Origin of the sequence: Mycetohabitans endofungorum, assembly GCF_037477895.1 — a bacterium.
Taxonomy (GTDB): Bacteria; Pseudomonadota; Gammaproteobacteria; order Burkholderiales; family Burkholderiaceae; genus Mycetohabitans.
The window spans coordinates 2188555-2245212 of the sequence record NZ_CP132744.1 but is presented as its reverse complement, the minus strand read 5'-3'; the positions used below and the strand labels follow the sequence as shown (position 1 = coordinate 2245212).

The 56658-nt window shown below is 62.6% G+C and carries 54 protein-coding genes (1 of these 54 only partly in view); 24 read left to right on the top strand and 30 right to left on the bottom strand.

All coding sequences use genetic code 11. From position 1 onward, the window contains the following. On the bottom strand, positions 1 to 310 hold the 5' portion of the coding sequence (locus RA167_RS09830; protein ID WP_076785403.1) for a YajQ family cyclic di-GMP-binding protein. It extends 176 nt beyond the left edge of the window; only the first 310 of its 486 coding nucleotides appear in the window; the start codon lies at positions 308 to 310; its stop codon lies off the left edge, out of view. Positions 311 to 511: 201 nt separating this feature from the next. On the opposite strand from RA167_RS09830, the gene murB reads away from it, so the two are divergent. Continuing rightward, positions 512 to 1561 carry a UDP-N-acetylmuramate dehydrogenase gene (murB, locus tag RA167_RS09825; protein ID WP_076787390.1) on the top strand — a complete coding sequence of 350 codons (1050 nt, stop codon included), beginning with the start codon at positions 512 to 514 and terminating at the stop codon, positions 1559 to 1561. A 232-nt stretch (positions 1562 to 1793) separates the two neighbouring features. Here the strand turns inward: murB and argF are convergent, their stop codons facing one another. Next, complete coding sequence (gene argF, locus RA167_RS09820) at positions 1794 to 2726, bottom strand: ornithine carbamoyltransferase (RefSeq protein ID WP_076785402.1); 933 nt, start codon at positions 2724 to 2726, stop codon at positions 1794 to 1796. 519 nt (positions 2727 to 3245) lie between these two features. On the opposite strand from argF, the gene RA167_RS09815 reads away from it, so the two are divergent. Further along, entirely contained in the window at positions 3246 to 3593 is a 348-nt protein-coding gene (locus RA167_RS09815; protein WP_076785401.1) for a DUF3579 domain-containing protein, read from the top strand. 255 nt (positions 3594 to 3848) lie between these two features. Here the strand turns inward: RA167_RS09815 and rpsT are convergent, their stop codons facing one another. Continuing rightward, positions 3849 to 4124 carry a 30S ribosomal protein S20 gene (gene rpsT, locus RA167_RS09810; RefSeq protein ID WP_013434237.1) on the bottom strand — a complete coding sequence of 92 codons (276 nt, stop codon included), beginning with the start codon at positions 4122 to 4124 and terminating at the stop codon, positions 3849 to 3851. A gap of 526 nt (positions 4125 to 4650) precedes the next feature. Here rpsT and murJ point away from each other — a divergent pair. Together murJ and RA167_RS09800 are read left to right on the top strand one after the other, a co-directional pair. Beyond that, entirely contained in the window at positions 4651 to 6201 is a 1551-nt protein-coding gene (gene murJ / locus RA167_RS09805; RefSeq protein WP_076785400.1) for a murein biosynthesis integral membrane protein MurJ, read from the top strand. A 7-nt stretch (positions 6202 to 6208) separates the two neighbouring features. Beyond that, positions 6209 to 7051 (top strand): SirB1 family protein, encoded by an 843-nt coding sequence (locus tag RA167_RS09800; RefSeq protein ID WP_076785399.1) that lies wholly within the window; start codon positions 6209 to 6211, stop codon positions 7049 to 7051. Between the two features lie 105 nt (positions 7052 to 7156). On the opposite strand, the gene RA167_RS09795 is transcribed toward RA167_RS09800, so the two are convergent. The 5 genes from RA167_RS09795 to lpxK all read right to left on the bottom strand — a co-directional run bounded on the left by RA167_RS09795 (position 7157) and on the right by lpxK (position 10930). Then, positions 7157 to 7915 carry a 3-hydroxyacyl-CoA dehydrogenase gene (locus RA167_RS09795; protein WP_076787388.1) on the bottom strand — a complete coding sequence of 253 codons (759 nt, stop codon included), beginning with the start codon at positions 7913 to 7915 and terminating at the stop codon, positions 7157 to 7159. Between the two features lie 131 nt (positions 7916 to 8046). Next, the gene (gene adk / locus RA167_RS09790; protein ID WP_076785398.1) at positions 8047 to 8709 is read right to left on the bottom strand and encodes an adenylate kinase; all 663 of its coding nucleotides are present in this window, start codon (positions 8707 to 8709) and stop codon (positions 8047 to 8049) included. Positions 8710 to 8903: 194 nt separating this feature from the next. Then, the gene (gene kdsB / locus RA167_RS09785) at positions 8904 to 9719 is read right to left on the bottom strand and encodes a 3-deoxy-manno-octulosonate cytidylyltransferase (protein ID WP_076785397.1); all 816 of its coding nucleotides are present in this window, start codon (positions 9717 to 9719) and stop codon (positions 8904 to 8906) included. A gap of 4 nt (positions 9720 to 9723) precedes the next feature. Then, positions 9724 to 9918 carry a Trm112 family protein gene (locus RA167_RS09780; protein WP_076785396.1) on the bottom strand — a complete coding sequence of 65 codons (195 nt, stop codon included), beginning with the start codon at positions 9916 to 9918 and terminating at the stop codon, positions 9724 to 9726. Continuing rightward, the gene (lpxK, locus tag RA167_RS09775; RefSeq protein WP_175972406.1) at positions 9899 to 10930 is read right to left on the bottom strand and encodes a tetraacyldisaccharide 4'-kinase; all 1032 of its coding nucleotides are present in this window, start codon (positions 10928 to 10930) and stop codon (positions 9899 to 9901) included. Before lpxK ends, RA167_RS09780 begins: the two co-directional genes overlap by 20 nt. 414 nt (positions 10931 to 11344) lie before the next feature. Between lpxK and xseA the strand changes: the two genes are divergently transcribed. Together xseA and sodB are read left to right on the top strand one after the other, a co-directional pair. Further along, positions 11345 to 12721, top strand: a complete 1377-nt coding sequence (xseA, locus tag RA167_RS09770) for an exodeoxyribonuclease VII large subunit (protein ID WP_076785394.1) — start codon at positions 11345 to 11347, stop codon at positions 12719 to 12721. A gap of 202 nt (positions 12722 to 12923) precedes the next feature. Next, positions 12924 to 13508, top strand: coding sequence for a superoxide dismutase [Fe] (gene sodB, locus RA167_RS09765; protein ID WP_076785393.1), 585 nt, complete (start codon positions 12924 to 12926; stop codon positions 13506 to 13508). 156 nt (positions 13509 to 13664) lie between these two features. Here the strand turns inward: sodB and mdtD are convergent, their stop codons facing one another. The 6 genes from mdtD to RA167_RS09735 all read right to left on the bottom strand — a co-directional run bounded on the left by mdtD (position 13665) and on the right by RA167_RS09735 (position 19577). Beyond that, the gene (gene mdtD / locus RA167_RS09760; RefSeq protein ID WP_076785392.1) at positions 13665 to 15113 is read right to left on the bottom strand and encodes a multidrug transporter subunit MdtD; all 1449 of its coding nucleotides are present in this window, start codon (positions 15111 to 15113) and stop codon (positions 13665 to 13667) included. Between the two features lie 31 nt (positions 15114 to 15144). Beyond that, positions 15145 to 15414 carry a hypothetical protein gene (locus RA167_RS09755; protein ID WP_076785391.1) on the bottom strand — a complete coding sequence of 90 codons (270 nt, stop codon included), beginning with the start codon at positions 15412 to 15414 and terminating at the stop codon, positions 15145 to 15147. A gap of 12 nt (positions 15415 to 15426) precedes the next feature. Beyond that, complete coding sequence (gene fusA, locus RA167_RS09750) at positions 15427 to 17538, bottom strand: elongation factor G (RefSeq protein ID WP_076787383.1); 2112 nt, start codon at positions 17536 to 17538, stop codon at positions 15427 to 15429. Between the two features lie 223 nt (positions 17539 to 17761). Then, entirely contained in the window at positions 17762 to 18256 is a 495-nt protein-coding gene (locus tag RA167_RS09745) for a DUF192 domain-containing protein (RefSeq protein ID WP_076787385.1), read from the bottom strand. Positions 18257 to 18500: 244 nt separating this feature from the next. Further along, positions 18501 to 18686, bottom strand: a complete 186-nt coding sequence (locus RA167_RS09740) for a hypothetical protein (protein WP_076785390.1) — start codon at positions 18684 to 18686, stop codon at positions 18501 to 18503. Positions 18687 to 19007: 321 nt separating this feature from the next. Then, a complete protein-coding gene (locus RA167_RS09735; RefSeq protein ID WP_076785388.1) occupies positions 19008 to 19577 on the bottom strand; it encodes a pseudouridine synthase in 570 nt (189 codons plus the stop codon). Positions 19578 to 19896: 319 nt separating this feature from the next. Between RA167_RS09735 and icd the strand changes: the two genes are divergently transcribed. The 3 genes from icd (at position 19897) to RA167_RS09720 (ending at position 24124) form a co-directional block, all read left to right on the top strand. Continuing rightward, entirely contained in the window at positions 19897 to 21150 is a 1254-nt protein-coding gene (gene icd, locus RA167_RS09730) for an NADP-dependent isocitrate dehydrogenase (RefSeq protein WP_076785387.1), read from the top strand. A gap of 370 nt (positions 21151 to 21520) precedes the next feature. After that, entirely contained in the window at positions 21521 to 21889 is a 369-nt protein-coding gene (locus RA167_RS09725; RefSeq protein ID WP_076785386.1) for a DUF2946 domain-containing protein, read from the top strand. A gap of 87 nt (positions 21890 to 21976) precedes the next feature. Next, positions 21977 to 24124, top strand: coding sequence for a TonB-dependent copper receptor (locus tag RA167_RS09720; RefSeq protein ID WP_083705979.1), 2148 nt, complete (start codon positions 21977 to 21979; stop codon positions 24122 to 24124). A gap of 72 nt (positions 24125 to 24196) precedes the next feature. On the opposite strand, the gene cspD is transcribed toward RA167_RS09720, so the two are convergent. Continuing rightward, on the bottom strand, positions 24197 to 24403 hold the full coding sequence (cspD, locus tag RA167_RS09715; RefSeq protein ID WP_041753073.1) for a cold shock domain-containing protein CspD: 207 nt from the start codon (positions 24401 to 24403) through the stop codon (positions 24197 to 24199). 507 nt (positions 24404 to 24910) lie between these two features. Here cspD and clpS point away from each other — a divergent pair. Next, the gene (gene clpS, locus RA167_RS09710) at positions 24911 to 25225 is read left to right on the top strand and encodes an ATP-dependent Clp protease adapter ClpS (protein WP_076785385.1); all 315 of its coding nucleotides are present in this window, start codon (positions 24911 to 24913) and stop codon (positions 25223 to 25225) included. Continuing rightward, positions 25222 to 27522 carry an ATP-dependent Clp protease ATP-binding subunit ClpA gene (gene clpA, locus RA167_RS09705; RefSeq protein WP_076785384.1) on the top strand — a complete coding sequence of 767 codons (2301 nt, stop codon included), beginning with the start codon at positions 25222 to 25224 and terminating at the stop codon, positions 27520 to 27522. The genes clpS and clpA overlap by 4 nt, the downstream gene beginning before the upstream one ends. Positions 27523 to 27579: 57 nt before the next feature. On the opposite strand, the gene dut is transcribed toward clpA, so the two are convergent. The 6 genes from dut to RA167_RS09675 all read right to left on the bottom strand — a co-directional run bounded on the left by dut (position 27580) and on the right by RA167_RS09675 (position 35115). Beyond that, positions 27580 to 28026 (bottom strand): dUTP diphosphatase, encoded by a 447-nt coding sequence (dut, locus tag RA167_RS09700; RefSeq protein ID WP_076785383.1) that lies wholly within the window; start codon positions 28024 to 28026, stop codon positions 27580 to 27582. Between the two features lie 118 nt (positions 28027 to 28144). Continuing rightward, positions 28145 to 29164 (bottom strand): LLM class flavin-dependent oxidoreductase, encoded by a 1020-nt coding sequence (locus RA167_RS09695; RefSeq protein ID WP_076785382.1) that lies wholly within the window; start codon positions 29162 to 29164, stop codon positions 28145 to 28147. Between the two features lie 64 nt (positions 29165 to 29228). Then, positions 29229 to 30431 (bottom strand): bifunctional phosphopantothenoylcysteine decarboxylase/phosphopantothenate--cysteine ligase CoaBC, encoded by a 1203-nt coding sequence (gene coaBC, locus RA167_RS09690; protein ID WP_076785381.1) that lies wholly within the window; start codon positions 30429 to 30431, stop codon positions 29229 to 29231. A 58-nt stretch (positions 30432 to 30489) separates the two neighbouring features. Next, positions 30490 to 30996 (bottom strand): signal peptidase II, encoded by a 507-nt coding sequence (gene lspA, locus RA167_RS09685; protein ID WP_076785380.1) that lies wholly within the window; start codon positions 30994 to 30996, stop codon positions 30490 to 30492. Then, positions 30997 to 33834 (bottom strand): isoleucine--tRNA ligase, encoded by a 2838-nt coding sequence (gene ileS, locus RA167_RS09680; RefSeq protein WP_076785379.1) that lies wholly within the window; start codon positions 33832 to 33834, stop codon positions 30997 to 30999. 147 nt (positions 33835 to 33981) lie between these two features. Continuing rightward, complete coding sequence (locus RA167_RS09675) at positions 33982 to 35115, bottom strand: bifunctional riboflavin kinase/FAD synthetase (protein WP_139336994.1); 1134 nt, start codon at positions 35113 to 35115, stop codon at positions 33982 to 33984. Between the two features lie 110 nt (positions 35116 to 35225). Here RA167_RS09675 and purN point away from each other — a divergent pair, with 110 nt between their 5' ends. The 6 genes from purN (at position 35226) to nadC (ending at position 42152) form a co-directional block, all read left to right on the top strand. Next, the gene (purN, locus tag RA167_RS09670) at positions 35226 to 35867 is read left to right on the top strand and encodes a phosphoribosylglycinamide formyltransferase (RefSeq protein ID WP_076785378.1); all 642 of its coding nucleotides are present in this window, start codon (positions 35226 to 35228) and stop codon (positions 35865 to 35867) included. After that, positions 35864 to 37150, top strand: coding sequence for an RsmB/NOP family class I SAM-dependent RNA methyltransferase (locus RA167_RS09665; protein ID WP_076785377.1), 1287 nt, complete (start codon positions 35864 to 35866; stop codon positions 37148 to 37150). Before purN ends, RA167_RS09665 begins: the two co-directional genes overlap by 4 nt. 1 nt (position 37151) lies before the next feature. Continuing rightward, complete coding sequence (locus RA167_RS09660) at positions 37152 to 38507, top strand: mechanosensitive ion channel family protein (RefSeq protein ID WP_076785376.1); 1356 nt, start codon at positions 37152 to 37154, stop codon at positions 38505 to 38507. Positions 38508 to 38720: 213 nt separating this feature from the next. Continuing rightward, positions 38721 to 39917 (top strand): DesA family fatty acid desaturase, encoded by a 1197-nt coding sequence (locus tag RA167_RS09655; RefSeq protein ID WP_076785375.1) that lies wholly within the window; start codon positions 38721 to 38723, stop codon positions 39915 to 39917. Between the two features lie 172 nt (positions 39918 to 40089). Then, the gene (gene nadA / locus RA167_RS09650; protein ID WP_076785374.1) at positions 40090 to 41229 is read left to right on the top strand and encodes a quinolinate synthase NadA; all 1140 of its coding nucleotides are present in this window, start codon (positions 40090 to 40092) and stop codon (positions 41227 to 41229) included. After that, a complete protein-coding gene (nadC, locus tag RA167_RS09645; protein ID WP_175972458.1) occupies positions 41229 to 42152 on the top strand; it encodes a carboxylating nicotinate-nucleotide diphosphorylase in 924 nt (307 codons plus the stop codon). The genes nadA and nadC overlap by 1 nt, the downstream gene beginning before the upstream one ends. Before the next feature lie 39 nt (positions 42153 to 42191). Here nadC and nadB read toward each other — a convergent pair whose 3' ends face one another. The 4 genes from nadB to radC form a co-directional block, all read right to left on the bottom strand. Beyond that, positions 42192 to 43790 (bottom strand): L-aspartate oxidase, encoded by a 1599-nt coding sequence (gene nadB, locus RA167_RS09640; RefSeq protein ID WP_076785373.1) that lies wholly within the window; start codon positions 43788 to 43790, stop codon positions 42192 to 42194. Positions 43791 to 43986: 196 nt separating this feature from the next. Further along, positions 43987 to 44154: a 50S ribosomal protein L33 gene (gene rpmG / locus RA167_RS09635; RefSeq protein ID WP_013434320.1), complete on the bottom strand. Its 168-nt coding sequence runs from the start codon at positions 44152 to 44154 to the stop codon at positions 43987 to 43989. Between the two features lie 11 nt (positions 44155 to 44165). Beyond that, positions 44166 to 44399: a 50S ribosomal protein L28 gene (rpmB, locus tag RA167_RS09630; protein ID WP_041753083.1), complete on the bottom strand. Its 234-nt coding sequence runs from the start codon at positions 44397 to 44399 to the stop codon at positions 44166 to 44168. Between the two features lie 132 nt (positions 44400 to 44531). Beyond that, the gene (radC, locus tag RA167_RS09625; protein ID WP_076785372.1) at positions 44532 to 45251 is read right to left on the bottom strand and encodes a RadC family protein; all 720 of its coding nucleotides are present in this window, start codon (positions 45249 to 45251) and stop codon (positions 44532 to 44534) included. A 91-nt stretch (positions 45252 to 45342) separates the two neighbouring features. On the opposite strand from radC, the gene RA167_RS09620 reads away from it, so the two are divergent. After that, entirely contained in the window at positions 45343 to 45798 is a 456-nt protein-coding gene (locus RA167_RS09620; RefSeq protein WP_076785371.1) for an FKBP-type peptidyl-prolyl cis-trans isomerase, read from the top strand. Positions 45799 to 45806: 8 nt separating this feature from the next. Then, on the top strand, positions 45807 to 46760 hold the full coding sequence (gene ispH / locus RA167_RS09615) for a 4-hydroxy-3-methylbut-2-enyl diphosphate reductase (protein WP_076785370.1): 954 nt from the start codon (positions 45807 to 45809) through the stop codon (positions 46758 to 46760). Here the strand turns inward: ispH and RA167_RS09610 are convergent. Next, a complete protein-coding gene (locus RA167_RS09610; RefSeq protein ID WP_076785369.1) occupies positions 46749 to 47033 on the bottom strand; it encodes a hypothetical protein in 285 nt (94 codons plus the stop codon). The two genes, ispH and RA167_RS09610, sit on opposite strands and share 12 nt — an antisense overlap. An 801-nt stretch (positions 47034 to 47834) precedes the next feature. Between RA167_RS09610 and RA167_RS09605 the strand changes: the two genes are divergently transcribed. Genes RA167_RS09605 through RA167_RS09590 form a run of 4 tightly spaced genes read left to right on the top strand, consistent with a single transcriptional unit; the run spans position 47835 to position 51524 of the window. Next, the gene (locus tag RA167_RS09605; protein WP_076787375.1) at positions 47835 to 48785 is read left to right on the top strand and encodes a branched-chain amino acid ABC transporter permease; all 951 of its coding nucleotides are present in this window, start codon (positions 47835 to 47837) and stop codon (positions 48783 to 48785) included. A 22-nt stretch (positions 48786 to 48807) separates the two neighbouring features. Next, entirely contained in the window at positions 48808 to 49977 is a 1170-nt protein-coding gene (locus RA167_RS09600) for an ABC transporter permease subunit (RefSeq protein WP_076785368.1), read from the top strand. 28 nt (positions 49978 to 50005) lie between these two features. Next, on the top strand, positions 50006 to 50782 hold the full coding sequence (locus RA167_RS09595) for an ABC transporter ATP-binding protein (RefSeq protein WP_076785367.1): 777 nt from the start codon (positions 50006 to 50008) through the stop codon (positions 50780 to 50782). 25 nt (positions 50783 to 50807) lie between these two features. After that, entirely contained in the window at positions 50808 to 51524 is a 717-nt protein-coding gene (locus tag RA167_RS09590; RefSeq protein ID WP_076787373.1) for an ABC transporter ATP-binding protein, read from the top strand. Between the two features lie 84 nt (positions 51525 to 51608). Here RA167_RS09590 and RA167_RS09585 read toward each other — a convergent pair whose 3' ends face one another. Further along, on the bottom strand, positions 51609 to 52796 hold the full coding sequence (locus tag RA167_RS09585; RefSeq protein ID WP_076785366.1) for an acetylornithine transaminase: 1188 nt from the start codon (positions 52794 to 52796) through the stop codon (positions 51609 to 51611). A gap of 303 nt (positions 52797 to 53099) precedes the next feature. Further along, positions 53100 to 54131, bottom strand: coding sequence for a CDP-6-deoxy-delta-3,4-glucoseen reductase (locus RA167_RS09580; protein WP_076785365.1), 1032 nt, complete (start codon positions 54129 to 54131; stop codon positions 53100 to 53102). Between the two features lie 177 nt (positions 54132 to 54308). Between RA167_RS09580 and RA167_RS09575 the strand changes: the two genes are divergently transcribed. Next, positions 54309 to 55406: an NAD-dependent epimerase/dehydratase family protein gene (locus RA167_RS09575; RefSeq protein ID WP_076787371.1), complete on the top strand. Its 1098-nt coding sequence runs from the start codon at positions 54309 to 54311 to the stop codon at positions 55404 to 55406. Positions 55407 to 55413: 7 nt separating this feature from the next. Here the strand turns inward: RA167_RS09575 and RA167_RS09570 are convergent, their stop codons facing one another. Continuing rightward, entirely contained in the window at positions 55414 to 55605 is a 192-nt protein-coding gene (locus RA167_RS09570; RefSeq protein ID WP_076787369.1) for a hypothetical protein, read from the bottom strand. Between the two features lie 163 nt (positions 55606 to 55768). Beyond that, positions 55769 to 56470, bottom strand: coding sequence for a 16S rRNA pseudouridine(516) synthase (locus tag RA167_RS09565; RefSeq protein WP_076785364.1), 702 nt, complete (start codon positions 56468 to 56470; stop codon positions 55769 to 55771). Between the last annotated feature and the right edge of the window lie 188 nt (positions 56471 to 56658).

The following is a 56658-nucleotide window of genomic DNA, read 5'->3' as shown; positions in this document are numbered from 1 at the left end:
GATCGCCCGCCACGCCTTTTTTAACGGTGACGAGTTGCTTGACCTTGTCGCCGCCGATTTTCTCGATTTTGCCGTAGTCGAGAAAGCGTACGTCGACCTGGCGCTTAGCCATTTTCTGCAGCAACACGTCCTTGACCTGGCCCAGCTTGAAATCATCGTCGGCGAACAGCGTCAGCTCACGCTCCTTTTGCTCGACGCGCGCATCCGATCCCTTGAAGTCGAAGCGTGTCGAGATTTCCTTGTTCGACTGTTCGACCGCGTTCTTGACCTCAACCATGTTGGCTTCCACGACTACATCGAACGACGGCATTGCATTTTCTCCCGAAAGAATTGCCAGCACGGCTGCGCGACGCCCAGTGCGCGATGCCGGGACAATCGTGACGAGCCGCTATAATGCGACACATTTTGTCATTTTACCGATGGCCTGCGTTTTGCCAATCGCGCGCCATGCCTGCCGCGCCAAAGCGGATCGTATGCGCGTCGGCGGCGTTGACCCATGATGGCCTTTGCGATGTCCCGATTGACTGACGCTGACCTGGCGCCCAATGCGCTGCAGGCGGACTATTCACTGCGAGATCACAATACGTTTGGCTTTAACGTGCGCGCGCGACTGGGCGGTGCGATCCGCTCGGAAGCCGCCCTCGCTGCGCTGCGTGCCAATCAGCGGATCGCCGGCATGCCGCGCCTGGTGCTGGGCGCGGGCAGCAACGTTGTGTTCACGCGCGACTTCGATGGTTTGGCGCTCGTGATCGACTTGCGCGGCAAGCGCGTCGTCGCGCAGACCGACGATGCTTACATTGTCGAGGCCGCTGCCGGCGAGCGCTGGCACGACTTCGTTGACTGGACGCTGCAACAAGGCATGGCCGGATTGGAGAATCTTGCGCTGATTCCCGGTACGGTCGGCGCCGCGCCGGTGCAGAATATCGGTGCATATGGCCTCGAGCTTGCCGAGCGCTTTGAACGATTGCGCGCGCTCGACATGGTTGACGGGCGTATCGTGGACCTCGATGCACAAGCCTGCGCGTTCGGCTATCGCGACAGCGTATTCAAGCATGCTGCGCGTGACCGGCTGATCATCCTGTCCGTTGCGTTTCGCTTGCCGAAGCGATGGCGTGCCCGTGCTTCGTACGCGGACGTGGCAAGCCGGCTCGCCGCGAGCGGGATTGGCAAGCCGACGGCGCGACAGATCTTCGACGCGGTTACCGCGATCCGGCATGAAAAGCTGCCTGACCCGGCGGTCCTGGGTAACGCAGGCAGTTTTTTCAAGAATCCGATTGTCGACGCCGAGCAGTTTGCGGCGCTGCGCGCGAAGGAGCCGGATATCGTATACTACATGCAGCGCGATGGCCGCGTCAAGCTGGCCGCCGGTTGGATGATCGATCGCTGCGGGTGGAAAGGGCGCTCGATCGGCGCGGCCGCCGTGCACGAACGCCAAGCCCTGGTGCTGGTCAATCGCGGTGGTGCGACCGGCGAACAGGTATTGGCGCTGGCGCAGACGATCCGCGCCGATGTCAGCCAGCGCTTCGGCGTGGAACTCGACATGGAGCCGCTCGTCGTCTGAATCCGCGCATCCCCCACCGTTGGTACTGGCGAGCCTGCGGCTGTCCGCCGGAACTGCGGGGCGGCTGTTGCACATCGGGTGCTAGGCACGGCGTGTCGCGCCGATCCCGACTCGCGTCAGCCATGCGCCGCGATATGGGCGAGCGGCGTGTTGTGCTGGATCTGTGCGGCGTCCTGCAACGGCCGGCTCGACGGTTCGTTCCGCCGTCGCGGTGCACGGCCGACGATAGGACTTAATGATTCAGGCGGCCGAGCATCAAGAACTCCATCAGCGCCTTTTGCACGTGTAGCCGGTTCTCGGCCTCGTCCCACACGACGCTCTGCCGACCGTCGATGACGTCGGCGCTCACTTCCTCGCCGCGATGTGCGGGCAGGCAATGCATGAACAGCGCGTCAGGCTGCGCGAGCGCCATCAGTTCCGCATCGACGCACCAATCCGCGAACGCGGTCTTGCGCGCGTCGTTTTCTTGTTCGAAGCCCATGCTGGTCCACACATCGGTCGTGACCAGGTGGGCGCCTTCGCAGGCGGCGCGCGGATCGTCGGTTTCCTCAACCGATGCCAGGTGTGCCGGGTCGATCAAGGCGTGATTGAGCCTGTATCCCGGTGGTGTCGACACGCGAAGCTTGAAACCGAGGATGTGCGCGGCCTCGATCCATGTATAGGCCATGTTATTTGCGTCGCCTACCCACGCGACGGTTTTGCCGCGAATCGGTCCCCGGTGCTCATGGAACGTGAACACGTCTGCCAGCACCTGGCACGGGTGATACTCGTTGGTCAGCCCATTGATGACCGGGACACGCGAATTCTGTGCAAAGCGCCGCAGGATGTCCTGACCGAACGTGCGAATCATAATGATGTCGACCATTCGCGATATGACCTGCGCCGCATCCTCGATCGGTTCGCCGCGACCCAGTTGTGTGTCGCGCGTGCTCATGAAGACCGCGTGGCCGCCCAGTTGGAAGATCCCGGCTTCAAACGAGAGCCGCGTGCGCGTCGAGTTTTTCTCGAAGATCATGGCCAGCGTGCGATCGTGCAACGGGTGATAGGTTTCGTAATTCTTGAACTTCTGTTTCAGAATCCGGGCGCGCTCCAGCACGTAATCGTAATCGTCGGCAGAAAAATCCCGGAACTGCAGGTAGTGGCGAATCGTTTTGGTGGAGGTCATAAAAACAAATATGGCGGACTAAGCCGGTCAGTACGCCGGGCGCCGCTGCTTGCCATGTGGATCATTCTATCCAGCATAAAGGATTTCGGTGCCTTTGACGAGCCGGCCTACGCCCGCTGCCGTGCCGGACCGGGCATCGTTTTACTTTGCACTGCGCCGGACGGTTCTCATTTGCGGGCGAACGGCCGGGTCACCGGCGGATAACAAAGGCGGCGCGCGCCAGCTTGTGCGTTGCGCGCTCCCGGTTCGGCTCGACGACTATTCAGCGCGCAGGCAGGCTCAGCGCGACGGTAGCGAGAACGATGGGGAAGCGCGGATTCGGTATCCCGGGCAGGGTAGTGCGCTGCGGCAAGGGACCGCGTGCGCTATAATGAATGACTTTCGCGACGAGCCTGCCGCCGTGGTGTCGCGCGGCAGTACGGCGTGGGAAAACACGTCCGTGCGTCGCGGAGCCTCATTTGCCTTATTCGCGGGTGCCGTCGAGCCGGTGCTGGCGGGGCTGTCTTTCAGGTGTTCCACATGGGCGACTCATCCTCAACCGAATACTTCATTCAAGGCATTACCAAGAACGGAAAGAAGTTTCGGCCGAGTGATTGGTCGGAGCGGCTGTGTGGTGTGATGTCGTCGTTTGGTCCAGGGGCGACGGGGCCGAACGCGAAGCTGAAGTATTCGCTATACGTGCGGCCTGTGATGCTCGGTGACATCAAGACGGTGATCGTCGATTCGCGGCTGCGCGACATTGAGCCGATGGCTTTCGATTTCGTGATGAATTTCGCTCGGGACAATGATCTAGTGGTGACCGAAGCCTGCGAGCTGCCGATCGAACATCCAGTGCAACGCGCCGCGCCCAAACGTGAGGTCGGCTAAACGGCGACGGCGAGCGAAGGTTGCGGGCGGCGCCTGCTGCCGGATTGGCGTGGCCGCGTAGCGCCCTGCGGTTTGGGCTGCCATCTCAGCGCAAAAAGCCCGCGATTGCGGGCTTTTGCTTCGACTACTCTACTCCATCGCTGCGCCACCAGTGTTGCGCTGGGCCGACTCGGTGTGTTTTGACGAAACCGGGTCTTCACACGACGCGCCCGCTTGGCGGGCCGCGCCGCGGGCGATCAACCGGCGCGTGGGGTTTTACGCTGCAGCCTGCGCCAGACCCTTGATGGCAGCGGCCAGGCGGCTCTTGTGGCGAGCGGCCTTGTTCTTATGGATGATCTTCTTGTCGGCGATGATGTCCAGCGTCTTCGACGATTGCTTCAGCACCTCGGCAGCCTTTGCCTTGTCGCCGGATTCGATCGCCTTGCGCACGGCCTTGATCGCGGTACGCATTTTGGAGCGCAACGCAGAATTGTGTGAATTGGCTTTCGCGGCCTGACGGGCACGCTTGCGAGCTTGTGCGGAGTTAGCCATGACGGTTCCTTATCCTGTTTCCAGCGGTATTGGAGTATGAGCCGCGGGGAACGGTTGCCCGGCGGACTATCGAAACGGCGGATTATAACAATAAAACAACGGGATGCGCAATTGGCGTCCCCCTCCCGGATCGAACTAGGTAGAAGTGTCTGGTTAGCTGCAGTGGCGACGGGCACGGGCGGTCCATTTACCCTCGCCCCGGGACTGCCGCTTGGGACTGCTGCCACGGACTGCTGACACGGACTGCTGACACGGACTGCTGACACGGACTGCTGACACGGACTGCTGACACGGACTGCTGACACGGACTGCTGACACGGACTGCTGACACGGACTGCTGACACGGACTGCTGACACGGACTGCTGACACGGGCTGCTGACACGGGCTGCTGACACGGGCTGCTGACACGGGACCGCTGCCATGGATTCCGGAGACGAATGCCACGCCGCGCTGTCATCGGTAAGCGCGGCTACCGCAGCGTGCCGTGGTCGTGTCCGTCGCATAGGGTCCGTATAATGCCGCCGCATGAATCTACTCCGCGCCCTCGTCACCGTCAGTGGCTTCACCTTGCTTTCCCGGATCACCGGATTGGCGCGTGAAACGCTGATTGCCCGCGCTTTTGGCGCCAGCTCGTACACTGACGCGTTCAATGTCGCGTTCCGTATCCCGAATCTGTTGCGGCGACTGTCCGCCGAGGGTGCATTTTCGCAGGCGTTCGTGCCGATCCTGGCCGAGTTTAAGAGCCAGAAGGGGCATGAGGCGACGCGTACGCTGGTCGACGCGACCGCCACCGTGCTGGCCTGGGTGCTGGTCGGCTTGTCGGTGCTGGGCATCGTTGGCTCCGGGTTCGTCGTGTGGGTGGTCGCATCGGGGTTGCGTCACGACGCTCAAGCGTTCGGACTCGCGGTGACGATGACGCGGATCATGTTTCCGTACATCGCGTTGATCTCGCTGACTTCGCTGGCGTCCGGCGTCTTGAATACTTATCGGAATTTTTCGCTGCCGGCATTTGCGCCTGTCCTGCTCAATGTTAGCTTCATCGTCGCGGCGTTGGTCGTTGCGCCGCGCTTGGACACCCCGATCTACGCGCTCGCTTTCGCGGTGTTGGCCGGCGGCGTGCTGCAGCTGCTCGTGCAACTGCCAGGGCTGAAACGCGTCCAGATGATGCCCCGGATCGGACTTAATCCGGTTCGCGCGCTGGCCCATCCCGGGGTCAAGCGGGTCCTGTGGAAAATGATGCCTGCCAGCTTCGCGGTATCGGTCGCCCAGCTATCACTGATCGTCAATACCAATATCGCTTCGCACTTGGCGCCCGGCAGCGTATCGTGGTTATCGTACGCGGATCGGCTAATGGAGTTCCCGACCGCGTTGCTGGGTGTCGCGCTCGGCACGATTCTGTTGCCCAGTTTATCTAAGGCGCACGCGGATGCCGATGCGGCGGAATACTCGGCGCTGCTCGACTGGGGCTTGCGGCTCACTTTCCTGTTGGCCGCCCCCAGTGCTGTCGCGCTGTTCGTCTACGCTGAACCCTTAACAGCCACGTTGTTCAATTATGGACGGTTCTCGGGCCACGACGTCGTGATGGTGTCGCGTGCCCTGGCTGCCTATGGGGTGGGGTTGCTCGGGCTGATCCTGATCAAGATCCTCGCGCCCGGTTTTTATGCTAAACAGGACATCAAGACACCGGTGAAGATCGCGTTGGCGGTACTAGTCGTCACGCAAGTGTGCAATGTCGTGTTCGTGCCCCATCTTGCACATGCGGGCTTGTCGCTGAGCATCGGCATCGGTGCATGCGTAAATGCGCTGCTGCTGTTCGCCGGCTTGCGTCGGCGCTCGATCTATGTGCCATCGGCCGGATGGGGGCTGTTTTTCGTGCAGTTGGTCGGCGCGTGCCTTGTGCTCGCCGGCGTGATGCGCTGGTTTAACCAGTCGTTCGATTGGGTGGCACTGGGGCACCATCCGGGTATGCGCATTGCAGCATTGGGCGCGACGCTGGTCATCCTTACCGCGCTATATTTTGCCATATTGTTTCTGATGGGCTTCAAATATGCCTACTTCCGCCGCCGCGTGAAATAACGAGCTAATGACGACTTCCCGAATACTCGATTTTTTCACCGCATTGGTTGCGCAGGATGAGAGCCTGCCGCTGACCGAAGCCGTCTTGTCATTAGCACAGGATGCCTATCCGGACCTGGACGTGCAGGGTACCCTCACGGATATCGACGCGTTGGTGGTGCGGCTGCGTCGACGTTTGCCGCAGGGCGCCGACGTGACGCAGAAGTTGTCGGGGTTGAACCGCTTCTTCTTCCGGGAGTTGGGGTTTTGCGCGAACTTAAACGACTACTATGATCCGGACAATAGCCATCTGAACATGGTGCTCAAGAAGCGACGCGGCATTCCGATTTCGCTCGCCGTGATCTACTTGGAGATGGCCGGGCAGCTCGGATTACCCGTCAAGGGCGTGTCGTTTCCGGGTCACTTCCTGTTGCGGGCGACTATTGCAGAAGGCGAAGTGATGCTGGATCCGACGACCGGTGAGTCGCTGACCGAGTCGCGCATGGTCGAGATGCTCGAGCCGTATTTGGACAAAGGCGGGCAATCGATCGCCGGCACGCTGCACGCGCTGCTGCAACCGGCCACCGAGCGGGAGATCGTCGCGCGGATGTTGCGTAACCTGAAAACGATCTACCTGCAGACCGAACGCTGGCAACGGCTGCTGGCCGTCCAACAACGACTCGTCATCCTGCTGCCGGAGAGCATCGAGGAAGTCCGCGATCGCGGCTTCGCGTATGCGCGGCTGGACTATCTGCGACCTGCCCTGGAGGATTTGGAGCGCTATCTGGAGCAAGAGCCCGACGCGGCCGATGCGACTGTCATCGAGTCGCAATTGCAGGAGTTGCGCCAGCGTACGCGTCGCGGCGATTGACGTTCCGACACGGCAGCAACCGGTCCGGTCTCGGTCGCGGGCGCGCGCAGGCGACTGCGGTTGCCCAGGTTACTCCGGCTGCACCGGTTATTTCGGTTGCATCGATTATTTTGGTTGCATCCGGATCGCGCCGTCAAGCCGGATCACTTCACCATTGAGCATCGGATTGTCCAGAATCTGCTTGACCAGCATCGCATATTCGGATGGCTTACCGAGCCGGGGCGGGAATGGCACCATCGCGCCGAGCGCATGCTGGAGTTCTTCGGACATGCCTAGCAACATCGGCGTCTCGAAGATGCCGGGGGCGATCGTCATGACACGGATTGCGCTGCGCGACAGGTCGCGAGCAACCGGCAGCGTCATCCCGATGACGCCGCCCTTGGATGCCGCATAGGCGGCCTGGCCGATCTGTCCATCGAAAGCGGCGACCGATGCGGTGTTCACGATGACCCCGCGCTCGCCATGCTCATTGGGCGGGTTGGCCGACATCGCGGCCGCCGCGAGCCGGATCATGTTAAACGTGCCGATCAGGTTCACGCTAATCGTCTTGGCGAACAGATCGAGCGGATGCGGGCCGTCTTTGCCAACGGTCTTGGCCGCCGGCGCGATGCCCGAGCAATTGACCAGGCCGCGCAACGTTCCAAGCCGCATGGCGGACTCGATCACGGTGCGTGCGTCGTCCTCGCGCGACACGTCGCACTTGACGAAGCGGCCATCGAGTTGGTCGGCGAGCGCCTCGCCCGCCGCCTTGTTCAGGTCGGCGATGACCGGCTTGCCGCCGTGCTCGGCCAGCATCCGGGCTGTGCCTGCGCCCAAGCCTGAGGCGCCACCCGTGATGACAAAAACGTTGTCGCGGATCTGCATGTCGATGGTCTCCTGCTGTCGATACGCGTGCACCTCGTGAGCCGTGCCGCATGGGCGGCGTCACAATCGTGGCGATCCTAGATCGTTATGTCCTGGATCGTTGTGTCTTGGATCGCGCCGTTCTGTGCCGGTTACTGCAGTGCGTCGAACACGCGTTGGCGGATCTCGTCAACGGTGCCGAGCCCGGAGATTTTCCGGTATCGGGGGGCCTGCAGTCCATTCTCGTCACCGCGCTGCGCCCATTGCATGTAGTAGTCGATCAACGGGCACGTTTGCGCGACGTAGACGTCCAGGCGCTTGCGGACTGTTTCTTCCTTGTCGTCGTCGCGCTGAATCAGGGGCTCGCCGGTCACGTCGTCGACCATGTCGACCTTCGGCGGATTGAACTTGATGTGATATGTGCGTCCCGATGTCGGGTGCGTGCGGCGCCCGCTCATGCGCTCGATGATCTCGTCAAACGGTACGTCAATCTCCAGCACGTAGTCGATCGCCACGCCAGCCTGCTTCATCGCGTCGGCCTGCGGGATCGTACGCGGAAAGCCGTCGAACAGGTAGCCGTTCTTGCAATCGGCCTGCTGAAGCCGCTCCTTGACGAGTCCGATGATCAGCGTATCCGGAACGAGCTCGCCCGCGTCCATGTAGCGCTTGGCCTCCACGCCGAGCGGCGTGCCGGCCTTCACGGCCGCGCGCAGCATGTCACCGGTCGAGATTTGCGGGATTGCAAACTTGTCCTTGATGAAGTTTGCCTGGGTGCCCTTGCCCGCGCCAGGGGCGCCTAACAGGATCAAACGCATGATGATTATCTCCGAGATTGCTTGTGAATGCTGTGAGCGGGCAGGCCATCAGCGTCGCACGCGAATCTGACTGTAGCCTGACGCACGGTGCGTAGCGCGGCGGACAGCTCGTCGCCAATGGGCGCCGTACATGCCGCCTGTCGCTATTGGGGGCGTAGCATAAGCGTCCGATTATGCCACGCGGCGCGCGATCCTCAGCCTCGTTGGGCGAGAATCGCGCGAACTCGCTCTAGGTCCGCCGGCGTGTCGACACCGGGCGACGGCACGTGTGGCGTCAGCAACACCGTGATCCTTTCCCCATGCCACACCGCCCGCAGTTGCTCGAGTGCCTCGGCGATTTCGACCGGCGCCTGCGAAAGCTCGGGGTAGCGGCGCAGGAAGCCAGCCCGGTATGCGTATAGGCCGATGTGCCGATGCACCGCAGTACTTGGCGCCGGCAGCCGCGCGATGTCGACCACGGGCGCCACGCCGTCCTCTGGGCTCCATTGCGGCTGGTACGCATCGCGTGACCACGGGATCGGCGCGCGGGAAAAATACAATGCGATACCGCGGGCATCGAGGACCACCTTCACAATGTTCGGATTGAAGACCTCTGCCGGCTCGGCGATCGGATGGGCGGCGGTGGCAATCGCACAATCAGGATTGGCGGCCAGGTGGGCGGCGACGCCGGCGACTAGCCGCGGCTCGATCAGTGGTTCATCGCCTTGCACATTGACCACCAGCGCGTCGTCGGGCAGACGGCATGTGTGGACCACTTCGGCCAGCCGGTCGGTGCCGGTCGAATGGTCGGTGCGGGTCAGCAGCGCCTCGATGCCATGCGCTCGGCACGCATTGAGCACGACTTCGGCGTCGGTGGCGATCAACACGCGGCTCGCGCCTGACGCGCGGGCCTGCTCGGCCACGCGTACCACCATGGGTTTGCCGGCTAGGTCGGCGAGCGGCTTGCCCGGCAGACGGGTGGACGCGAGGCGGGCCGGAACGACGACGATGAATGGAACGGCGGCGTGCATCGGATCAGTTGCTGGCGGGCTCGACCGGCGTGCCTTCGACCGTCTGGCGTGCCTCATCGACCAACATCACTGGAATGCCGTCGCGGATCGGATACGCGAGCTTGTCGGCATGGCAAATGAGCTCCTGCGCGTTGCGATCATGGTGCAGAGGCCCCTTGCACAGCGGGCAGACGAGGATTTCAAGCAGGCGAGCGTCCACGAAGTTTCTCCACAACGAGCGCAATCAGGCGAGGGTCGAGCGTGGCGTCGACGGGCACCGCCCATAGACGTGAGTCACGCCAAGCCGTGCATTTTACCGCATCCTTTTCGGTGATCAGGATCGCATCGGCTGTATCGGTCACGAACGGGTTCTCATCGAAAGGATAGTGGTCGGGCAGCGCGCGTGTTGTGGGCACAAGGCCGCTCGCACGCAGTGTCGCGAAGAAACGCTCCGGTGCGCCGATGCCGGCAGCGGCCAGCACGCGCTCGCCGGCGAACTGCGCTAGCGGCCGGCGCAGGTGTGGATTATCCAGGTGCCAGGCGTCGGCGGGCTGCAGCGTCAGCGCGAAAGTCGACGGCCACGGTGGCAGACTGCGCCCGTCAGGGTTGTTGATCAACGTTGCGTCGCGGACGCGACTCAGCGGTTCGCGCAGCGGCCCGGCGGGCAGCAGGAACCCGTTGCCCCCTAGCCGGTGATCGAAAACCACCAGCTCGACGTCGCGCGCGAGCCGATAGTGTTGCAGGCCGTCGTCGCTGACGATGACATCCACTTCCCAATGGGCTTGCACCAGCGCGCTGGCGGCCGCGACTCGGTCCGGGCAGACCCACACGGGCACCCCGGTGCGGCGGGCGATCAGCAGCGGCTCATCGCCCGCCAGCGCAGGCGACGCCGCGGGGCTGACTGCGGTGGGCCGCACGATGCGCGCGCCATAGCCGCGCGACACCACGCCAGGCGTGAAGCCTGCATCGCGCAACGCCTCGATCAGCGCAATGACGGTTGGCGTCTTGCCGGTGCCGCCGACCGTCACGTTGCCCACCACCACGACCGGTACGCTGATGCGCCACGTCTTGCACCAGCCGCGCGCATACGCGAGCCGGCGCAGCGCGCAGACGGCGGCAAACAACTGAGACAAGGGCCATAGCGTGTACGCGAGCACGCCACGGCGCTGCCATTCACGCGAGAACATAGGCTCGAGACGGGCGATGATGGCACGGGACAGTGGCATAAGCATGGCGCGGTGGTACGCAAATGGGGTAGGGCGTCGGACAACGGCACGGCAGGCCACAACTCTAACGTGGCACAGGCGTGCGCGGCAAGCCGGCTGAAAGGCCGGACCGGACCGATGCCCGCACGGGGACGCTGATCATTTGTCCATAATGGGTTCGATGCCGGCATACTATCCCCAATTATTGTGGATAACTTTGTGGGAATCTCGAGGTTATCGCCGGTAAGCCCATGGGGCGAAAAGTTTTTCAGTGATTTGCTGCCAACTGGGGCAGTGTGCAAAGTCTTGCGTGGCAAAGGTTTGACGCTGCCGCACGGAGACGGCCGGCCGGTGCGGCGCAAAGACCGGTAGAATCGACTGTGTGGACAGCTGCGGCCCCGCCGGACCGTAGCGGAGCCTCCCGTTCCCCAATACCGCCCGATGACAGCAGAATTTTCTCCCTCGGCCCCCTTTGTCGGCGGCGACGCGGTGATTTCCGTGTCCGCCTTGAATCGCGCGATCGGCACCCTGCTCGAGCGTGCGTTTGCGCTCGCCTGGATCGCCGGCGAAGTCTCGAACTTTACGCGGGCAGCCAGCGGCCATTGGTATTTCTCGATCAAGGACGATTGTGCGCAGATTCGTTGCGTGATGTTCCGTGGCCGTGCCCAATATGCACAGTTCACGCCGCGCGAGGGCGACCGGATCGAGGTTCGCGCCACGGTGACGATGTACGAGCCGCGCGGCGAGTTGCAACTGAACGTGGAGGCGGTCCGACGCACCGGGCAAGGCCGCCTGTACGAAGCGTTTCTGAAGCTGAAAGCGCAGCTTGAGGCCGAGGGTCTGTTCGCCGCTGAGCGCAAGCGCGCGTTGCCGTCGCACCCGCGCACCATCGGTATCGTCACGTCGCTGCAAGCTGCGGCGCTGCGCGATGTGTTGACCACGCTTGCACGGCGCGCCCCCCATGTGCCGGTCATCGTCTACCCGGCGCCGGTGCAGGGCGCTGAGGCGGCCGCGCGCGTCGCGGCGATGATCGGCACGGCCAACCGCCGTGCCGAAGTCGATGTGCTGATCGTGTGCCGCGGCGGTGGTTCGATCGAGGACTTGTGGGCGTTCAACGACGAATCGCTCGCGCGGGCAATCGCCTCTAGTGTGTTGCCGATCGTGTCCGGCGTCGGGCACGAAACCGATTTCACGATTGCCGACTTCGCCGCTGATGTCCGCGCGCCGACGCCGACGGCGGCAGCGGAACTGGTCAGTGAGCAGCGCGCCGTGTTATTGCGCGAGTTGGACCAGCGCCACGCGGCGCTGGCGCGTGGCTTCGGCCGGATGATGGAGCGGCGCGCGCAGCAGTTGGACTGGCTTGCGCGCCGGCTTGTGAGCCCGGCTGAGCGGATCGCCAGGCAGCGCCAGCACCTGCGGCAACTGTCGCTGCGGTTGTGCTCGGCCGGCGCGCGTCCGGTGCGGGATGCGCGCGCGCAGCTGACGATGGTTCAGTTGCGCTGGCGGCGCAGCCGACCCGACATGGAGCGGGCGGCCGAACGTGTGCAGCGGCTCGGGCAGCGCCTGGGCGATGCACTGCGCAGGCAGCACGAGCGTCGACGCGCGCAGGTATCCGAGCTGGCCGCTCGCACCGAGTTGCTCAGTCCGCGGCGCACGCTTGAGCGCGGTTATGCGGCGCTGATCGACCCACACAGCGGCGCGGCGGTGCGCGCGCCGGACGCGCTCAAACCCGGTCGCCGCGTAACGGTGCACCTCGCGCACGGCAGCGCGGATCTCGGCATTGCGCAAGTACAGCCTCGCCTGGATGAGGAATTCTAGGGCGGCGTTGGCGATATCGGCGCTGGCTGTCGCGCAGGATCGTGCACTGCCGAGCAGTTCTGACTCATTTACAGGAACAAGCAAAGCAATGCTGCGCATAAAGGGCCGACGATTTGCGAGGTTATTCCAACTCACCTAGAATCGAATGCTCGGCAGCATGACTCTCCCTGGTCCCCAATCCGTTATAAAGGAAGTTTGCACGATGGCACAACATACGCTCCCCCCCCTGCCGTTCGCGAAGAATGCGCTGGCTCCGCACATCTCGGAAGAGACGCTGGAATTCCACTACGGCAAACACCACCAGGCCTATGTGACGAACCTGAACAACCTGATCCCGGGTACGGCGTTCGAGAACCTGTCGCTGGAAGAGATCGTCAAGAAATCGTCGGGCGGCATCTTTAACAACGCAGCACAAGTGTGGAACCACACGTTTTTCTGGAACAGTCTGTCGCCGCAGGGCGGCGGCGCGCCGACCGGCAAACTCGGTGACGCGATTAACGCGAAGTGGGGCTCGTACGACGCATTCAAGGAAGCTTTCACAAAGGTGGCGGTCGGCACGTTCGGCTCGGGCTGGGCCTGGCTCGTGAAGAAGGCCGATGGCTCGCTGGACATCGTCTCGACCAGCAACGCCGCTACGCCGTTGACGACCGACGCCACGCCGCTACTGACGTTGGACGTCTGGGAGCATGCGTATTACATCGACTATCGCAACGCACGTCCGAAGTTTGTCGAGGCGTTCTGGAACGTCGTGAACTGGGATTTCGCCGCCAAGAACTTCGGCGTGTGAAGCTCGCGCGCGGCATCGCCGTGCGCGTACCCGCAACGCGTCGCTCCTACGCGAGCGACGTGCCATTCCAGTCGATGTCTGCACACAGCACCATTAGGTGGCCCGCCACCTGTACCGCAATCGATGCGGTCACCCCGCCAATCTGCAGTGTGCTGCTCAGAGGGTCCTGGCATCGCTATCGTGCCTTCCCGTGCTGCGCACGTCCGGCGCCAACTGTCCGAAGATCCACGCGGATAACGCGGTGATCACGCCGATGCAGACGAATGTCGCATGAAATGCCGGCAGCGTCTGCGATGGCGCGATGTGTCCGAACAGCGCCGTGAATGTGGCGAGCAGCGCGCCGGCGATGGTGACCCCCAGGCTCATCGACAGCATTTGCACAAGGGAAAACAGGCTGTTGCCGCTACTTGCCCCTTCACGTCCAAGGTCTTTCAGCGTCAACGTATTCATCGCGGTAAATTGCATCGAATTCACGCCGCCGAAGATCGCCAGTTGTACGAGCCGGACCCACAGCGGTTGATCCGGCGACATCAGTGCAAAGCTGGCCATGGTTGCCCCGAGCAGGACGGTGTTAGTCAGTAGCACGTGGCGGTAGCCGTGGCGCATGATCAACGCCGTGACAATGCGCTTGGACACCATGCCGGCCGCGGCCACTGGCAGCATCATTAGACCCGCATGAAACGGCGTGTAGCCGAGGCTCACCTGCAGCAGCAGCGGCAACAGATAGGGCATCGCGCCGCTGCCGATGCGCGCAAATAGATTACCCAGCAGGCCGACGCTGAACGTGTGAATACGGAACAACTCGAGCGAGAACAGTGGGTGCGGGCTGCGCGTCGCGTGCAGTCCGTATGCCGACAGGCACGCGAAGGCCAGCACCAGCAATATCAGCACGAGCGCGTGCGTCAGCCGCAACTCGGCCAGCCCGTCCAATGCCAGCGTCAATGCTAGCATGGCCACGGCGAGCAACAAGTAGCCCTTCACGTCGAAGCGCCCGACTTTGTCCAGCGGTTCACCGAGCATGAACAGCGCCGTCGCGATGCAGCCCGCCAGGCCGACCGGCACGTTGATCAAGAATATCCAATGCCATGACGCGACGTCGGTCAGCCAGCCGCCTAGCGTTGGCCCGATCAATGGCCCGACCAGTCCGGGAATCGCCACAAAGCTCAGGGCTGGCAGGTAGCGCTCGCGTGGAAAGCTGCGCAGCACGGCAAGCCGTCCGACGGGCAGCAGCATCGCACCGCCTATCCCCTGCACCACACGCGAGGCGACGAGTTGCCACAGGGCCGACGCGTTCGCGCACATTAGTGAGCCGAGGGTAAAAACGAGGATGGCGCTAAAGAACACGCGTCGCGTGCCGAATCGGTCGGCCAAGAAGCCAGAAATCGGAATCATCAACGCCATCGTCAGCGAGTACGCAATCACCACGGACTGCATCCGCAATGCCGATTCGCCGAGGCTGTGCGCCATGGCCGGCAGCGCGGTATTGACGATCGTCGTGTCTAGCGCCTGCATGAAGAATCCCGTCGCGACCAGCCACAGCATGATGGTTAGCTTGCGCTCCGGTGTAACGGTGTGGCGGATGGGCCGAGACGAGGATCCGGACATGGGCAATCTGACGGTTTCGCAACACAAGCCGCTATTCTAGACGGCTTTGGTCCGGCGCTCGCGCCGCCCACCCGATAAAGCGCCGCACCCGCGCATCGTCGGTCAGCTCGAGCGATCGCTGATCGGTGGTGTGGCCGACCTGCGTGATCAGCAGCAGTACGCCGTCGTGAAAACGCACGTTCTCTCGCCGCCCGAACGTTCTACACTGCCATTCGTCGATCGCATGGTGTCGCAGCGGGTCGCACGCCGCGGCGCGCAGCATGCCCGACAGCGCCGCGGCGCGGGAAGGGGCATGCGTCATGGAGGGCGGGGCTCAGCGTGCCGACTTCGCGTTGATGACAGCGTCGGCGACATTCTGCGGACTTTCCGCGTAGTGCTTGAACTCCATCGTATAGGTCGCGCGCCCCTGTGTTAGCGAGCGCAACGTGGTCGAATAGCCGAACATTTCGGCCAGCGGCACTTCGGAGCGCACCACCTTGCCGCCTCCCCCCGCGAGGTCCTCCATGCCCTGGACGATACCGCGGCGGCTGGACAAATCGCCCATTACGTTGCCCATGAAATCCTCTGGCGTTTCGACCTCGACCGCCACCATCGGCTCGAGCAACACGGGCCGCGCGCGCCGCATGCCTTCCTTGAACGCGATCGAGCCGGCCATTCGGAACGCGTTTTCGTTCGAGTCTACGTCGTGGTATGAGCCGAACGTCAGCGTCACTTTGATGTCCACGACTGGATAGCCCGCCAGCACGCCAGCCTGCATGGCTTCACGAATGCCCCGGTCCACTGCCGGGATGAACTCGCGCGGAATCACGCCGCCCTTGATCGCATCGACGAATTCATAGCCCTTGCCGTGCGGCTGCGGCTCCAGTGTGATCACCGCGTGCCCGTATTGGCCGCGGCCGCCGGACTGCTTGACGAACTTACCCTCGACGTCCTGCACCGCGTTGCGTACCGTCTCGCGATAGGCCACCTGGGGCTTGCCAACCGTCGCCTCGACGTTGAATTCGCGCCTCATCCGATCGACCAGGATTTCCAGGTGCAACTCGCCCATGCCAGAGATGATCGTCTGGCCTGACTCCTCGTCGGTCTTGACACGGAACGACGGATCCTCTTGCGCGAGGCGGTTCAATGCGATACCCATCTTTTCCTGGTCAGCCTTTGTCTTCGGCTCGACGGCCTGCGAGATCACCGGCTCCGGGAAGATCATCCGCTCCAAGATGATTACGTTGTTCGGGTCGCACAGCGTATCGCCAGTGGTCGCCTCTTTCAGGCCGACTGCGGCGGCGATGTCGCCGGCGCGCACCTCCTTGATCTCGGTTCGCTCGTTCGCGTGCATTTGTAGGATACGGCCGACCCGCTCTCGCTTGTTTTTGGTCGAATTGAGCACGGTGTCGCCTGAGTTGACGACCCCTGAGTACACGCGGAAGAAGATCAGCTGGCCGACGAACGGGTCCGTCATAATCTTAAACGCCAGCGCGGAGAACGGTTCGTTGTCGGCCGGATGCCGCTCGGCCTGTTCGTCGTCCGGCGTGTGGCCGAGGATCGCCGGCACATCGACCGGTGAGGGTAGGTAATCGATGACAGCGTCGAGCATTGCCTGCACGCCTTTATTCTTAAACGCACTGCCGCATAGCATCGGCACGATCTCATTGGCGATCGTGCGCTTGCGCAGTGCATCCTTAATCTCTTGTTCGGTCAGCGAATGATGGTCGTTGAGGTATTTTTCGAGCAGCGCCTCGCTGGCTTCCGCGGCCGCCTCGACCATCTTGTCGTGCCATTCTTGCGCGAGCTTGGCCAGATCGGCCGGGATGTCCCGGTACTCGAATTTCACGCCAAGACTGTCCTCGTCCCAAATAATCGCCTTCATTTTGACCAGATCGATGACGCCCTGGAAATGGTCTTCCGCGCCGATCGGAATCTGGATCGGCACCGCGACGCCGCGCAGCCGTTCGCTGATCTGCCGCTGCACGCGGAAAAAGTCCGCGCCGACACGGTCCATTTTATTGACGAACGCGATGCGCGGTACTTTGTACTTATTGGCCTGGCGCCACACCGTTTCCGATTGCGGCTGAACACCGCCGACCGAGTCGTACACCATGCATGCGCCATCGAGCACGCGCATCGAGCGTTCGACCTCGATCGTGAAGTCCACGTGCCCGGGGGTGTCGATAATATTGATCCGGTGTTCCGGGTAGTTGCCCGCCATGCCTTTCCAGAACGCCGTGGTCGCCGCTGACGTGATGGTGATGCCGCGTTCCTGCTCTTGCTCCATCCAGTCCATCGTCGCGGCGCCCTCGTGCACTTCACCCATCTTGTGGCTCACGCCGGTGTAGAAGAGAATGCGCTCGGTGGTCGTCGTCTTGCCGGCGTCAATATGAGCGCTGATGCCTATGTTCCGGTAGCGCTCGATGGGAGTTTTGCGGGCCACTTGAATCTCCTTCGCGATGGGATGGCCGGTCCGGCAGGCATCGGACACCGCGTCCGCCCGACAAACCGGGAAAAACAGCCTGAGCGGGCGCTCAATAGCGCGCACGCTAAGAAATATAGGATAGCGCTGCGCGGGCTGTTTTGCTTGATCCGATGAGCAAACGCGTTGCCCGATGGGCGGGTTGAGCGGGCAGCGGGTCGGGCGTCGCGGTCGTGGGACGCGATCAGGGCGCGGGCGGCAAGCCGAGCACGCGCATGCCCGGCTTGATGCCCTTTGAAGCGAACCACCCCTTGCTCATCTCGAGCGCGTAGACACCATTGTGGGTCGGACAGTGGTTATCTTGGGTTTGCGCCTGCATCTCGTCCAGATCCGTGATCGTGCCATCGGCGCGGATGAAGGCGATCGACAGCGGCAACGGCGTATTTTTCATCCAGAAACAATGGACTGCATTCTCATCAAAGACGAACAACATGCCTTCGTTCGGCGCCAGCGACTGGCGGAACATCAGTCCTTGCTCGCGATCGGCCGGGTTCGCGGCAATAGCTGCGTCAACCACGTACATGCCGATCGTCAACGAGGCACGCGGCAATGGCTCGGGGCGCTTCAGTGCGCCCGGCAGCGGCTGCGCCAGCGCGCCGCACGCAGCCAGCGCGAGCGTGACGCCGACCACCAGGGTGGCGACGACACGGGCCAGCGGCGCTGGCCTTGAGGTACCGATGCAAAGCTGCGGTGAGGCGCGGCGCGCTCGCCGGGCGGGCACGCGGAACAGGCGGGACACAGGCAGCGCGGATCGCACCGGAACAACCACGGCAGACTCCTCATAATGTGAATACGCGCATGTTACGCGAATCGCTGGGCAGTACAGGTCAACAAAAAGGCAGATCGCCTTGCGGCAACCTGCCTTTGAATGCCGTCGCAACGGCAGTGCAGCGTCGTTCTTGTCGTTTGGGGAGACGAAAACCTTAGTTCGAAGCTGCTTCCGAAGCAGCAGCCTTCTTCACTGCCTTCTTGTGCGACTTGTGAGCCTTCTTGTGCGCTTCGGTCTTCGAAGCAGCAGCCGGGGCCGAGGCGACTTCCGGAGCCGACGATTGCGCGAAAGCAGCGGTGGCGAACAGGCCAGCGATGAGGGCAGCGATCAGTTTGTTCATGTTGTTTCCTCAAACTTAGTTAATTAACCAATGACCCGCTTTGATGAGTCATGTCAATCAACGCGGGATCCACCTTTCGGTTGACAGGTCCGTTCGACAATTCGCTCGGGCCCGCTGCGTTCGTGTCACCCTGCGTTCGGCGGGGTGGCGACGTCGGCCGATGCCGGCGCATGCGTTGTGCGGCATCCGGAGCAATAACGCGGTGCCGGTTGGTCCGGTTGACGCGCGTTTTGCGAATTGATGAAAACCGATGCCGGCAAGCGGCACAGGGCAGAGTTCGGTGCGAGGGCAGCGCCAGGGGCAGGTGGCACAATGTGCGCGTCAGCGCGTGCCGTGCCACGGCGCCGACGGCGGCAGCGCGCGCCATTGGCCGGGCGCCAGGCCGAGCGCGAACACATCTAGCGCGCCGATACCGACGCGAATCAGGCGCAACGTCGGAAAGCCTACCGCTGCGGTCATTCGTCGCACTTGGCGATTACGGCCCTCGCTAAGGGCCAACTCGATCCACGTGGTCGGAATCGCGGCGCGATAGCGTACCGGCGGATCGCGCTGCCACAGGCCGGCGGGCGGCTCGATGAAACGGGCGCGACAGGGCCGGCTCACGTAGTCTCCAAGGTCTACGCCGCGCTCCAGGGCGGCCAGTGCCGAAGCGGGTGCAGCGCCGTCCAGTTGTGCCCAGTAGCGCTTGATCAGCTTGTGGCGCGGCTCGGCGATGCGCGCCTGCAGCGCGCCGTCGTCGGTCAGCAATAGCAGGCCCTCGCTGTCCGCATCGAGCCGGCCTGCCGGATAGACATCGGGCACATCGACCCATGTGGCCAGCGATGCGCGCGTCTCGTGAGCGGAGAACTGGCAAATCGTGCCATATGGTTTGTTCAATGCAATCAGTCGCATGGGCGATGCGCGGGCGCCAGGACCCGTTTCCTATGGCAAATGGCGGAATATTAGCGCATAATACGAAACACTAGTCTTGTGTCTTATATAAGAGTAAGGCTATTGCTGCGACGCCGTGATGTCTTGCCGGCGCGCTAGAATAGTGCTTCGCTACGAGCGACCCGCGACCCGCGACCCGCGACCCGCGACCCGCGACCCGCGACCCGCGAGTCTCGGGTGAGCCGCCGCGAGCTGCCTTAGCAGTCGACGCAGGAATAGCGCATGTTGGCGCGTCGCCGCGCAGCATACTTTCAGCCTGTCCATACCATTGGAGTCGAACATGCCGTATCAGCACATCAAGGTTCCGGTCGGTGAGAAGATCACCGTTAACTCGGACTTTTCGCTCAACGTCCCGGATCAGCCGATCATTCCGTACATCGAAGGCGATGGCATCGGCTTCGACATTACGCCGGTGATGATCAAGGTGGTCGACGCGGCGGTCGAGAAGGCCTATGGCGGCAAGAAGAAGATCGCATGGATGGAGATCTTCGCTGGCGAAAAGGCGACCAAAGTCTACGGGCCGGATGTGTGGCTTCCGGAAGAAACGCTGCAGATCCTGAAGGAGTACGTCGTCTCGATCAAGGGGCCGCTGACCACGCCGGTTGGCGGCGGCATCCGCTCGCTGAACGTGGCGCTGCGCCAGGAGTTGGATCTGTACGTGTGCCTGCGTCCGGTGCAGTATTTCAAGGGCGTACCTTCGCCGGTGCGCGAGCCCGAGAAGACCAACATGGTGATCTTCCGCGAGAATTCGGAAGATATCTATGCGGGCATCGAATGGGCCGCCCAGTCTGAGCAGGCCAAGAAGGTGATCCAGTTCCTGCGTGAGGAAATGGGTGTCAAGAAGATCCGTTTCCCGGAAACATCAGGGATCGGCATCAAGCCGGTGTCGCGCGAAGGCACGGAGCGGCTGGTGCGCAAGGCCATCCAGTACGCGATCGACAATAACCGCAAGTCGGTCACGCTGGTGCACAAGGGCAACATCATGAAGTTCACCGAAGGCGCGTTCCGCGACTTCGGCTATGCGCTCGCCCAGAAGGAGTTCGGCGCGGAGCTGATCGACGGTGGCCCGTGGATGAAGATCAAGCATCCGAAGAGCGGTGCCGAGATCGTGATCAAGGATGTGATCGCCGACGCGTTCCTGCAGCAAATCCTGCTGCGTCCGGCCGAATACGACGTGATCGCGACGTTGAATTTGAACGGCGACTACATTTCGGACGCGTTAGCGGCGCAGGTCGGCGGCATCGGCATTGCGCCGGGCGCCAACCTGTCGGATTCGGTGGCGATGTTCGAGGCGACCCACGGGACCGCGCCGAAATACGCTGGCAAGGACTACGTGAACCCGGGTTCGGAAATCCTGTCGGCCGAGATGATGCTGCGCCACCTGGGCTGGACCGACGCGGCTGACGTGATCATTTCCGCGATGGAGAAGTCGATCTTGCAAAAGCGCGTTACGTATGACTTCGCGCGCCTGATGGAGGGTGCGACGCAGGTATCGTGCTCCGGCTTCGGTCAGGTATTGATCGAAAATATGTAACGGCACTTCGCACGGGCCGGCGTATCGCGCCGGAAGACAGGACCCCTGTGGCGCAGGTGATGTGCCACAGGGGGGTTTTACGTCGGCGCTGCGCCGACCATTCATCGGCCTTTCACGGCGCAGCGCCAACCATTCGCGTCGGCCCGTCACGGTATAGCGCCAGCCATTCGCGTCGACCTTTCACGGTGTGGCGCTGGTCATTCGCCAGCCTTTCACGGCGTGGCACCGAAGGCATGGCGGGCTGTGGCAATTCGCCACTGATCCATGGCGGTGGCTGAAACTTAATTGAAAGAATGGTGTGGGCGACGGATAATGCCGACCGGTCCGTTCTTCACCGTCGCGTCTGCGACGCTTGTGTCGCTGTTGTCCGATGTCCGATCGTCGCACCCGAAAACTGACCGCCTGGCTCGGCCTGACGGCGATCTGGCTGATCGTCGCGATGCCGCTCGCCTCGCAGTGGCTCAGCCACGCTAGGGGCGGCATCGACACGGTACTATGCAGTGCGGCCACGATGGGCGAACGGGCCCCGGCCCACGGAGCGGCGTACGTGGGTGGGCACCTGGATGCATGCGGCTATTGCAGCTTGCTCGCCCACAGTCCGGCAATCGGCGCACCACAGGTCGCGACGCTCATGCTGCAGTGCCAGCGTGCGGCCGCGCTGCCGGTGATTGATGGCGTACCCCGGCCCGCGTTGCGGCATCTTGTTTCCTACCCGCGGGCTCCTCCGGGCGCGGTTTGACGGCTGTTCATTTGCTCGTTTCGTAACCGACGCCTGCCGGGCCGGCCATCCACAGCCGACCTGGACGGCATGCCATGGGTTGTATGCATGAAATTCACCTTCCTGGATCAGGCGGCGTCGCGTCGCCTGTTCAACGCGTATCTTGTATTGAAAAGCAACCGCTGTCGGCGTTGGGCGCCTTCGGTGTTTGCCGCAGTGGCGGGCCTGTTGGGAACAGTGAGCGCTCACGCGCAAGCTGATGCGTCGCCGCCTGACGCGCCTCCGGCGGGCGCCGCGTCGGTGCTCGTGCCGATCGAGGTCATCGCCAATGCGCCGAAGAATCCGCTGGTCGTGGTGACCGATCCGAAGCAGCCGCGCCAGCCGCTGCCCGCGAGCGATGGCGCCGACTATCTGAAGACGGTGCCGGGCTTTTCGGCGATTCGCAGCGGCGGCACCAATGCAGACACGGTGTTTCGCGGCATGTCCGGATCGCGGCTGAGTCTGTTGAGCAATGGCGCGCCGATGCTGGGTGCCTGTCCGGGCCGCATGGACGCTCCAACCTCGTATATCGCGCCGGAGAGCTACGATAAGGTGACTGTCGTCAAGGGGCCGCAATCGGTACTCTACGGGCCGGGCGCATCGGCCGGCACGGTGCTGTTCGAGCGCACGACCCGCCGCTTCGACGCGCCGGGCATGCGCTTCGATGGGAGCCTGGTTGGCGGTTCATTCGGCCGCAACGACCAGAATGTCGATTTAAGCGCGGGCGTGCGCGAAGGCTATGCGCGCGTGATGGCGAATCACGCGCATCAACAAGACTATCGCGACGGCAACGGCAAGACGGTGCCATCGCAGTGGGACAAATGGAACGTCGATACGTCACTGGGCTGGACACCGAACGAGCATACCCGCATCGAAGCGAGTGCCGGTACCGGCGACGGCTATGCACGCTACGCCGGCCGCGGCATGGATGGTGCACGGTTTCGTCGCGAAAGCTATGGTTTGCGTGCCGAGCGCTCGCATTTGGGCGAGGTTCTGGACCGCGTCGAGGCACAGGTCTACTACAATGATTTCGACCATGTGATGGATAACTTCACGCTGCGCTCGCCGGCAGGTGGCGGCAGGTCCATGCCGATGGCATCCGAGGTGCGGCGGCGCACGTTCGGTGCTCGCAGCGCCGCGACGCTGCGATTTACAGACCGGTTCAAGTTAGTGGCCGGGGTGGATGGGCAGCACCATGCGCTCGACAATCGGTCGCTGCAGCGGGCCGCCGTCAACGGCAACGGTCCATGGAAGCCGTCGGCAACCTTGTGGAGCATGGGCGGATTTGGCGAACTGACCTGGTACGCGACGCAGTCCGAGCGGATGGTGACGGGGCTGCGGGTAGACCACGCTGCGACACGCGACCGGCGCGTCAACGTCGGCTCCGGCGCGATGCAAGCGCCGAATCCGACGGCCAACGTGCAGCGCGAGCGCACTTTGCCCAGCGGCTTCGTGCGTTACGAGCACGATCTCGCCATGTTGCCCGCAATGTGGTACGTCGGAATTGGGCATGCCGAGCGTTTCCCGGATTATTGGGAGCTGTTCTCGCCAAAACTCGGTCCGGAGGGTTCAGTTAACGCGTTTTCGTCGTTGCGTCCCGAAAAGACCACACAACTGGATATTGGCACGCAGTACAGCGACGAGCGCCTTGACGCCTGGTTTTCGGCGTATGTTGGCAGCGTGCGGGATTTCATCCTATTCGACTACGTGTCCGGGCCGATGGGACCGGCCAGTCGCGCGACGCAGGTGGGTGCCCGAATCCTCGGCGGAGAATTGGGGGCCGCATGGCGCGCCACGCCGGCTTGGCGGTTCGAGACTGCGCTTGCGTATGCGTGGGGGCGCAACAACGACACGGGTGGGCCGTTGCCGCAGATTCCACCGCTGGAGGCGCGCGTTGGCGCACACTACCAGCACGGGACGTGGTCGGTCGGGGCGCTGTGGCGCGTGGTGGCGGCGCAGCGCCGGTACGTGCCCAATGAAGGAAACGTGGTGGGCAAGGATTTCGGGCCGAGCGCCGGCTTCGGCGTCGCGTCACTGCATGCGCAGTACGCGTTCGGCAAGGCGGCCACGCTGACGCTGGGCGTGGACAACCTGTTCGACAACGCGTACACCGAACATCTGAACCTGGCGGGCAACGCGGGCTTTGGTTACCCGGCCAATTCACCGGTAATGGAGTCCGGCCGCACGGTGTGGTTGCGCCTCGGCGTTAAACTGTAACAGCGCTAAAAGAGAAAAAAACCCGGCTCGCAACCGGGTTTTTTCTGCTTCACGAGCAAGCGATTCGAACGATCAGGCTGCCGCCTGGATATTCGAAGCTTGTTTGCCTTTCGGTCCCTGCACGACTTCGAAGCTGACTTTCTGACCTTCCTTGAGGGTCTTGAAGCCGTTCATCTGGATAGCCGAAAAATGCGCGAACAGATCCTCACCGCCTTCGTCCGGCGTGATGAATCCGTAACCTTTGGCGTCATTAAACCATTTGACCGTACCAGTCGCCATTCTACTTCCCCTGTCACTCTTGCCCTTGCTACACGAGCCCGTTCGAAAAGCGCCATGCCATGCGGCCGGATCCCTCTCACCAGCTCACCCGGCATTTTTCTTCGTGCACGACCGAAAAAAGTGCCAGCTTGATTGTTGGTGGTCTAAAAATTAGTGTCAAGAAAATTTTGAAACGCTCGAAAACCCATTCTATGAGCCCCCAATGCAGGGCTGCACAACGCGCGATAGTCATCTTGACGTCATATCAACATGCTCTGTCCGATGCCCATGCAGCACGGGGGCTTGAAAAGTCGCATAATGCACCGAGATAACCAAGGAACGATGTTTGCGTAAGCAAGGTCAGCGCAACGTTGTGTGCCTCGCTGCAGGGCGGGCGATTACTGTTGGCAGGGTGCCGGAGAGGCTGTTGCGCTCTGGTGACGAAAGGATGTGTGCCGCGCCGTATCGGGTGCCCGTTGGGGTTTTTGGCGGGATTGCTTGCGTGGCCGAGTTGTTTAGAATGGGTATATGGCCATTATCCCGGACAAGCAGGACAGTACAGTACTGGAGCGGCAGGAGCAAAAGGCGAAGCCGCCGTCGATGTATCGCGTGGTTTTGCTGAACGACGATTTCACGCCAATGGAATTTGTCGTGATGGTAATACAGCAATACTTCAACAAGGATCGCGATACTGCGACGCAGATTATGTTGAAAGTGCATCTCGAGGGGCGCGGAGTTTGCGGGGTCTATACGCGGGACATCGCGTCGACCAAGGTTGAGCTGGTTGTAACGCACGCGCGGCAAGCGGGACACCCGCTGCAGTGTGTGATGGAGGAAACATGATTGCCCAGGAACTGGAAGTCAGCCTTCATATGGCGTTCATGGAAGCGCGCCAGGCGAGGCATGAGTTCATCACCGTCGAACACTTGTTGCTCGCGCTGTTGGACAACCCGACGGCGGCGGAGGTGCTTCGCGCGTGCGCCGCGAACATCGAGGATCTGCGCCAGAACCTGCGCAACTTTATTCACGATAACACGCCGATCGTGCCGGGGGCCGACGACGTCGACACGCAGCCAACGTTGGGCTTCCAACGTGTGATCCAGCGCGCGATCATGCATGTGCAGTCGACCTCCAGCGGCAAGAAGGAGGTGACTGGCGCGAACGTGCTGGTTGCGATCTTTGGCGAGAAGGACTCGCACGCGGTGTACTACCTGCAGCAGCAGGGTGTGACCCGGTTGGACGTGGTCAACTTCATTTCGCACGGCATCGCGAAGACCGCGGGGCCGGATGGGGCGAAGGCTGGTGAGTCGCCGGTCGACGGTGACGAGGCCAGCGCGCAGCGGGAAACGCCACTGGCGCAATTCACGCAAAACCTGAATCAGCAGGCGCGCGACGGCAAGATTGACCCATTGATCGGGCGGGAACCCGAGGTCGAACGGATGGTGCAGGTGCTGTGCCGGCGCCGTAAGAACAATCCTTTGATGGTGGGCGAGGCCGGCGTGGGCAAGACGGCCATCGTTGAAGGGCTGGCATGGCGGATCGTGCGCGGCGAGGTGCCCGATATCTTGGCGGATGGGCAAGTGTATTCCCTCGACATGGGGGCGCTGCTGGCGGGCACGAAGTACCGGGGCGACTTTGAGCAGCGACTCAAGACGGTGCTCAAAGAGTTGAAGGACCGTCCGCACGCGATCCTGTTCATCGATGAGATCCATACGCTGATCGGCGCGGGCGCCGCCTCGGGCGGCACGCTCGATGCGTCGAACCTGCTCAAGCCGGCGCTGTCCTCTGGCCAACTCAAGTGCATCGGGGCCACGACCTTCACCGAATTCCGGGGCATCTTCGAAAAGGATGCGGCGTTGTCGCGGCGTTTCCAGAAAATCGACGTGACCGAGCCGACGGTCGAGCAGACGGTGGCGATCCTGCGGGGCCTGAAGTCCCGCTTCGAGGAGCACCACGGCGTCAAGTACTCGTCCGGCGCGCTGTCGGCGGCGGCCGAGTTGTCCGCACGGTTCATCACCGACCGACATTTGCCGGACAAGGCGATCGACGTGATTGATGAGGCGGGGGCGGCGCAGCGGATCCTGCCCAAGTCCAAGCAAAAGAAGACGATCGGCAAGACGGAGATCGAGGACATTATTTCCAAGATCGCGCGGGTGCCGGCGCAAAGTGTATCGCAGGACGACCGCAGCAAGCTGCAGACGCTAGACCGTGATTTGAAGAGCGTGGTGTTTGGGCAGGATCCGGCCATCGATGCGTTGGCCGCGGCCATCAAGATGGCGCGGGCCGGGCTCGGCAAGACGGACAAACCGATCGGTGCATTCCTGTTCTCCGGGCCGACCGGCGTCGGCAAGACAGAGGTGGCGCGTCAACTGGCCTTTACGCTGGGCATCGAGTTAGTGCGCTTCGATATGTCCGAATATATGGAGCGCCACGCGGTGAGCCGGCTGATCGGTGCGCCGCCCGGCTATGTCGGGTTCGACCAGGGCGGACTGCTGACGGAGGCGGTTACGAAGAAGCCGCATTGTGTGCTGCTGCTCGACGAGATCGAAAAAGCACACCCGGACATCTTTAACGTGCTGCTGCAAGTGATGGACCATGGCACGTTGACGGACAACAACGGCCGCAAGTCGGATTTCCGTAACGTTATCATCATCATGACAACGAACGCGGGCGCCGAGGCGATGAATAAGGCGACGATCGGATTTACGACGCGTCGCGAGACCGGCGACGAGATGGCGGACATCAAGCGGATGTTCACGCCGGAGTTCCGCAACCGGCTCGACGCGATTATCAGCTTCCGCTCGCTCGATGAAGAAATCATTATGCGCGTGGTCGACAAGTTCCTAATGCAATTGGAGGATCAGTTGCACGAGAAGAAGGTCGATGCGTTGTTTACCGATGCGTTGCGCAAGCATTTAGCCAAGCACGGTTTCGACCCGTTGATGGGCGCGCGGCCGATGCAGCGGCTGATCCAGGATACAATCCGCCGCGCGTTGGCGGACGAGCTGTTGTTCGGCAAGCTGATGAACGGTGGGCGCGTGACAGTCAACGTCGACGACAACGGCAACGTGCAACTCACGTTCGATGAGAACGCGGCGCCGCGCAATCCGACAAACCCGGAAACGGCCGAAGTCGAGTGACCGCGGCGATCGCGTCATAATAAGGCGCGGGCGACGCCCCGCGCTTTTTTTTGTCGCTCAGTGCCGGCCGGTGCTGCCGAAGCCGCCGGCACCGCGTTCGCTGTGCGAGAAATCGTTAACCACGTTGAATTGCACCTGCGCCACCGGTACGACCACGAGTTGCGCGAGCCGCTCCATCGGGTTCAGCGTGAACGCGCTCCCGCCGCGGTTCCATGTGGAGATCATCAACTGGCCCTGGTAATCGGAATCGATCAATCCTACCAGGTTGCCGAGCACGATGCCGTGCTTGTGGCCCAATCCGGAGCGCGGCAAGATCAATGCCGCATAACCTGGCGTACCGATATGGATGGCCAGGCCGGTCGGCACCAGCGCGGTCGCGCCAGGTTGCAGAACCAGCGGTTCGTCCAGGCAGGCGCGCAGGTCCAGACCGGCGCTGCCGGCAGTGGCATAGGCGGGCAGGGCGTCCTGCATGCGCGGGTCGAGAATCTTCAGGTCGATGTTCATCAATCAGTCGGTAGTGGGAATAGCGGGGCGTGCTGGCATCGCGGCATGCTCTATGACATGCCGTCGCGGTGCCGGGGCGGTACGACGCGATGGCACGACAAGCCCGTAAAAGGCTCGATTATGCCGTCTTGGGCGTTTGCGCGGCTAGATCGAATGCCTGCGCAAGCAATTCATATGAACGCAGGCGCGCCTTGTAGCTAGCCGCAACGGTCAGGACAATCAACTCGTCGGCGTTGAACTGTTGCTGAATCTCCAGCATACGCGGTACCACCGACTCTGGTGTGCCGATGATGCTGCGCGGCCGTTCGCGCTCAATGATAAGCTGTTCGCGCTCGCCATATGTCTGCTCGGACGCTTGCTCAACGGTCGGGATCGGTTCGTTCAAGCCATACGCCATTTGTAAGCGGCGCAGATCAACGGCCTTTTCCAGCGCGCTGGCCTGTTGCTCGGTATCCGCGCAAATCACAAAAACCGCGGCGGCCAAATAGGGGTGAGTTTCAAACCCGGGTTTGAATTGCGTCCGGTACGCTTGCGCAACCGTATGGCCGAAGAACGCGTTGATGAAGTGCGCGAACGCGAACCGGATGCCGAGTTGCGCGGCCAGCGCACCGCCGAAGTCGCTCGATCCGAGTACCCACAACTGCGGCCGCGTTGCGACATGGGGTTGTAGCAGCACGTCTTGTGCGAGCGAATCCTCGGCGAGTTGCCCGCGAAACAGTCCCGACAGTTCGGTCACTTGCTGCGGGAAAAGCTCGCCACGATTATACGAGCCGGACGCGACGGCCTGCGCGGTGCGCATATCGCCGCCGGGCGCGCGGCCCACAGCCAGATCGACACGCCCCGGGAACAACGCCTCGAGCATCATAAACTGTTCAGCCACCTTGAACGCACTATAGTAGGGCAGCATGATGCCGCCCGAGCCGATTCGGATGCGTTGCGTAACGCTGCCCAGGCGCGCGAGCATCACTTCCGGTGCGGGATTTGCCACCGAGCGCAAGCCGTGATGCTCCGCGCACCAGAAGCGGGTATAGCCCAGTTGGTCGGCAAGCTGCGCGAGTTCGACAGTGGCGGCAATGGCGTCGGCGGCCGAATGGCCGTCGATCACCGGCGTTTGATCGAGTACTGACAGTCGAGTCATAGGAGGACCGGATAGCGTGCCGTACGTGTGGCGAGCCGAGGGGCGCCGTGTGCGCGGACGTGATTTACGCGAAAAGACTGCCCGGCACGCGCTGCGCAATCTCGTCGACCAACGTGCGCGCGAGTGATTGTTTGTCCGCGCGCGGCAACGGTGTCGAGCCAGTTGTGTCGAATAGTACGACTTCGTTGTCATCCTTGCCGAATGTCTTCGGCCCCAGGTTGCCAATCAGCAGCGGGACGTTCTTGCGCCGCCGCTTCGCTTCACCGTTCACGCCCAGCTCGCCGCTTTCCGCCGCGAAGCCGACGCAGTAAGGTGGCGAGGGCAAAGCGGCGACACTGGCAAGGATATCCGGGTTCTCGACGAAGTCCAGCGGTGGCGCCGGCTGACCGGCGGCCTTCTTCAGCTTGTGATCGGACACTTGAGTGGTACGCCAGTCGGCGACCGCGGCAACGGCGATGAAAATGTCGGTGTCGGCGATGGTCGCCATGACCGCATCGTACATTTGCTGCGCGGTTTGTACGTCCTCTCGGCTCACGCCCCATGGCGTGGCGAGCGCGACCGGGCCGGCGATCAGGTGCACGCGCGCACCGGCCTGCGCCGCGGCGCGCGCGAGCGCGAATCCCATCTTGCCGCTCGAACGATTGGTGATGCCGCGGACCGGATCGATCGGCTCAAAAGTGGGACCCGCCGTGATCAGTACGCGCTGTCCCGCCAGCTTCTTCGGCTGAAAGAACGCGACGATGGCCTCGTACACCGCTGCGGGTTCGAGCATGCGGCCGTCGCCGATCTCGCCGCACGCCTGCGGGCCGGCGTCCGGACCGAGCACCGTGATGCCATCTGCGCGCAACTGGGCGACGTTGCGTTGTGTCGCCGGGTTTTGCCACATCTGGCGGTTCATCGCCGGCACGACCAGCAACGGGCAATCACGCGCCACGACCAGCGTGGACAACAAATCGTCGCACAGCCCATTGGCTAGCTTGGCGATGAAGTCAGTCGACGCGGGAGCAATCACGATCGCGTCCGCGCGGCGCGACAGGTCGATGTGTGGCATGTTGTTATCGATCCGTGTGTCCCACTGGCTGGTGTAGACCGGATGGCCGGACAGTGCCTGCATCGTAACCGGCGTGATAAATTGCGTGGCCGCTTCCGTCATCGCCACTTGGACGGTGGCACCGGCTTGGGTCAGCATGCGCGTAAGCTCGGCCGACTTGTAGCATGCGATGCCGCCTGTCAGTCCAAGCACCAGATGTTTGCCCGCAAGATCCATATCGTTCCTTCCGCTATTGCGTGTGTCCAGTGCCGGGATTGTCCCCCGACCTAGGTTTTCAGCGCACCGCGCGCACGCGCCTAAGCTCGTCGAGCACTAGCAGCATCGCACCGATCGTGATGCCGCTGTCGGCAATGTTGAACGCCGGCCAATGCCAGCCGCCGATGTGAAAATCAAGGAAGTCGATCACATGGCCGTGCACCAGCCGGTCAATGACGTTGCCCAGCGCGCCGCCGAGAATGAATGCCAGAGCGGTGCAAAACAGTTTCTGCCCGCTGTGGCGCTTGAGTAACCAGGTGATCACTAGCGCGGCGACGATGCCCAATGCGGTGAACGCCCAGCGCTGCCAGCCACCGGCAGTCGCCAGAAAACTGAACGCGGCACCACGGTTGTAGATCAGCAACAGATTGAAGAATGACGCAACCGGATGCGGGTCGCCGTACACGAACAGGCGCGACACCGCGATTTTGGACAATTGGTCGAGCAGGATCACGATCAACGACATGCCTAGCCACGGCATCAGCGTTGCCGAACGGGCGGCGTTGTGAGATGAGGTCTTCGCCATTTATGCCATGCTCCGGTGTTCGCCATCCCCGAATAGGTTCGCCGTGCAACGCCCGCACAGCGTCGGATGCTCGGTGTTCGTGCCCACTTCCTCGCGATAATGCCAGCAGCGCTCGCACTTCGGGTACCGGGACGCGATCACGTCGATTGCCTCGTCGGCATCATTGTCAACCTTGATCAGCCGAGCCGCAGAGGTGATCAGCACGAATTTCAAGTCGTCACCCAGGCTCGCAAGGGTATCGTAGCGTGCGCCATGCGCGCGGATCTCGACTTCGGCCTGCAGCGACGAGCCGATCCGGCCGGCTTCGCGCGCCGCTTCGAGCGCCTTGGTGACATCGCCGCGCAATTGGCGCACGAGCGCCCATTTATCTAACAACGCCGCGCCGTCGGGCAGCAGCGGATAGACGTAGTACGTTTCAGTGAAGATCGTCGTGCGCCCCGGCTGGAAGATCTTCCACGCTTCCTCCGCGGTAAACGACAGGAAGGGCGCGATCAGCCGCAGCAACCCTTGCGTGATGTGGTACAGCGTCGACTGTGCGCTGCGCCGCGCGTGCGAGTCGACTGCCGACGTGTACAACCGGTCCTTGAGCACATCGAGATAGAAGCCACCGAGATCTTCTGAGCAGAAGGTCTGCAGCTTGGCCACGACCGGGTGGAATTCGTACGCGTCGTAGTGATCGAGCGCCTCCTTTTGCAGCGCTGCGGCGCGTGCGAGTGCGTAGCGGTCGATCTCGAGCCACTGTTCGGGCAGCACCGCGTTCCGGCTCGGGTCGAAGTCCGACAGATTCGCCAGCAGAAAGCGCAGCGTGTTGCGGATCCGGCGGTAGCTTTCGACCACGCGCTTCAGGATCTCATCGGAGATCGACAGTTCGCCAGAGTAGTCGGTCGAGGCCACCCACAGGCGAATGATCTCGGCGCCGAGCTTGTTCGAGACTTCCTGCGGCGCGATCACGTTGCCGACCGATTTCGACATCTTCCGGCCTTGTCCGTCGACCGTGAAGCCGTGCGTCAACAGCGCCTTGTAGGGTGGCCGGCCATCGAGCATCGAGCCGGTGAGCAGCGACGAATGGAACCATCCGCGGTGCTGATCCGAGCCTTCGAGGTACAGGTCGGCGGGCCACTGCAGCTGCTGGGCGTGCGAGCCGCGCAGCACATGCCAGTGCGTCGTACCGGAGTCAAACCAGACGTCCAGCGTGTCGCGGTTCTTTTCATACAGGTCGGCGTCGTCGCCGAGCAACTCGCGCGCATCGAGCGATTGCCATGCTTCGATGCCATGTTGTTCGACGCGTTGCGCAACGTGTTCGAGCAATTCCAGCGTGCGAGGATGCAACTGGCCCGTCTCCTTGTGCACGAAGAAGGCCATCGGCACGCCCCACTGGCGCTGGCGCGACAATGTCCAGTCGGGTCGATGCGCGATCATGTTGTGCAGTCGCTGCTTGCCCCACGCTGGATAGAACGCAGTGGCTTCGATGCCGTCGAGCGCGGTTTCGCGCAGCGTCTTGCCGCCACCGACGGGCGTCAGGTCCATGCCGGCAAACCATTGCGACGTCGCGCGGTAGATGATTGGCGTTTTGTGCCGCCAGCAATGCATATAGCTGTGCGCGTAATGGTTCGTGTGTAGCAACGAGCCAGCATCGCGCAACGCGTCGACGATCTTCGGGTTCGCCTCCCAGATCGACAGGCCGCCGAACAGCGGCAACGATTCGATATAACGGCCGTCGCCCATGACTGGGCTCAGGATGTCGTCATCGCCGATGCCATGCGCCTTGCACGACTGGAAGTCCTCAATGCCGTAGGCCGGCGACGAATGTACGACGCCGGTGCCCGAGTCGAGGGTCACGTAGTCGCCGAAATAGACCGGCGCAGTACGCTTGTAGCCCGGGTGCAGGTTGACGAGCGGATGGTGGAAGCGGATCCCGCCCAGCGCGGCACCCGGCGCCGACGCGATCACCGTGCCGTCTAGACCGTATGTGGTTAGGCACGGCTCGACGCGCTCGGAAGCCAGGATCAGCAATCCGCGCCGCGTGTCCACGAGGCTGTACGACAGCTCTGGATTGACGTTCAGCGCCTGGTTCGCGGGAATGGTCCACGGCGTGGTGGTCCAGATCACGATCGCGCCGTCGGCACCGGGCAACGATGGCATCCCGAACGCCTCGGCAATCCGGTCAGGCTCGGCAAAGGGAAACGCGACGTCCACGGCGGGATCGACACGGTCCTTATATTCGACTTCTGCCTCGGCCAGTGCCGAACCGCAGTCAAAGCACCAGTTCACCGGCTTCAGGCCGCGGAACACATAGCCCTTCTCGAGGATGCGCGCAAGCGCACGGATTTCATTCGCCTCGTTCGCGAAGTCCATCGTGCGATACGGGTTGTCCCAATTGCCGATCAACCCAAGCCGGCGGAAATCGGCCTTCTGGCGCTCAATCTGCTCGGCCGCATACTCGCGTGCGTTACGTTGCACCTGCTCGACCGGCAGCGACTTGCCGAAGCGCTTTTCGATCTGGATTTCGATCGGCATGCCGTGACAATCCCATCCGGGTACATAGTCCGCGTCAAAGCCGGCCATATTGCGTGCCTTGACGATGATGTCTTTCAGGACCTTGTTGACGGCGTGTCCGATATGAATATCCCCGTTCGCATAGGGCGGGCCGTCGTGCAGTACGAACTTCGGCCGCCCCCGGCTGGCTTCTCGAATCGCTTCGTACACCTTGTTCTGTTGCCATTGCTGGACCCATTGCGGTTCGCGCTTGGGCAGGTCGCCGCGCATTGGAAACGGTGTGTCAAGCAAGTTGACGGGGTACTTGGAAGGCTGCTTGGAATCGGCTTTCTTGTCACTCATGATTGGGATGGTAGAGAAGTTCGGCGGCCGCTGACTGCGCATGCAGGCCGCATCGGCGAAGCACGGCATGTCGCGCGGGCGTGGGGCACATGTCGTCAGCCCCAACACGCGTCACTGCGCACCTTGCCGGTACGCAGCGACCCAGCGCTATCTAATTCGGTCGGTGGCGGACGTCGCAAAATCGCCGCCCGGGCTGGGGCCGCCTCGTTGCTCGGGCTGCTTGGCGGGATGGGTCGGCACCGCCGCCCAGTCGGGGTGGACCGACGCTGACGTCCGGTCGGGGTCGGCTGGTGCCCGGTCGCCTTGCGCGGCGAAGTATTCACGGGCGGCGGCAACATCGCACGCGATCGCTCGGCCGAGCGCCTCCAGGTCCACAAACTTCTGTTCGTCGCGCAATTTCTCAAGAAATTCGACCCGCACCAGCTTGCTGTACGCGTCGCCATGCCAGTCCAGCAGATGCACTTCCAATAGGACGCGGCCGGAATCGTCCACGGTCGGGCGCCAGCCCAGGCTGGCTACGCCAGGTAACGGGCCCGCCTCAATGCCGTGCACCTGCACAATAAAGATGCCGGCCAGCGCGGGGCGCTTGTGCGAGATCGGCAGATTCAGCGTCGGAAAGCCCAGGTCGCGTCCCAGTTTCATGCCATGCACGACGTGGCCGCTGATGACAATCGCCCGGCCGAGCGCGGTGCGAGCCGCCGCGAGGTCGCCCGCAACGAGCGAGGCGCGCACGGCCGAGCTGGAGATGCGCGCGCCGGATGGGTCCGCCACAGTGGGCATCTGCTCGACCTCGAAGCCATACTGTGCGCCGGCTGCCTTCAGCGACAGAAAGTCACCGGCGCGCTTTGCCCCGTACCGGAAGTCGTCGCCGATCATCACCCAGCGCGCGTGCAATCCGTTGACGAGGATGTGCTCGACGAACGCGGCCGGCGACTGGCTGGCGAACGTATGATTGAAATGCTCGACCACGACCCGGTCCACGCCGTTGCGCTGCAATGCCTCGAGCTTATCGCGCAGCATCGCGATGCGCGGCGGTGCGCCGGCCGGGTCGAAGAACTCGCGGGGGTGCGGTTCGAACGTCATCACGCAGACCGGCAGCGCGCGCGCGTTGGCGGCGGCGCGAACCCGCGCCAGCAACGCCTGGTGGCCGCGATGCACGCCGTCGAAGTTGCCGATCGTCAACGCGCAGGGCGCGCGGCTCTCGGCATTTGGAAGACCCCTGAAGACTCTCACGATGATTGGCCGGTCGGGCTGCGGCGTTCGATCGCCGCGCCGACGCATTGCGCCGGCACGTTGCCGCAAAGCCCACGATTATAAACGCTCGCACCCGGTTTCGGCGGGAACCGGCGGATCGACGCAGGCAGCAAGGGCGCCGATGATAAAATCCATGGATGAAAAAACTCGTCATCCTGATTTCCGGACGCGGCTCCAACATGGAGGCGATCGTACGCGCGTGCGCCGCGCAACGCTGGCCGGCGCGCGTTGCCGCAGTGGTGTCCAATCGCCCCGACGCCGCAGGCTTGGCGTTCGCGGCTGCGCACGGCATCGCCACGGCGGTCGTCGACCACACACAGTTCGACGGGCGCGATGCATTCGATGCGGCGCTGGCGCAGGTGCTGGACGCGCATGAGCCGGACCTCGTCGTGCTGGCCGGCTTCATGCGCGTGCTAACGCCGGCGTTTGTCGAGCGCTATGCGGCTCGCATGATGAATGTGCATCCATCGTTGCTACCGAGCTTCACGGGTCTGTATACGCATCAGCGTGCATTGGACGCGGGCGTCGCGGTGCACGGTGCCACGGTCCATTTCGTGACCGCCGCACTGGACCATGGCCCGATCATTGCGCAGGGCGTGGTGCCGGTGCTCGCCGGCGATGATGCCGCTGCGCTTGCTGCACGGGTGCTGCGCTTGGAGCACGAGCTTTATCCGTGCGCGGTGCGCTGGTTTGTCGAGGACCGGCTGCGCGTGCGTGACGGCCGGGTGGAGTTGGCGGCTGCCGAGCCACGGCTGCTGTTTGGCGGGGACGCGGTATGAAGCTACATGGATTTTTGATCGGCCAGACCGAGACGTTGCTCGCCGACGTACTGAAGTTTACCGGTCCGGCCGACGCGGCCACGAGCCGATTCTTTCGGGCGCATCCGAAGCTTGGCCACGCCGAGCGTGGGGTGATTGCCGAGGCGGTATTTGCGGTGCTGCGCCGCAAGATGGAATATGGACATTTGGCCGAGAGCGGCAGCGGCACGCCGGCACGTCGGCTGGCGCTGCTTGGCTTGATGCAGACCGCTGGCCTGAACGCGTTGCGCCCGCATGTGTCGCAACAGGAGTTCGCGTGGCTCGACCATGTGTCGAAGATCGACCCGGCGAGCTTGCCGGCGCGCGTGCGCACGAACCTGCCGCCATGGATCGAGGCCGCGCTGGGCGTCCGTCTGGCCACCACCGATGCCGGGCCGGATGCGGTGGCGCAGGAGCTGGCGCGGCTCGCCGCGGCGCTGAACTATCCGGCGCCGCTGGATCTGCGCGCCAACCCGATCCGCGCCAATCGCGATACGGTGCTCGCCGCGCTGGCGGAGGCTGGCGTGCAGGCGGAGCCGACGCCGTATGCGCCGCTGGGTATCCGGGTGGCCGGCAAGCCTGCGATCCATACGTTGGCCGCTTTCCAGCAAGGATGGTTCGAGGTACAGGACGAGGGCAGCCAGCTGTTGTGCCAGCTGGTCGCGCCGCGCCGCGGCGAGATGGTTGTCGATTTTTGCGCCGGAGCGGGCGGCAAGACGCTCGCGTTGGGTGCGATGATGCGCTCATCCGGACGGCTGTACGCGTTCGATGTGTCCGACAAGCGGTTAGGCAAACTCAAGCCCAGGCTCGCGCGTAGCGGCTTGTCGAACGTGCACCCAGTCGTCATCGATAGCGAGCATGATGTGAAGATCAAGCGGTTGGCCGGCAAGATCGATCGCGTGCTGGTCGATGCGCCCTGTAGTGGCCTAGGTACGCTGCGCCGCAATCCGGATCTCAAGTGGCGTCAAACGCCGCAATCGGTCGCTGAGTTGACGGTGAAACAGGCATCGATCCTCGCCGCCGCCGCGCGACTGCTCAAGCCGGGCGGACGGCTCGTCTACGCGACGTGCAGCTTGCTGGGTGACGAGAACGAGGGCATTGTCGAGTCATTCATCGCGGCTCACCCGATGTTCAAACGCGTGCCGGCGAGCCGGGTGCTGGCCGATCAAAAGATCGCGCTCGATACCGGCGATGACCTGACGCTGTGGCCGCACCGGCACAGCACCGACGGCTTCTTTGCGGCAGTGATGCAACGGGTGGCGTGACATGCAGGATCGGATCCTGACCCACCGGTTCGGCGACTTGTTGCGCGACCTTGGCCAGCCGGCGATGCTCTGGCAAGTCATTGCGCTGATCGGCGCGCTAGCGCTGGCATGGGGGCTTGCCGGTTATGCCTGCAAGCGGCTGGATGCATATCGACGCGCCCGCAACGCGGCGGTGCGCTTCGGCGCGGATGGACTGAATAAGGCGTTGTTTCCGTTCCTCGGCTGGTTGATTGTGGGCGGCACGGGGCTTGTGCTGGGCCAGGCGATGAAAACGCCGCTATTGGAACTCGCGCGGGTACCGCTGTTCGGTATTGCGCTGATCTATGTGGCGTTGTACCTGATGCGCCGGGTGTTTTCCCGGGACGGGCACTTGCACGGGCTCGCGTACCTGGTTGAGAAAATCGTCACCGTGCTGGTATGGGCCGGCATGGCGCTGACCGTGATGGGCATTCAGGACGACGTGCTGCACTGGATGGCCAGCGTGCAATTTCGCGTGGCCACCGCGCACGTGAGCCTATTGTCGCTGTGCAACGGCCTGCTGTGGGTCATGATCGCATTGATCGGCGCGCTATGGGCGGGCCGCGCGCTGGACGAGCGGCTGCTGCGGGCCAACTCACTCGATGCGAACCTGCAGGTCGTGCTGTCGCGCATCGGTCGTGCGGCGTTGATCCTGGCCGCGGTGCTTGTGAGCCTGTCGATCGTTGGCATCGATATCACCGTGCTTGGCGTATTCGGCGGCGCACTCGGCGTCGGGCTGGGCTTCGGATTGCAGAAGATTGCCAGCAACTACGTGTCGGGGTTTATCATCCTGCTGGACCGCTCGCTGCGGCTCGGGGATACGATTTGCGTGGGTGGTCTGCAAGGCCGGGTCACGCAGATCCGCACCCGCTACACGGTGGTGCGCGGGCTGGATGGCGTCGAGACGCTGGTGCCGAACGAAAAGTTAATCACCGACATTGTGCAGAACCAGTCGTCGTTCCTCACGCGCGGCTGGACCAAGGTGTCGGTCCAAGTGGCGTATAGTACGGACGTGGACCTCGCGATGCGCGTGCTCGTCCAAGCTACGCAGGGCGTAGAACGCGTGTTACAGGATCCGGCGCCTCGCCCTTATTTTGCCGGATTCGGTGCCAACGGGATCGACCTGGAGCTAGGTTTCTGGATTGCCGACGCGGCGCTCGGTATCGCGTCGGTGCGCTCGGCCGTCAACTACAATATCTGGGCCGGGTTCAATGCGCACGGTATCCGCGTTCCACTCGCGCAGCGCCGCGAGGTGCGGATCCTCAATGCCGCGGCCATCGAACCGTTGTCCGCTGCTATTGAACCGATGCCGGTCGCCGCAGTCAAAAGAGAAAATTAGCTGCATTCCTCCCCCTTTTCCTATGCCATGCACTAGAGTATGTTGCGCGTCAGAGGCTGCGACTGTGTGCCGCGCAACAGGGAATCATTTTTGTGACAGGCAATTGCGGCTGATCGGGTAGAATCTTGACTCAGCCCTTTCGCGGCCGCCGCGGCAGGTCACGTCCGATACTTCAATCGGGCTTTTTTCCGATTTTGTTTTCCGGGTATTAATTTGCTGAATTTCGCGCTTGATTTCGTTGCCCATGGCCTGTTGAACTGGTCTTGGTGGCAAATCGTGCTGTACACGCTCGTGATGACGCACATCACGATCATTGGTGTCACCGTCTATCTGCATCGGCACCAGGCGCATCGCGCGCTGGACTTGCATCCGATCGCCAGTCATTTCTTCCGCTTCTGGCTATGGCTGACCACGGGCATGGTCACGGGTCAGTGGGCGGCGATCCATCGCAAGCATCATGCGAAATGCGAGACTGATGAGGATCCGCACAGTCCGCAGACGCGTGGGATATGGAAAGTGCTGCTCGAAGGCGCCGAACTGTACCGCGCCGAGGCGAAGAACGAGCAAACGCTGAAGAAGTACGGGCACGGCACGCCGGACGATTGGCTCGAGCGGCATGTCTACGCGAAGCATGCGGTGCTTGGCGTGACGATCATGGCGTTGATCGACCTGGCGCTGTTCGGCATCGTCGGCATTTCGGTGTGGGCTATCCAGATGGTGTGGATTCCGTTCTGGGCCGCTGGCGTGGTCAACGGCCTCGGTCATTTCTGGGGCTACCGTAATTTCAACTGTGCGGATGCAAGCACGAACCTGTTCCCATGGGGCATTTTGATTGGGGGCGAGGAGCTGCACAACAATCACCATACCTATGCGACGTCGGCAAAGCTGTCGAACAAGTGGTACGAGTTCGACATCGGCTGGATGTACATCCGACTCATGTCAGCATGCCGGCTCGCGAAGGTGAAAAAAATTGCGCCGACGCCGAAGCTGGCGGCGCGCAAGGCGGTGCCCGACCTGGACACATTGCACGCGGTGCTAGCCAATCGTTATGAGGTGATGGCGCGCTACGCGAAAACGGTCAAGCGGGCGTACCGGCAGGAGTTGGCGCACTTGAAGGAATTGGGCGCGCGTGAGAAGTACGCGCTGATCAAGGGCGCGCGCGAGTGGATCCACAAGGATGAGGCCGGTCTGGACGAGCCGCAAAAAAGGCAACTGATGCAGATCTTCGCCAGCAGCCAGCGCCTGCGCACGTATTACCAGTTGCGGGCGGAGTTGGCGCAGATATGGGAGCGCTCGAACGCGTCACGCGAGCAGTTGCTGTCGCACTTGCAGGACTGGTGCCATCGCGCGGAGCAAAGCGGCATCAAGGCATTGCAGGAGTTCGCACTGCGCCTGCGCCGCTACGCGTAAAGGCGGGCATCGGTAAATTCCGTTACACTTGGAGTCCGTCTTGCCGCAAAAACCCCGCATAGGCGGGGTTTTTTGTTTCGGCGCACGATGCGGCCACCAGCGTGCGTCAATTGGGATTCGCGGGTGGTGGCGCGGGCGGTCATACTGAGTACTGAGCAGCGGGAGGATGACAATGAACCAGCGTTCGATTAGGACGGTCGAGTTCGACAAGCCGGTGATGCCCGACGGAGCTTGCAGCGTCGGGCAAGCATGGGCGCGCGTGCCGCACAGCCTATCGGTGGCCGAGCGCGCCGAGTTACGTGTGCGTATCCGCGAGTTGCTGGCGCAGCAGCAGGCCGTGCTGGTCGCCCATTATTATGTCGACCCGGAGCTGCAGTCGCTCGCGGAGGAGACCGGAGGGTGTGTCGCCGATTCGCTGGAAATGGCCCGGTTCGGCCGCGATCACGACGCCCGTACACTGGTCGTGGCCGGTGTGCGTTTCATGGGCGAGACCGCGAAGATTCTGAGTCCCGAAAAGCGCGTGTTGATGCCGGACCTGGATGCGACGTGCTCGCTCGATCTGGGTTGTCCTGCCGACCAGTTTGCCGCGTTCTGCGACGCTCATCCCGACCGAACCGTCGTCGTGTACGCGAACACGAGCGCGGCGGTCAAGGCCCGTGCGCACTGGATGGTGACTTCATCAATTGGGCTGGATATCGTCGCCGCGCTGCATGCGCGCGGCGAGAAGATCTTATGGGCGCCGGACCGTCATCTGGGCAGCTACATCCAGCGCAAGACTGGCGCCGATATGCTGATGTGGCAAGGCTCGTGTCTCGTGCACGACGAATTCAAGGGGATCGAGCTCGACTTGTTGCGCGCCGAGCATCCGGACGCCAAGGTACTCGTGCATCCGGAGTCGCCAGAATCAGTCGTTGCGCAGGCCGACGTGGTCGGTTCGACCACGCAACTGATCGACGCGGCGAAGTCGCTTGACGCGACTCGCTTCATTGTAGCCACTGACCTGGGCATCCTGTACAAAATGCAGGCGGCGGCGCCGGGTAAGACGTTCATCGCCGCGCCGACCGCGGGCAACAGCGCAACGTGTAAAAGCTGTGCGCATTGTCCATGGATGGCGATGAACGGCCTGACCAATCTCGCCGCCGTGCTGCAGTCCGGTGCAAACGAGATATTTGTCGATCCGGTCATCGCTCAGCGTGCTCGGATGCCGATTGACCGCATGCTGGACTTCGCGGCGCAAAAAAAGCGCAATGTACGGGCGAGCGGCGACCTGGCGAGCGATGATGCGTTGTTTCGACATGTGGGGGCGGCGTGATGGGCGTTACCGGGACAAGCCGCGAGATCCGCACGGTGGCGGCGCCGCAGTGGGACGGCTATGAGCCAATCCGTCAGCACTATGGCGACGCGTTCACGGCCGCGCTGCGCCGAAACGTGCAAGACGCGCTGGCCGAGGATGTTGGCGCGTGCGACTGGACGGGCTTGCTCGTGCCCGCCAATGACGTGTTCGACGCCCGGATCATCGTGCGTGAGCCCGCCGTGCTATGCGGTGTACTTTGGTTTGTCGAAGTGATGCGCAGTGTCGATGCCCGCATCGAACTGTCATGGCATTATCGTGAAGGCGAATGGATGCACGCCGATACGCCAGTGTGCTCGTTGCGAGGCCCCGCGCGCGCGCTGCTGACGGCCGAGCGCAGTGGCTTGAATTTTCTGCAGTTGCTGTCCGGCGTCGCGACGGCCACGCGTCGATATGTCGAGGCGATAGCCGGCACCCGGGCGCGGATTCTCGATACGCGCAAGACGCTGCCTGGCCTGCGGCTGGCGCAAAAATATGCCGTTCGGGTCGGCGGCGGCGACAACCAGCGGCTGGCGCTGTATGACGGCATCCTCATTAAGGAAAATCATATTGCAGCCGCGGGCGGTGTCGCCGCCGCGTTGCAGGCCGCGCATGCGTTGCAGGCGAGTGTGCCGGTGCAGATCGAGGTTGAGACGCTCGAACAGCTGCAGGTGGCGCTGGCACATCGTGCTCAATCGGTGTTGCTGGACAACTTCACGCTGGACATGATGCGTGATGCGGTTGCACTGAACGATCATCGGGCTCTGCTTGAGGTCTCTGGGGGCGTCGGCTTGGACACGGTGCGCGATATCGCGGCGACCGGCGTGGATCGAATATCGATTGGCGCACTGACCAAGGATGTGCGCGCGAGCGACTATTCGATGCGAATCCTCGATCGCGCGTAGCACTCGACGCCGGACTGCGGCGGACGTAGCCGCGGGCGATCAGATTGAACGGTGGCGGAATCGCTTAGGGCTCAGCACCGTTGGCAGCGCTTTAGGCAACGCCTGCTCCCAGTCGCGGCTGAAATGCAAACCGCGGCTTTCGAGCCGGGAGCGGGCGCTGTCGACGATCAGCAATGCAACATCGACCAGGTTGCGCAACTCGAGCAGGTCACGGCTGATACGAAAATTCGCATAGTACTCGTGGATCTCATCGCGCAGCAGCGCCAGTCGGTGCTTCGCCCGTGCCAGCCGCTTGTCGGTTCGCACGATGCCGACATAGTTCCACATCAGCCGCCGCACCTCGTCCCAGTTGTGAGCCACGACGACCTCTTCGTCAGCATCGGACACGCGGCTCTCGTCCCACTGCGGCAATGTGAGAGGGTGCGCGGCATGAAACCCCACGTCTTCGATGGCTCGCGCCGCGGCCCTGCCGATCACCAGGCACTCCAGCAGCGAATTGCTTGCAAGCCGGTTGGCGCCATGCAAGCCCGTATAGGCGGTTTCGCCGACTGCGTAGAGTCCGGTGAGATCGGTTCGGCCGGCCAGGTCGGTCACGACGCCGCCGCACGTGTAGTGGGCAGCCGGCACGACGGGGATCGGGGCACGCGTGATATCGATGCCGAACTGCTGGCATCGGGCGAGGATTGTCGGAAAGTGCTCACGCAGGAATGCAGCCGGTTGGTGACTGATATCGAGATAGACGCAATCGATACCGCGCTTCTTGATTTCGAAGTCAATTGCACGGGCGACGATATCGCGTGGTGCCAATTCCGCGCGCTCATCATACTGCGGCATGAAGCGGGTGCCGTCCGGCAGCTTCAGCAATCCGCCTTCGCCGCGCACCGCCTCGGAAATGAGAAACGAGCCGGCATACGGATGGTACAGGCAGGTCGGATGGAATTGGATGAACTCCATGTTCGCCACCCGTGCACCAGCCCGCCAGGCCATCGCAATGCCGTCGCCGGTCGCGGTATCTGGGTTCGTCGTGTATAAATAGACTTTGCCGGCGCCGCCGGTGGCTAGCACGGTGTGCGGTGTCTCGATCGTCAGTGTCTTGCCGCTGTCAATGTCGAGCACGTACAGCCCGAAGCAATGCCGGCCCGGCAACCCGAGCCGGTCGGACGTGACCAGGTCGATCGCGCAGTGATGCTCAAGCAGGGTAATGTTCGGGCGTTGACGGGCTTGTTTGATGAGTGTCGACAGCACCGCATGGCCGGTGGCATCAGCCGCGTGAATGATGCGCCGATGGCTGTGTCCGCCTTCGCGCGTCAGGTGAAACCCCAATTCGGCGTTATCGTCCTGGGTGAACGGCACGCCTTCGCCGATCAACCATTCGATCGCCGCGCGTGCGTTCTCGACGATGAAGCGTGTCGCGGGTTCGTCGCATAGGCCTGCGCCGGCGACTAGCGTATCGCGGACATGGCTGTCGATGCTGTCTGCCGAGTCCAGCACGGCTGCGATGCCACCTTGCGCCCAGTCGCTAGCACCGTCGGACAGGGCTCGCTTTGCGATGACGGCGACCCGACAAGTGGGCGCCAGGTTCAGCGCCACACTTAGCCCGGCCAGTCCACTACCGACGATGACGACGTCGAAATTCATTGGGATAATCTCCTCATACCCTACGTGACGGGTCCGGACCCATACGCCGAAACGAAGGAGCATACCCCGATGCGACACGACGTGCAAAAAGCAAAAGACCCCGGAGTTCGGGGTCTTTTGCTCTTCGTCAGGCTTTACAGTCTCGAGAGACATTGAACTTCCGATCGGCGGACCAATCGGAGGCCCCATAGATCCATTATTTGATCTTCGTTTCCTTGTATTCGACGTGCTTGCGCGCGACTGGGTCGAACTTCATGATCGCCATCTTTTCGGGCATCGTGCGTTTGTTCTTCGTCGTGGTGTAGAAGTGACCGGTTCCGGCCGTCGATTCCAGCTTGATCTTGTCGCGAGCGCCTTTGGCCATGTCACAGCTCCTTAAGCTTCACCGCGCGCACGCAGGTCTGCGAGCACGGGATCGATGCCATTCTTGTCGATCAGGCGCAGGCCCGCGTTCGAAACGCGCAGTCGCACCCAGCGATTTTCGCTTTCCACCCAGAACCGGCGGCTTTGCAAGTTCGGGAGGAAGCGACGCTTGGTCTTGTTGTTCGCGTGGGAAACGTTATTGCCGACCATCGGCGCTTTCCCAGTAACTTGACATTTGCGTGCCATCAGAGCACTCCTAATACGCTTAAATTCGGGTGATACGAAAGGGGTGGTACGGGCAAACCGCAATCCTAGCAGAAAAAGACAAGAAAAATCAACCTGTTTGTGTCATCCGCACTGACTGCCGCGCGCGCCCGGCTATAGCAGTCCGTGGCGCGCGAGTGACAAAATGGTGTCCGATGTCACGATGAAATGATCGAGCAGCTTGACGTCCATTAAGCACAACGCATCCTTGAGCGTGCGTGTCATCGACAGGTCCGCCGCACTGGGCTGCGCCGCGCCGGATGGATGGTTATGCGCGATGATCAACGCGGCGGCGTTGGTCTGCAGCGCGCGTCTGACGACTTCGCGCGGATAGACCGCAGCATGCGACAACGAGCCGCGAGAGAGTTCTTCCGCATGGATCATACGCAGCCGGGTGTCGAGGAACAAGCAAACAAACACCTCATAGGGCCGGGTGCCAATCATCAGTCGCAGATAGTCTTCGACGATCTCGGGGCGATCCAGCGTCGCCTGCTCGCGCGATTGCTCGCCCAGTGCGCGTCGTGCGATCTCCGTGGCCGCCTGCAACCGCGCAATCTTTGCCGGTCCGACGCCGGTGACTTGAATCAGCTCGTCATGGGACGCGCTGAACAACCCGCGCAATGAGCCGAAGCGCGCTAGCAATTGCTGACCCAGTCCGACCGCATCGCGTCCGCGAATGCCGCTGCCCAGGTACAGCGCGACCAACTCCGCATCGGTCAGGGCACTCGCGCCGGCAACGAACAATCGCTCCCGTGGCCGCTCGTTTTCCGGCCATTGGCGGATCGGGATCGGCACATGTCGGCGCGCCGTCGAGTCGTCGGTTCCGGATTGCATTGATTAACCTCCATGTTGGTGTCGCTGCGGTGGCTTACAATGACAGCTTGCGTGGTCGCAGCCCGCGACGCGCGGTATTCAAAACTTGCGCATGAGCATCATTGATATTTCCGAGGTGAAGCCCGGTTCCCATGTCACGCTGCACTACCGGCTTTCGCTGGAGGGGGGCGCGGACATCGTCAACACGTTCGACGACAAGCCCGCGACGCTGTTGCTCGGCGCGGGACAGCTCGCGGGACCTCTGGAGGACATTCTGCTCGGCATGAAGGTCGGACACCACTCGACCATTCGGCTGACGCCGGAGCAGGCATTTGGCTTGCGTAATCCGCAACTGGTGCAGAAGGTCTCGCTAGCCACGCTGCGTGAAAATTCAATGATCGACGAGGATTTCTCCCCGGGTGATTTGGTCGAATTCAACGCGCCCAGCGGGGCGCGCTATGCCGGCGTGCTCAAGGAGGTCGGCGAGACATACGCGCTGTTTGACTTCAACCACCCGCTGGCCGGCCAGCATCTGACCTTTGAGGTCCAGATCATCGGCATCCTGTAGGAAGCGCCATGACCGCCACCACCGAATACCCGAGCGAAATATTACTGGCACAGCCGCGTGGGTTCTGCGCGGGAGTCGACCGGGCGATCGAGATCGTCGAGCGTGCGTTGACGCTGTTCGGTTCGCCGATCTATGTGCGTCACGAGATCGTGCATAACGCCTATGTCGTGGACGACCTGCGTCGCAAGGGCGCGGTATTCGTTGAATCGCTCGACGACGTCCCGCACGGTGCGACGCTGATATTCAGCGCGCACGGGGTGCCAAAGGCCGTGCGGGCCCGCGCGCTTGACAGAGGATTGCGGGTCTTTGACGCCACCTGTCCGCTGGTCACCAAGGTGCACATGGAGGTGGCCAAGCTGCGTGCTGAAGGTTGCGAGATCGTGATGGTTGGCCATCGCGGTCACCCGGAGGTTGAAGGTACGATGGGGCAGGCCAATGCAGGCATGCACTTAGTCGAGACCGCGGCGGATGTCGCTGCGCTAGAGGTCGCCGATCCCCACCGGCTTGCGTACGTGACGCAGACCACGCTGTCGATTGACGATGCAATGGAGGTGATCGGCGCGCTGAAGGCGCGCTTTCCCGCCATTCGCGAGCCGAAAAAGCAAGACATCTGCTACGCGACGCAGAACCGGCAGGATGCGGTGAAATTCATGGCGCCGCAGTGCGACGTCGTGATCGTCGTCGGCAGCCCGAACAGTTCCAACTCGAACCGCCTGCGCGAAGTGGCGGAAAAGCGGGGCGTGCCGGCCTACATGGTCGATGCGCCGGAGCAAATCGATCCTGCCTGGCTGGACGGCAAACAACGCGTCGGCGTGACGGCGGGCGCCTCGGCACCCGAGGCACTGGCGCAGGCAGTCGTTGAGCGGTTGCGTCAATTGGGTGCTTGCCAAGTCCGGACGCTGGATGGCGTCCAGGAAAATGTTTCCTTCCCGTTGCCCAAAGGGCTGGCGCTACAAGTCTGAGCCATCGCGGCGCCGTCTTGCGCCTGAGGCGGCGTCGACGCGCGCAAAGTTTTGCGTGCGGCCTCTTATGCAGTCAACGGGGCTTCGCCGCCGCATGGGTGCTGTGTTCACCATGAGATCGCGGGCGACGCCTAAAAATGCATCGTACTCCCGCGCTTCGCGTTGGCGCTGGACGAAATCGCGCATTAGATCGCGCACCACTTGGGACGCCGGGTGGTGCGTTGCTTTGGCCTCGGCCATGAAAGCGCCGCGCAGCTCGGGTTCCAGTTTCATCGTGAAACAGGGTTTTTTGACACGGCTTACCTCAATCCATGAATGGATACTGGCTAGGTATATGCGATGTCAGTATTAATGGCAGCCTTCGTCTTTCGCCGACGCGGCCGGCGCATGCACTTCGCCAAATCAGGCGTGGTTTTGAATATTGGCCACTGCAAAAACGGAGTTACAATGCGCGCGTTTCGTGACCTGTTCAGGGACGAAAGTCGTCTTGCTGTAAGGCGCGGAAGACCTCTTCATGGGGGACCGATTGGTTGGCACTGTATCCGGGACGCGCTTGCGGCGTACACCGATCGCACGCAGCAGGATGAAACGAAGACTGGCGGATTTGGCCGCAGCGTCATATTCGGAAAGTGGGGCCGCGATTCGCACGGGGCAGAAAATGAGTTGTCCATTGACGAAATTGGTCTGTCACTTAAACACTATCCAAGTGGCTCATCGAGCCATCGGCATCGAGCCCGCCCGTCGCGGGTTATGCGTGCGCAACGGTTTTTGGGCCGTTGACCACAGGCAGACCTCGGCGCCAGGTCGTGTGCGACTCACTGACTACAGCGAGGTAATGCGCCATATCGAACTTGTTGACAACGGCGTATAACGCTGTGGCACCGGGCTAATCCTCGGTGCCGTTTTCGTATCCGCCACGCCAATTGACGTATTTTCATGACGAATACGCCAATGTCGTCGGCGGCAGACCTTTACCGGTTCATTGGGGTACCAGGAGCACCGCGCGCTTCGCATCGTCACGCCGTCACCTACGGCCAGGTTGCGGTCCGTGGCGTACGGTCCAAGGAGCATTCGATGGATATTTTTATCCAACAGATCTTGAATGGTCTGGTGCTGGGCAGCGTCTACGCGATGATCGCGCTGGGCTATACGATGGTGTACGGGATTCTGGGCATCATCAACTTCGCGCATGGCGACGTATTGATGGTGGGCGCGATGGTCGCGCTTTCGGCGGTCAGCGTGCTGCAAGCGCACTTCCCCGGACTAGGCAACGTGCTCACGCTGGTCCTTGCACTGGTGATCGCCGCAGCCGTCTGTGCGTGCCTCGGTTTCACGATCGAAAAGGTGGCGTACCGGCCGCTGCGTCGTGCGCCGCGGCTGGCTCCCCTGATCACCGCCATCGGCGCTTCCATTCTGTTGCAGACGTTAGCGATGGTCATTTGGGGACGCAATCCGTTGTCGTTTCCGCAGTTAATTTCCACCGATCCGATCAATGTCATCAAGGCCACCGATACGTCGCCCGGCGCCGTGATCTCGCCCACAGAAGTGGTGATCATCGTCACGGCATTTGTCGTGATGGTCGCTCTGCTGCTGCTGGTGCACAAGACCAAGCTCGGGCGAGCAATGCGCGCGGTCGCGGAGAACCCGAATGTGGCCAGCTTGATGGGCGTGAACCTGAACTTCGTGATCTCGGCGACGTTCATGATTGGCTCGGCGCTGGCTGCCCTGGCTGGCGCGATGATCGCCTCCGAGTACGGCAACGTGCACTTCTACATGGGCTTCATCCCGGGCTTAAAGGCATTCACGGCAGCGGTGCTGGGGGGCATTGGTAATCTGGGCGGCGCCATGGTGGGGGGCGTGCTGCTGGGGCTGATTGAGCAACTGGGCGCTGGCTACATCGGTGATTTCACCGGCGGAGTGATCGGCAGTAACTACCAAGACGTGTTTGCGTTCGTGGTGCTGATCCTCGTGCTGGTCTTGCGTCCGTCCGGCTTGTTGGGCGAGCGCGTTGCCGATCGTGCCTGACACGTCTTGAGGAGCACTTAATATGAGTTCCATTCAACCTATCGAGCCGTCCCCGACACGGATTCTGGTCACGAAGACGGCTAAGAACCATGGGGTCATGCTGCTGGTGACAGCGCTGGTTGTCTGCGCGCCACTGCTCATTGGCGCCGCGGGCGGGCCTTATTGGGTGCGTGTGCTGGACTTCGCGATGCTGTACGTGATGCTGGCGTTGGGGCTGAACGTGGTGGTGGGATTCTGCGGACTGCTGGACTTAGGCTACATCGCATTCTATGCCGTGGGTGCCTATACGGCCGCACTGCTGTCCTCACCCCATCTCACCAGCCAATTCGACTGGATCGCGCATCTGGCGCCCGGCGGGCTGCACGTATCGATTCTGCTGATCGTGCCGGTGGCGATGGCCTTGGCCGCCGTGTGCGGCGTGTTGCTCGGCGCACCGACGTTGCGTCTGCGGGGCGACTACTTGGCGATCGTCACGCTGGGCTTTGGTGAAATCGTGCGGATCTTCATGAACAACATGGATCGCCCGGTAAACGTGACCAACGGTCCGAAGGGCATCACGGGGATCGATCCGGTGCAGATCGGCGGCTTCAATCTCGCGCAGACCCACGAACTGCTCGGCGTCGAATTCCCGTCGGTCTACCTGTATTACTACTTGTTCGTGCTCTGTTCGCTGTTTGTGATCTTTGTCTGCACGCGACTGCAGCACTCGCGTATCGGCCGCGCCTGGGCTGCGATCCGGGAAGACGAGATCGCCGCGAAGGCGATGGGCATTAACACACGCAACGTGAAGTTGCTGGCGTTCGCCATGGGCGCCTCATTCGGTGGGCTGTCCGGCGCGATGTTCGGTGCATTCCAGGGATTCGTGTCGCCGGAGTCGTTCACCTTCTGGGAATCGGTGGTGGTGCTCGCGTGCGTGGTGCTCGGCGGCATGGGGCATATTCCCGGCGTGATCCTCGGGGCGGTGCTGCTTGCGGTATTCCCGGAATTCCTGCGCTCGACAATGGGACCGTTGCAGAACGCAATCTTTGGTCATCAAATCCTTGACACGGAAGTGATCCGGCAGTTGCTGTACGGTCTGGCGATGGTGGTGATCATGCTGTATCGGCCGGAAGGATTGTGGCCGGCGGCTAAGCATGAGGACAAGCTCATCAAGACCGCGCGGCGCAACGGCAAAAAGGCCTTGCGTGCGTAACGCACCTGTAGACACGGAGTCAACAGCAATGAGTGAACAAACGCTTCGGCTATCCGTGAAGGGCGTCAACAAGCGCTTTGGCGGCCTACAGGCACTGTCCGATGTCGGGCTGGAGGTGCGCTCGGGCGAGATCTATGGGCTGATCGGCCCGAACGGAGCGGGCAAGACCACGTTTTTCAATGTGATTACCGGGTTGTACACGCCAGATTCGGGCGAGTTTGTGCTGGACGGCAGTCCGTACATGCCAACCGCGGTCTACCAGGTGGCCAAGGCCGGCATCGCGCGCACGTTCCAGAACATCCGGCTATTCGGCGGGATGACGGCGCTGGAGAACGTGATGGTCGGGCGTTACGTGCGTACGCGCCACGGCTTGATCGGCGCAATATTGCAAACGCCGGCCGAGCGGCAGGAAGAGCGCGAGATCAAGGAGCGCGCTCTGGAATTGTTGGACTATGTGGGCGTGCTGCAGTATGCCGACTACACGGCCCGCAATTTGTCATACGGTCACCAGCGGCGGCTGGAGATCGCACGGGCGCTGGCGACCGACCCGAAGCTGCTCGCCCTGGACGAGCCGGCCGCGGGGATGAACGCGACCGAGAAAGTCGAACTCACGGGACTGCTGGAGAAGATCCGCGACGATGGCAAGACCATCCTGTTGATCGAGCACGACGTGAAGCTGGTGATGCACTTGTGCAACCGCATGACAGTGCTGGATTACGGCAAGGTCATCGCGCATGGCCTGCCGCAGGACGTGCGCAAGGACTCGAAAGTGATCGAAGCCTATCTAGGTGCAGGAGTGCATTGAGATGGCGACGAGCGACGTGAACGCAATGAATGGGGCAATGCTGGAGATCAAGGGACTGCAGGTGGCCTATGGGGGTATCCAGGCGGTCAAGGGAGTGGACCTGAAGGTCGAGCAGGGTGAGCTGGTCGCGCTGATCGGTGCCAACGGCGCGGGCAAGACCACGACGATGAAGGCGATCACCGGGATTAAGGAATGGGCTGGTGGCGATATCCTCTACCGGGGGCAGTCGATCAAGGGCGTGCCCACGCACGAATTGCTCAAGCGGGGTTTGGCGATGGTGCCGGAGGGCCGAGGCATCTTCGCGCGTATGTCGATCCTGGAAAACATGCAGATGGGCGCGTATCTGCGTACCGACTCGGATGGTATCAAGGCCGATGTGGAGCGCATGTTCGGTTTCTTCCCGCGCCTGAAGGAGCGTGCCACGCAGTGGGCGGGCACACTTTCGGGTGGCGAGCAGCAGATGCTGGCGATGGCGCGTGCGCTGTTGTCGCGGCCCAAGCTGCTGTTGCTCGACGAGCCGTCGATGGGCCTGTCGCCGATCATGGTGGAGAAGATCTTTGAGGTGGTGCGGGCGATTTCCTCGGAGGGCATGACGGTGTTGCTGGTCGAGCAGAACGCCCGCCTTGCGCTGCAAGCAGCCAGCCGCGGCTACGTGATGGATTCCGGCGCGATCACGATGTCCGGCGACGCCAAACAGATGTTGGACGATCCGAAGGTGCGCGCCGCCTACCTTGGCGAGTGAGCCAGCCGCGCGCTGGCCGGGCGTCCATGCCCGCACGGCGCTTCGGGCCGGTGCCGGCCCGCATGCCGGCGTCGCCCCTCGGACTCACAGCACCTGGTCCAGCACGTTGTCGAGCATCGTGAACATTTGGTCGATCTCGGCGCGCGTCACGTTCAATGCCGGCATGAAGCGCAGCAGGTTAGGGCGGGCGGCATTGAGCAGCAGTCCTTCCGGCGCCAGTTCGCGTGCTTTCTGGACGATTTGTGGCCCGACGTCCCGGCCGAGCAGCAACGCGCGCAGCATGCCTTCGCCGCGCTCGCCGGCCAGCCCGCGCGCGTCAGACAGCGCAAGCAACCGATCGCTCAGGTAGCGGGCGTTCTCGCGCACGCGCTCGAGAAAGCCCGGCGCGACCAGCTGCGATATCACCGCTTCGCCGACCGCGGTCATCAACGGGTTGCCGTTATAGGTGCCGCCCTGGTCGCCGGCTTCGAAGCACGCAATCTCATCTCGGGCGAGCAACGCGGCCAGCGGCACGCCGCCGCCGATACCCTTACCCAGCGTCATGATGTCCGGCTCAATGCCGCCGAGCTGATAAGCGAACAGCGTGCCAGCGCGGCCGCAGCCGCTTTGCACCTCGTCGACGATCAGCAGCACGCCGCGTTCGCGCGTGAGGGCCCGCAATTGCTGCATGAACTCGCGCGACGCGGGAACCACGCCGGCTTCGCCCTGTATTGGCTCGAGCATCACCGCAACAGTCTTGTCGGTGATCAGCTTCTCGACAGAGCCGATATCGTTGAACTCGGCCTTCGGAAAGCCGGGTACCTGCGGCGCGTACAGCGTGTCCCAGCCGGGCTTGCCGCTTGCCGACATCGTTGCCAGCGTGCGGCCGTGAAAGCCATGGTTGAACGTGATGATCTCGTATGCGCCGCCCTTGAACTTGCGGCCCCATTTGCGTGCGAGCTTGATCGCCCCTTCATTGGCTTCGGCGCCGCTGTTGGCGAAGAACACTTTGTCGAAGCAACTGTTGTCGGTCAGCAGCTTCGCCAGCCGCGCCATCGGCTCGTTGTAGAACGCTGGGCTCGGGTTGATCAACCGTCGCGCCTGCCGGTTCAGCGCGTCGATCATCGCGTCGTTGCAGTGCCCGAGCGCATTGACCGCCCAGCCCTGGATGAAGTCCAAATAGCGCTTGCCGTTGTTGTCGTGTAGCCACGATCCGTTGCCGTGCGTGAAAACGATGTCGGGACGATCGGTGATGTACATCAGCGACTGAATTGGATAATCCTGAAAATTCATGGCAAGTCTCTCCGCTCAACGGGAATGCGATCGCACGCAACGATCAACGGGGCAAAGGATCCGGAAAAAAACAAAAGCCACGGAAGTCCGTGGCTTGGTAATCCGGTGCGCGGCAATTCAGCGCGACAGTCCGGGACGAGCCAGCGGCTTCCCTATGGAAACAGCGAGCAGCGACGTCGGAGATGGGCTTGAGCGCGAATCATCCGCGAAGAATACGCGACGCAGGCGCCGGTTGTAAACCGGAAATTGCGTCGCGCTTGCTCAGCATGCGGCTCGGCGCGAGTGCGCCGCCATGCTATCCGGTCAGACCGCGTTCGCCAGATCCGCTGCGCTGGTGAACGAGTCCGCATAGAACTCATCGGCTGGCAAGCCGTGATGCGCGGTGAAATCGCGCTGCGCGGCCTCGACCATCACTGGGGCGCCGCAAGCATATACCTGATACCCGGACAAGTCTGGCAGATCCTCGACGACGGCACGATGAACGAAACCCGTGCGGCCCTGCCAGCCGTCGGCCGGATCGGGTTCGGAGAGCACCGGCACGAACTTGAAGCCGGGCACTTCGCGCGCCCATTGCTCGGCCAGGCTTGCCAGGTACAGATCGTTGCGCCGGCGACCGCCCCAGTACAGCGTCATGGGCCGTGTGATGCCCTTGAAGACCGCATGCTCGATTATCGCCTTGATGGGCGCAAAGCCTGTTCCCGATGCGAGCAGCACGATCGGTTTGTCGGCGTCCTCGCGCAGGAAGAACGTGCCGAGCGGGCCCTCGAAGCGAAGGATATCGCGTTCCTTCATCGCACCGAACACGTGGTCGGTGAACACGCCGCCCGGCATGTGCCTGATATGCAGCTCGAGCGGGCCTTCATGGTGTGGTGCGCTCGCCATGGAATAGCTGCGGCGCGTGCCGTCCTTCAGGATGAACTCGATGTACTGGCCCGCCAGATATTGCAGCCGTTCATTGGCCGGCAGTTGCAGCTTAAGCACGATCACGTCGTGCGCCACGCGCTCCAGTGCATTGACGCGGCACGGCAGCTTCTTGACCTGCATGTCGCCCACGCCGGCGATCTCACGGATATCGATTTCTAGGTCCGATTGCGCGGTGGCGCAGCAAAATAGCGCCATGCCGCGGGTTTTTTCGTCGTTCGACAGCGCCGATGACGAATGCGAACGTTGCTCGATACTGCCGTTCACGAGTTGGCCCTTGCATGAGCCGCATGCGCCGTTCTTGCAGCCGTACGGCAAGCCGATGCCCTGACGCAGCGCCGCGGTTAGAACCGGTTCGTCGGCTTCGACTTGGAATTGCTTGCCGCTCTGTCGGATCGTTACGTTGAATGCCATAGTTCAATCGAGTAATAACAAAAACGTTGGATCGGCCGGCCCGCTACAATGCACCCAATGACCTTTTCCAGCCGATCTTTCCAATGGTGTGCCACGGCGCCGCATGCAGTGGCCACGGTTTCCACCGCCGCGTCGCCTGGGCGCAGCGGCGGTGGTGCGCCTGGGTGGCGGGCCGGGCTGCCGCGCCGCCGTGCTTTTGGCCGCCCCCGCATCCTGGTGGTCGGCTGCGGCGATGTCGGATTGCGCTGCGCGGCATGGCTGCGCGAACGCTTTCGCGTGTTCGCCCTGACGACTCAGCCGGCACGTTTCGCATCGCTGCGCTCGGCCGGGCTCGTGCCGCTGCTCGGCGATCTTGACGACCGGCGCTCGCTGGCGCGCGCCGCACGCGTGGCGCGAGAAATGCTGCATTTGGCGCCGCCGCAAACCCATGGCGCGACAGATCGCCGCACCGCTGCGCTCTTGGCTGCGTTGGGCGCGCAGCGGGATCTGCGGCACGCTGCCCGTGCACCGCGCGTCGCCATGGGTGCGCGCAGCATCGTCACGCGTCGCGCCGCTGGTAGCACGCACGCGATTGTCGGGCGCGTCATGACCGAGAGCGCCATTGTACCCGAGCGGCCACCGCGCGCCGTGCGGCACCGACATTGGCCGCCGGGCCCGCTGCGCCAGCCGCCGCCGGTACGCATTATCTATCTGAGCACCACAGGGGTCTACGGCGATTGCGATGGTGCGCTCATCGATGAGACGCGGCCCGTGCGGCCGGTCAACGCGCGCGCGGTGCGCCGTGTATCGGCCGAGCGCCAATTGCGTCGCGCTGGCTCACGAGGATCTGTCAGGGTGTCGGTTCTCAGGGTGCCCGGGATCTATGCCATCGAGCGGTTGCCCGTGGAGCGGCTGCGACGCGGTACGCCGGCTTTGTGCGATGTGGACGACGTTTATACCGGTCACGTCCATGCGGACGACCTCGCCGCTATCACGGTTCGGGCGTTGTTCCGCGGCCGTCCACAGCGCGTCGTTCATGCGGTCGACGCTACGCATTGGAAAATGGGCGAGTATTTCGACCGTATCGCTCACGCATGCGGATTGCGCCCGGTGCCGCGCATCACCCGGCAACAGGCCGAGGCCACGCTCGACGCGGCATTGTTATCGTTTATGCGCGAATCCCGCCGCCTGGCCAACCGACGTTTGCGCGATGAACTCTCGGTCAAGTTGCGCTACCCGAGTGTCGAAGACTTTTTGCGCGAGCATGCGCGCCAATTATCGAGTGTGCACCGTTGAGCGCTGTTCACAACGCGAGCATCGGCATGGCCTCGATGATCGCGAAACACAGCAGTGCGCCAAGGATCGCGCCGATCAAGTTGGGATGGTACTTACGCTTGAGATGAAGCGCGGTCAGCAGGGCCCCGATCAGTATTGCGCCGAGCAATGCGAACGCAATCATCATATAGGTGATCTCGAAGGTGTCGCCGGTGATCATGGTGCCGTCCTCCACAGCATACGCCCGATGGCGTCCTTATTTATCAGTATAGACACATGACTGCGGAAAGCATGTTGCAGTGCAGCAGCGGCACGCCCAAGCTGACGCGTACAGGAAGGTCCGCAGCTTGCCAGTGTGCCGAAGATCGGTTATGCCGTTCGCTTTATCCCGTCAACATGCCCAGTTCTTCGGTTTCGAGCCACTGCCACTGCCCCTGCGCGAGCGACGCGGGCAGGACGAACCCCCCGATGGCCTCGCGATGGAGTTGCTCGACACGGTTGCCCGCGGCGGCAATCATCCGCTTGACCTGGTGGTACTTTCCCTCGGTGAGCACCAATTCGATCGTGCGTTCATCGCGCCGCCGTGCCGAGCGCGCCTCGCTTACCGCCGGCTCGCCGTGCAGCTGCACTCCCTGACGCAGCGCATTAAGCTGAGCGTCCTGCACTGGATGGCGCGTGGTGGCGACGTACGTCTTCGGTATCTTGCGCTTGGGCGAGCCCAGCCGATGGATGAAGGCCCCATCGTCGGAGAGTAACAACAGGCCCGTCGTATCCGCATCGAGGCGGCCTACGCATTGCACGCCGCGCGTGATCAGCGCAGGGGGAAGTAGGCTATAAACGCTCGGATAGTGCTGCGGCGCGTGCGAGCACTCATACCCGGGGGGTTTGTGTAAGACCAGATAGGCCTTGTGCCGATACTCCCAGCGTACGCCGTCCACGTGGAACACCAGCCCCGCCGTCTCGAAGACGGCATTCGGATCATCGCAGCGTTGCTCGCCAATCGTGATTGCGCCTCGGATGACGAGCGCTCTGCACTCGCGCCGCGATCCGAAGCCTTGGGAAAAAAGAATGCTTTCGAGGTTCATGCGTCGGGATTCTAACAATGCCATCGTCCGCTGCGGTCGATGTAGACTGCGCCCGTTATCGCGTGCCCGCGCACCGGCGCGTCTCGGCTTGCCGATGGCGGGCCCCGTGTGAGCGAGTGCGCAACACTTGTGCGTCAGGCCGATCCGACATCGTCACCTTGCTGACATACAATGGCCCTTTGTTCCCG

Excerpts from the sequence above, each read along its gene's own strand:
- adk (WP_076785398.1), bottom strand. The coding sequence starts at position 8,709 with ATGCGTTTGATCCTGTTAGGCGCCCCTGGCGCGGGCAAGGGCACCCAG.
- sodB (WP_076785393.1), top strand. The coding sequence starts at position 12,924 with ATGGCACAACATACGCTCCCCCCCCTGCCGTTCGCGAAGAATGCGCTG.
- RA167_RS09620 (WP_076785371.1), top strand. The coding sequence starts at position 45,343 with ATGAGCATCATTGATATTTCCGAGGTGAAGCCCGGTTCCCATGTCACG.
- lpxK (WP_175972406.1), bottom strand. The coding sequence starts at position 10,930 with ATGCTTATGCCACTGTCCCGTGCCATCATCGCCCGTCTCGAGCCTATG.
- RA167_RS09740 (WP_076785390.1), bottom strand. The coding sequence starts at position 18,686 with ATGAACAAACTGATCGCTGCCCTCATCGCTGGCCTGTTCGCCACCGCT.
- RA167_RS09595 (WP_076785367.1), top strand. The coding sequence starts at position 50,006 with ATGAGTGAACAAACGCTTCGGCTATCCGTGAAGGGCGTCAACAAGCGC.
- ispH (WP_076785370.1), top strand. The coding sequence starts at position 45,807 with ATGACCGCCACCACCGAATACCCGAGCGAAATATTACTGGCACAGCCG.
- RA167_RS09665 (WP_076785377.1), top strand. The coding sequence starts at position 35,864 with ATGAAGCTACATGGATTTTTGATCGGCCAGACCGAGACGTTGCTCGCC.
- xseA (WP_076785394.1), top strand. The coding sequence starts at position 11,345 with ATGACAGCAGAATTTTCTCCCTCGGCCCCCTTTGTCGGCGGCGACGCG.
- RA167_RS09755 (WP_076785391.1), bottom strand. The coding sequence starts at position 15,414 with ATGACGCATGCCCCTTCCCGCGCCGCGGCGCTGTCGGGCATGCTGCGC.
- rpmB (WP_041753083.1), bottom strand. The coding sequence starts at position 44,399 with ATGGCACGCAAATGTCAAGTTACTGGGAAAGCGCCGATGGTCGGCAAT.
- purN (WP_076785378.1), top strand. The coding sequence starts at position 35,226 with ATGAAAAAACTCGTCATCCTGATTTCCGGACGCGGCTCCAACATGGAG.
- RA167_RS09605 (WP_076787375.1), top strand. The coding sequence starts at position 47,835 with ATGGATATTTTTATCCAACAGATCTTGAATGGTCTGGTGCTGGGCAGC.
- RA167_RS09565 (WP_076785364.1), bottom strand. The coding sequence starts at position 56,470 with ATGAACCTCGAAAGCATTCTTTTTTCCCAAGGCTTCGGATCGCGGCGC.
- RA167_RS09800 (WP_076785399.1), top strand. The coding sequence starts at position 6,209 with ATGACGACTTCCCGAATACTCGATTTTTTCACCGCATTGGTTGCGCAG.
- RA167_RS09735 (WP_076785388.1), bottom strand. The coding sequence starts at position 19,577 with ATGCGACTGATTGCATTGAACAAACCATATGGCACGATTTGCCAGTTC.
- RA167_RS09660 (WP_076785376.1), top strand. The coding sequence starts at position 37,152 with ATGCAGGATCGGATCCTGACCCACCGGTTCGGCGACTTGTTGCGCGAC.
- dut (WP_076785383.1), bottom strand. The coding sequence starts at position 28,026 with ATGAACATCGACCTGAAGATTCTCGACCCGCGCATGCAGGACGCCCTG.
- murB (WP_076787390.1), top strand. The coding sequence starts at position 512 with ATGTCCCGATTGACTGACGCTGACCTGGCGCCCAATGCGCTGCAGGCG.
- RA167_RS09610 (WP_076785369.1), bottom strand. The coding sequence starts at position 47,033 with ATGAAACTGGAACCCGAGCTGCGCGGCGCTTTCATGGCCGAGGCCAAA.
- RA167_RS09600 (WP_076785368.1), top strand. The coding sequence starts at position 48,808 with ATGAGTTCCATTCAACCTATCGAGCCGTCCCCGACACGGATTCTGGTC.
- RA167_RS09675 (WP_139336994.1), bottom strand. The coding sequence starts at position 35,115 with ATGCGTCGGCGCGGCGATCGAACGCCGCAGCCCGACCGGCCAATCATC.
- murJ (WP_076785400.1), top strand. The coding sequence starts at position 4,651 with ATGAATCTACTCCGCGCCCTCGTCACCGTCAGTGGCTTCACCTTGCTT.
- rpmG (WP_013434320.1), bottom strand. The coding sequence starts at position 44,154 with ATGGCCAAAGGCGCTCGCGACAAGATCAAGCTGGAATCGACGGCCGGA.
- kdsB (WP_076785397.1), bottom strand. The coding sequence starts at position 9,719 with ATGCACGCCGCCGTTCCATTCATCGTCGTCGTTCCGGCCCGCCTCGCG.
- radC (WP_076785372.1), bottom strand. The coding sequence starts at position 45,251 with ATGCAATCCGGAACCGACGACTCGACGGCGCGCCGACATGTGCCGATC.
- nadA (WP_076785374.1), top strand. The coding sequence starts at position 40,090 with ATGAACCAGCGTTCGATTAGGACGGTCGAGTTCGACAAGCCGGTGATG.
- RA167_RS09570 (WP_076787369.1), bottom strand. The coding sequence starts at position 55,605 with ATGATCACCGGCGACACCTTCGAGATCACCTATATGATGATTGCGTTC.
- ileS (WP_076785379.1), bottom strand. The coding sequence starts at position 33,834 with ATGAGTGACAAGAAAGCCGATTCCAAGCAGCCTTCCAAGTACCCCGTC.
- cspD (WP_041753073.1), bottom strand. The coding sequence starts at position 24,403 with ATGGCGACTGGTACGGTCAAATGGTTTAATGACGCCAAAGGTTACGGA.
- nadC (WP_175972458.1), top strand. The coding sequence starts at position 41,229 with ATGGGCGTTACCGGGACAAGCCGCGAGATCCGCACGGTGGCGGCGCCG.
- mdtD (WP_076785392.1), bottom strand. The coding sequence starts at position 15,113 with ATGTCCGGATCCTCGTCTCGGCCCATCCGCCACACCGTTACACCGGAG.
- rpsT (WP_013434237.1), bottom strand. The coding sequence starts at position 4,124 with ATGGCTAACTCCGCACAAGCTCGCAAGCGTGCCCGTCAGGCCGCGAAA.
- RA167_RS09585 (WP_076785366.1), bottom strand. The coding sequence starts at position 52,796 with ATGAATTTTCAGGATTATCCAATTCAGTCGCTGATGTACATCACCGAT.
- RA167_RS09590 (WP_076787373.1), top strand. The coding sequence starts at position 50,808 with ATGAATGGGGCAATGCTGGAGATCAAGGGACTGCAGGTGGCCTATGGG.
- RA167_RS09720 (WP_083705979.1), top strand. The coding sequence starts at position 21,977 with ATGAAATTCACCTTCCTGGATCAGGCGGCGTCGCGTCGCCTGTTCAAC.
- clpA (WP_076785384.1), top strand. The coding sequence starts at position 25,222 with ATGATTGCCCAGGAACTGGAAGTCAGCCTTCATATGGCGTTCATGGAA.
- RA167_RS09815 (WP_076785401.1), top strand. The coding sequence starts at position 3,246 with ATGGGCGACTCATCCTCAACCGAATACTTCATTCAAGGCATTACCAAG.
- RA167_RS09725 (WP_076785386.1), top strand. The coding sequence starts at position 21,521 with ATGTCCGATCGTCGCACCCGAAAACTGACCGCCTGGCTCGGCCTGACG.
- RA167_RS09580 (WP_076785365.1), bottom strand. The coding sequence starts at position 54,131 with ATGGCATTCAACGTAACGATCCGACAGAGCGGCAAGCAATTCCAAGTC.
- RA167_RS09795 (WP_076787388.1), bottom strand. The coding sequence starts at position 7,915 with ATGCAGATCCGCGACAACGTTTTTGTCATCACGGGTGGCGCCTCAGGC.
- nadB (WP_076785373.1), bottom strand. The coding sequence starts at position 43,790 with ATGAATTTCGACGTCGTCATCGTCGGTAGTGGACTGGCCGGGCTAAGT.
- coaBC (WP_076785381.1), bottom strand. The coding sequence starts at position 30,431 with ATGGATCTTGCGGGCAAACATCTGGTGCTTGGACTGACAGGCGGCATC.
- icd (WP_076785387.1), top strand. The coding sequence starts at position 19,897 with ATGCCGTATCAGCACATCAAGGTTCCGGTCGGTGAGAAGATCACCGTT.
- RA167_RS09695 (WP_076785382.1), bottom strand. The coding sequence starts at position 29,164 with ATGACTCGACTGTCAGTACTCGATCAAACGCCGGTGATCGACGGCCAT.
- lspA (WP_076785380.1), bottom strand. The coding sequence starts at position 30,996 with ATGGCGAAGACCTCATCTCACAACGCCGCCCGTTCGGCAACGCTGATG.
- clpS (WP_076785385.1), top strand. The coding sequence starts at position 24,911 with ATGGCCATTATCCCGGACAAGCAGGACAGTACAGTACTGGAGCGGCAG.
- argF (WP_076785402.1), bottom strand. The coding sequence starts at position 2,726 with ATGACCTCCACCAAAACGATTCGCCACTACCTGCAGTTCCGGGATTTT.